At 74.6% G+C, this 55978-nt stretch carries 51 protein-coding genes and 1 riboswitch (1 of these 52 cut by a window edge); of the genes, 15 read left to right on the forward strand and 36 right to left on the reverse strand.

Annotated elements, in window-relative coordinates:
• Nucleotides 1-288 precede the first annotated feature (288 nt).
• Nucleotides 289-588: a hypothetical protein gene (locus AB0O09_RS27205; protein ID WP_363545608.1), complete on the forward strand. Its 300-nt coding sequence runs from the start codon at nt 289-291 to the stop codon at nt 586-588.
• Between the two features lie 12 nt (nt 589-600).
• Here the strand turns inward: AB0O09_RS27205 and AB0O09_RS27210 are convergent, their stop codons facing one another.
• The 14 genes from AB0O09_RS27210 to AB0O09_RS27275 all read right to left on the reverse strand — a co-directional run bounded on the left by AB0O09_RS27210 (nt 601) and on the right by AB0O09_RS27275 (nt 14945).
• On the reverse strand, nt 601-1017 hold the full coding sequence (locus AB0O09_RS27210; RefSeq protein WP_363545611.1) for a PIN domain nuclease: 417 nt from the start codon (nt 1015-1017) through the stop codon (nt 601-603).
• Nucleotides 1014-1226: a type II toxin-antitoxin system VapB family antitoxin gene (locus tag AB0O09_RS27215; protein WP_263102707.1), complete on the reverse strand. Its 213-nt coding sequence runs from the start codon at nt 1224-1226 to the stop codon at nt 1014-1016. The genes AB0O09_RS27210 and AB0O09_RS27215 overlap by 4 nt, the downstream gene beginning before the upstream one ends.
• Before the next feature lie 18 nt (nt 1227-1244).
• Complete coding sequence (locus AB0O09_RS27220) at nt 1245-2963, reverse strand: SDR family oxidoreductase (RefSeq protein ID WP_363545614.1); 1719 nt, start codon at nt 2961-2963, stop codon at nt 1245-1247.
• The gene (locus tag AB0O09_RS27225) at nt 2960-3790 is read right to left on the reverse strand and encodes a M24 family metallopeptidase (protein ID WP_363545617.1); all 831 of its coding nucleotides are present in this window, start codon (nt 3788-3790) and stop codon (nt 2960-2962) included. Before AB0O09_RS27225 ends, AB0O09_RS27220 begins: the two co-directional genes overlap by 4 nt.
• 11 nt (nt 3791-3801) lie before the next feature.
• Nucleotides 3802-4887: a PDR/VanB family oxidoreductase gene (locus AB0O09_RS27230; RefSeq protein ID WP_363545620.1), complete on the reverse strand. Its 1086-nt coding sequence runs from the start codon at nt 4885-4887 to the stop codon at nt 3802-3804.
• A gap of 225 nt (nt 4888-5112) precedes the next feature.
• Nucleotides 5113-6006 carry a metal-dependent hydrolase gene (locus AB0O09_RS27235; protein WP_363545623.1) on the reverse strand — a complete coding sequence of 298 codons (894 nt, stop codon included), beginning with the start codon at nt 6004-6006 and terminating at the stop codon, nt 5113-5115.
• A gap of 219 nt (nt 6007-6225) precedes the next feature.
• A complete protein-coding gene (locus AB0O09_RS27240; RefSeq protein WP_363545625.1) occupies nt 6226-6372 on the reverse strand; it encodes a hypothetical protein in 147 nt (48 codons plus the stop codon).
• Between the two features lie 40 nt (nt 6373-6412).
• Nucleotides 6413-7198, reverse strand: a complete 786-nt coding sequence (locus AB0O09_RS27245; RefSeq protein WP_344627563.1) for an IclR family transcriptional regulator C-terminal domain-containing protein — start codon at nt 7196-7198, stop codon at nt 6413-6415.
• A gap of 199 nt (nt 7199-7397) precedes the next feature.
• Nucleotides 7398-8858: a catalase gene (locus tag AB0O09_RS27250; RefSeq protein ID WP_363545628.1), complete on the reverse strand. Its 1461-nt coding sequence runs from the start codon at nt 8856-8858 to the stop codon at nt 7398-7400.
• 44 nt (nt 8859-8902) lie between these two features.
• The gene (alc, locus tag AB0O09_RS27255; RefSeq protein WP_363545631.1) at nt 8903-10168 is read right to left on the reverse strand and encodes an allantoicase; all 1266 of its coding nucleotides are present in this window, start codon (nt 10166-10168) and stop codon (nt 8903-8905) included.
• A gap of 11 nt (nt 10169-10179) precedes the next feature.
• Nucleotides 10180-11547: an allantoinase AllB gene (gene allB, locus AB0O09_RS27260; protein WP_363545634.1), complete on the reverse strand. Its 1368-nt coding sequence runs from the start codon at nt 11545-11547 to the stop codon at nt 10180-10182.
• A gap of 150 nt (nt 11548-11697) precedes the next feature.
• On the reverse strand, nt 11698-12840 hold the full coding sequence (locus tag AB0O09_RS27265; protein ID WP_363545637.1) for a glycerate kinase: 1143 nt from the start codon (nt 12838-12840) through the stop codon (nt 11698-11700).
• A 345-nt stretch (nt 12841-13185) separates the two neighbouring features.
• Nucleotides 13186-14070 carry a 2-hydroxy-3-oxopropionate reductase gene (locus AB0O09_RS27270; protein WP_363545640.1) on the reverse strand — a complete coding sequence of 295 codons (885 nt, stop codon included), beginning with the start codon at nt 14068-14070 and terminating at the stop codon, nt 13186-13188.
• A 41-nt stretch (nt 14071-14111) separates the two neighbouring features.
• On the reverse strand, nt 14112-14945 hold the full coding sequence (locus AB0O09_RS27275; protein ID WP_363545643.1) for a TIM barrel protein: 834 nt from the start codon (nt 14943-14945) through the stop codon (nt 14112-14114).
• Between the two features lie 228 nt (nt 14946-15173).
• On the opposite strand from AB0O09_RS27275, the gene AB0O09_RS27280 reads away from it, so the two are divergent.
• The 7 genes from AB0O09_RS27280 to AB0O09_RS27310 all read left to right on the forward strand — a co-directional run bounded on the left by AB0O09_RS27280 (nt 15174) and on the right by AB0O09_RS27310 (nt 21149).
• A complete protein-coding gene (locus AB0O09_RS27280) occupies nt 15174-15443 on the forward strand; it encodes a thiamine-binding protein (protein ID WP_363545646.1) in 270 nt (89 codons plus the stop codon).
• Nucleotides 15440-15820: a helix-turn-helix domain-containing protein gene (locus AB0O09_RS27285; protein ID WP_363545649.1), complete on the forward strand. Its 381-nt coding sequence runs from the start codon at nt 15440-15442 to the stop codon at nt 15818-15820. The genes AB0O09_RS27280 and AB0O09_RS27285 overlap by 4 nt, the downstream gene beginning before the upstream one ends.
• A gap of 181 nt (nt 15821-16001) precedes the next feature.
• Nucleotides 16002-16526 (forward strand): 2-oxo-4-hydroxy-4-carboxy-5-ureidoimidazoline decarboxylase, encoded by a 525-nt coding sequence (uraD, locus tag AB0O09_RS27290; protein WP_363545652.1) that lies wholly within the window; start codon nt 16002-16004, stop codon nt 16524-16526.
• A gap of 48 nt (nt 16527-16574) precedes the next feature.
• Complete coding sequence (gene uraH, locus AB0O09_RS27295) at nt 16575-16910, forward strand: hydroxyisourate hydrolase (RefSeq protein WP_344627572.1); 336 nt, start codon at nt 16575-16577, stop codon at nt 16908-16910.
• A 31-nt stretch (nt 16911-16941) separates the two neighbouring features.
• Nucleotides 16942-17862 carry a factor-independent urate hydroxylase gene (gene pucL / locus AB0O09_RS27300; RefSeq protein WP_359985952.1) on the forward strand — a complete coding sequence of 307 codons (921 nt, stop codon included), beginning with the start codon at nt 16942-16944 and terminating at the stop codon, nt 17860-17862.
• Nucleotides 17863-18013: 151 nt separating this feature from the next.
• The gene (locus tag AB0O09_RS27305; protein WP_363545656.1) at nt 18014-19396 is read left to right on the forward strand and encodes an 8-oxoguanine deaminase; all 1383 of its coding nucleotides are present in this window, start codon (nt 18014-18016) and stop codon (nt 19394-19396) included.
• A gap of 259 nt (nt 19397-19655) precedes the next feature.
• Nucleotides 19656-19832: riboswitch (cyclic di-AMP (ydaO/yuaA leader) on the forward strand.
• A 3-nt stretch (nt 19833-19835) separates the two neighbouring features.
• A complete protein-coding gene (locus tag AB0O09_RS27310; RefSeq protein WP_363545659.1) occupies nt 19836-21149 on the forward strand; it encodes a glycoside hydrolase family 16 protein in 1314 nt (437 codons plus the stop codon).
• Between the two features lie 45 nt (nt 21150-21194).
• On the opposite strand, the gene AB0O09_RS27315 is transcribed toward AB0O09_RS27310, so the two are convergent.
• The gene (locus tag AB0O09_RS27315; protein ID WP_344627575.1) at nt 21195-21581 is read right to left on the reverse strand and encodes a gamma-glutamylcyclotransferase; all 387 of its coding nucleotides are present in this window, start codon (nt 21579-21581) and stop codon (nt 21195-21197) included.
• 140 nt (nt 21582-21721) lie between these two features.
• A complete protein-coding gene (gene aceB, locus AB0O09_RS27320) occupies nt 21722-23374 on the reverse strand; it encodes a malate synthase A (protein WP_363545662.1) in 1653 nt (550 codons plus the stop codon).
• 190 nt (nt 23375-23564) lie between these two features.
• Here aceB and AB0O09_RS27325 point away from each other — a divergent pair, with 190 nt between their 5' ends.
• Nucleotides 23565-24356 carry an IclR family transcriptional regulator gene (locus tag AB0O09_RS27325; RefSeq protein WP_363545665.1) on the forward strand — a complete coding sequence of 264 codons (792 nt, stop codon included), beginning with the start codon at nt 23565-23567 and terminating at the stop codon, nt 24354-24356.
• Nucleotides 24357-24389: 33 nt separating this feature from the next.
• Here the strand turns inward: AB0O09_RS27325 and AB0O09_RS27330 are convergent, their stop codons facing one another.
• Entirely contained in the window at nt 24390-24701 is a 312-nt protein-coding gene (locus tag AB0O09_RS27330) for an antibiotic biosynthesis monooxygenase (protein ID WP_363545668.1), read from the reverse strand.
• 134 nt (nt 24702-24835) lie between these two features.
• Nucleotides 24836-25984: a hypothetical protein gene (locus AB0O09_RS27335; protein ID WP_363545671.1), complete on the reverse strand. Its 1149-nt coding sequence runs from the start codon at nt 25982-25984 to the stop codon at nt 24836-24838.
• A gap of 866 nt (nt 25985-26850) precedes the next feature.
• Between AB0O09_RS27335 and AB0O09_RS27340 the strand changes: the two genes are divergently transcribed.
• Nucleotides 26851-27180 carry a hypothetical protein gene (locus tag AB0O09_RS27340; RefSeq protein ID WP_344627580.1) on the forward strand — a complete coding sequence of 110 codons (330 nt, stop codon included), beginning with the start codon at nt 26851-26853 and terminating at the stop codon, nt 27178-27180.
• Nucleotides 27181-27220: 40 nt separating this feature from the next.
• Here the strand turns inward: AB0O09_RS27340 and AB0O09_RS27345 are convergent, their stop codons facing one another.
• The 8 genes from AB0O09_RS27345 to AB0O09_RS27380 all read right to left on the reverse strand — a co-directional run bounded on the left by AB0O09_RS27345 (nt 27221) and on the right by AB0O09_RS27380 (nt 38011).
• Nucleotides 27221-28360 carry an alpha/beta hydrolase-fold protein gene (locus AB0O09_RS27345; protein ID WP_363545674.1) on the reverse strand — a complete coding sequence of 380 codons (1140 nt, stop codon included), beginning with the start codon at nt 28358-28360 and terminating at the stop codon, nt 27221-27223.
• A gap of 314 nt (nt 28361-28674) precedes the next feature.
• On the reverse strand, nt 28675-29541 hold the full coding sequence (locus tag AB0O09_RS27350; RefSeq protein WP_363545677.1) for a universal stress protein: 867 nt from the start codon (nt 29539-29541) through the stop codon (nt 28675-28677).
• 112 nt (nt 29542-29653) lie between these two features.
• Complete coding sequence (locus tag AB0O09_RS27355; protein WP_363545679.1) at nt 29654-30523, reverse strand: phosphotriesterase; 870 nt, start codon at nt 30521-30523, stop codon at nt 29654-29656.
• A 1-nt stretch (nt 30524) separates the two neighbouring features.
• A complete protein-coding gene (locus tag AB0O09_RS27360; RefSeq protein WP_363545682.1) occupies nt 30525-31103 on the reverse strand; it encodes a DUF4865 family protein in 579 nt (192 codons plus the stop codon).
• A 14-nt stretch (nt 31104-31117) separates the two neighbouring features.
• Nucleotides 31118-31675, reverse strand: a complete 558-nt coding sequence (locus tag AB0O09_RS27365; RefSeq protein WP_363545685.1) for a TetR/AcrR family transcriptional regulator — start codon at nt 31673-31675, stop codon at nt 31118-31120.
• Nucleotides 31676-31786: 111 nt separating this feature from the next.
• Entirely contained in the window at nt 31787-33916 is a 2130-nt protein-coding gene (locus AB0O09_RS27370) for an MMPL family transporter (RefSeq protein WP_363545687.1), read from the reverse strand.
• 38 nt (nt 33917-33954) lie between these two features.
• Complete coding sequence (locus tag AB0O09_RS27375; RefSeq protein ID WP_363545689.1) at nt 33955-37236, reverse strand: BTAD domain-containing putative transcriptional regulator; 3282 nt, start codon at nt 37234-37236, stop codon at nt 33955-33957.
• 340 nt (nt 37237-37576) lie between these two features.
• Entirely contained in the window at nt 37577-38011 is a 435-nt protein-coding gene (locus AB0O09_RS27380; protein WP_363545692.1) for a group III truncated hemoglobin, read from the reverse strand.
• A gap of 128 nt (nt 38012-38139) precedes the next feature.
• On the opposite strand from AB0O09_RS27380, the gene AB0O09_RS27385 reads away from it, so the two are divergent.
• Nucleotides 38140-39129 (forward strand): aldo/keto reductase, encoded by a 990-nt coding sequence (locus AB0O09_RS27385; RefSeq protein WP_363545694.1) that lies wholly within the window; start codon nt 38140-38142, stop codon nt 39127-39129.
• Nucleotides 39130-39226: 97 nt separating this feature from the next.
• On the opposite strand, the gene AB0O09_RS27390 is transcribed toward AB0O09_RS27385, so the two are convergent.
• From AB0O09_RS27390 to AB0O09_RS27410, 5 genes are all read right to left on the reverse strand, one after another.
• Nucleotides 39227-39943, reverse strand: a complete 717-nt coding sequence (locus tag AB0O09_RS27390; RefSeq protein ID WP_363545697.1) for a winged helix-turn-helix domain-containing protein — start codon at nt 39941-39943, stop codon at nt 39227-39229.
• A 634-nt stretch (nt 39944-40577) separates the two neighbouring features.
• The gene (locus AB0O09_RS27395) at nt 40578-41198 is read right to left on the reverse strand and encodes an ATP/GTP-binding protein (RefSeq protein ID WP_363545700.1); all 621 of its coding nucleotides are present in this window, start codon (nt 41196-41198) and stop codon (nt 40578-40580) included.
• A complete protein-coding gene (locus AB0O09_RS27400) occupies nt 41179-41676 on the reverse strand; it encodes a DUF742 domain-containing protein (RefSeq protein WP_344628257.1) in 498 nt (165 codons plus the stop codon). The genes AB0O09_RS27395 and AB0O09_RS27400 overlap by 20 nt, the downstream gene beginning before the upstream one ends.
• Entirely contained in the window at nt 41673-42092 is a 420-nt protein-coding gene (locus AB0O09_RS27405; RefSeq protein ID WP_363545702.1) for a roadblock/LC7 domain-containing protein, read from the reverse strand. The genes AB0O09_RS27400 and AB0O09_RS27405 overlap by 4 nt, the downstream gene beginning before the upstream one ends.
• Nucleotides 42089-44746 (reverse strand): nitrate- and nitrite sensing domain-containing protein, encoded by a 2658-nt coding sequence (locus AB0O09_RS27410; protein ID WP_363545705.1) that lies wholly within the window; start codon nt 44744-44746, stop codon nt 42089-42091. Before AB0O09_RS27410 ends, AB0O09_RS27405 begins: the two co-directional genes overlap by 4 nt.
• A 366-nt stretch (nt 44747-45112) precedes the next feature.
• Here AB0O09_RS27410 and AB0O09_RS27415 point away from each other — a divergent pair, with 366 nt between their 5' ends.
• The gene (locus AB0O09_RS27415; RefSeq protein WP_363545707.1) at nt 45113-46933 is read left to right on the forward strand and encodes a long-chain fatty acid--CoA ligase; all 1821 of its coding nucleotides are present in this window, start codon (nt 45113-45115) and stop codon (nt 46931-46933) included.
• A 54-nt stretch (nt 46934-46987) separates the two neighbouring features.
• On the opposite strand, the gene AB0O09_RS27420 is transcribed toward AB0O09_RS27415, so the two are convergent.
• Entirely contained in the window at nt 46988-47785 is a 798-nt protein-coding gene (locus tag AB0O09_RS27420) for an SGNH/GDSL hydrolase family protein (RefSeq protein WP_363545709.1), read from the reverse strand.
• A gap of 222 nt (nt 47786-48007) precedes the next feature.
• Nucleotides 48008-48607, reverse strand: a complete 600-nt coding sequence (locus AB0O09_RS27425) for an NUDIX hydrolase (protein WP_363545712.1) — start codon at nt 48605-48607, stop codon at nt 48008-48010.
• A 335-nt stretch (nt 48608-48942) separates the two neighbouring features.
• Here AB0O09_RS27425 and AB0O09_RS27430 point away from each other — a divergent pair, with 335 nt between their 5' ends.
• Together AB0O09_RS27430 and AB0O09_RS27435 are read left to right on the forward strand one after the other, a co-directional pair.
• Nucleotides 48943-50115, forward strand: a complete 1173-nt coding sequence (locus AB0O09_RS27430) for an exonuclease SbcCD subunit D (protein ID WP_363545714.1) — start codon at nt 48943-48945, stop codon at nt 50113-50115.
• Nucleotides 50112-53261 carry an SMC family ATPase gene (locus AB0O09_RS27435; RefSeq protein WP_363545717.1) on the forward strand — a complete coding sequence of 1050 codons (3150 nt, stop codon included), beginning with the start codon at nt 50112-50114 and terminating at the stop codon, nt 53259-53261. The genes AB0O09_RS27430 and AB0O09_RS27435 overlap by 4 nt, the downstream gene beginning before the upstream one ends.
• A 61-nt stretch (nt 53262-53322) precedes the next feature.
• Here the strand turns inward: AB0O09_RS27435 and AB0O09_RS27440 are convergent, their stop codons facing one another.
• The 3 genes from AB0O09_RS27440 to AB0O09_RS27450 form a co-directional block, all read right to left on the reverse strand.
• On the reverse strand, nt 53323-53550 hold the full coding sequence (locus AB0O09_RS27440) for a hypothetical protein (RefSeq protein ID WP_363545720.1): 228 nt from the start codon (nt 53548-53550) through the stop codon (nt 53323-53325).
• Nucleotides 53551-53647: 97 nt separating this feature from the next.
• Nucleotides 53648-54070 (reverse strand): YjbQ family protein, encoded by a 423-nt coding sequence (locus tag AB0O09_RS27445; RefSeq protein ID WP_363545723.1) that lies wholly within the window; start codon nt 54068-54070, stop codon nt 53648-53650.
• 161 nt (nt 54071-54231) lie between these two features.
• On the reverse strand, nt 54232-54507 hold the full coding sequence (locus AB0O09_RS27450; protein WP_363545726.1) for a hypothetical protein: 276 nt from the start codon (nt 54505-54507) through the stop codon (nt 54232-54234).
• Between the two features lie 919 nt (nt 54508-55426).
• Between AB0O09_RS27450 and AB0O09_RS27455 the strand changes: the two genes are divergently transcribed.
• Nucleotides 55427-55978: the start of a bifunctional glycosyltransferase family 2 protein/CDP-glycerol:glycerophosphate glycerophosphotransferase gene (locus AB0O09_RS27455; protein ID WP_363545729.1), read on the forward strand. The gene runs 1683 nt beyond the window's last position; only the first 552 of its 2235 coding nucleotides appear in the window; it begins with the start codon at nt 55427-55429; its stop codon lies beyond the right edge, outside the window.

The raw sequence follows: 55978 nt of genomic DNA on the forward strand, positions 1-55978 counted from the left end.
CGAGGAGACCGCCGTCTCCGTCGCCGCCGAGATCGTCGCCCACCGCCGCGGCGGCAGCTGCCTGCCCCTCTCCACCGGCGACGGCCCCATCCACCACGACCTGACGGCGGTCGCACCGGAGCCGGAGCCGAAGCACCGACCGCGGCCGCACGCCGCCTGAGCACGGGCCGGGCGGTCCGGGTGCGGGGCAGCGTCCGCGGCGCGACGCTGGAGACCTGAGGACCGACCCCCACCCGGCGAGGTCCGAACGGCCGGCCGGTCGTCCTCCGTACCGAAGGGACCACCGCCATGCGCATGCTCGTCCAGGCCTCGATCGACACCGAACGCTCCAACGCCGTGGTCGCCGCGGGGAAGATGCCGGAGTCGGTGGAGCAGATGCTCAACATCCTCAAGCCCGAGGCCGCCTACTTCTACCCGCTGCACGGCCGCCGCGGCTTCACCATGGTGGTGGACGTCGCCGACGAGGCCGCCCTGATCCCCCTCGTCGAACCGCTCTGGACGGAGATGGGCGCCGACGTCGAGGTGGTCCCCTGCCTCACCGCCCAGGAACTCCAGACCGGCCTCGCCCGCCTCACCGCCCAGTCCTGACCCGGCCGGAGGTCAATCGGCCTCACCGGCGGGGACCACCCACCGCGTCGGCTGGCCGGTGACCTGGGCGATCATGTCGTAGTCGCCGTCATAGTGCAGCACGGTGACGCCGTGGCGCTCCGCCGTCGCGGCGATCACCAGGTCGGCCGTCGACACCGCCCGTCGGTTGCCCGCACCGACCAGGAGCACCTGGACGTCCAGCGCCCGGTCCCAGACCTCGTCGGTCGTCGGCAGCCGGTCGAAGCCGCGCATCTCGTCGCGGATGCGCTCGGCCTCGGCCTTCGACCGGGCGCTGCGCAGGACCTCCAGCTCGACCGCCGCGCAGACGGCCAGCAGGCCTGCGTTGTGGAGCGGTTCCACCGCCCTGCGGACGGCCTGCTCGGGAAATCGGGCGAGGGCGGAGGTGTCGATCAGAAAGCGTTCCGTCATGCCGCCCGGTGCTCCGAATCACCCTCCACCGGCCCGGTGAGGTCCGGCAGGCCGCCTTCGGCCAACCAGTTCAGGAAGGACTCCCGCTTCCGACGCTTGATCGCATCGGCGAGCGCGGCGTTCACGGTGGCCACCTTCGTGGTGGTGCCGAAGATCTCCGCGGCTTCGGCCAGCAGCTCGTCGTCCACGTCTATCACCGTGCGCGTCATGGCAACCTCCCGAGGCCGTCAGCCGATGTCGAGGCGGGCGAGGCGGCGCAGCAGGGCCGGGCTGAGGCGGCCGAGGAGGCGGGCGGCCTTGGCCTCGAAGGTGACCGGGACGACCGGCTTGCCGGTGCGGACGGCGCGGAGGATCTCCGCGGCGACCTTCTCGGGCGGGAAGCCCCGGCGGGCGTACGCCTTGGTGGCCTTGGCCCGCTTGGCGGCCTGCTCGTCCGGGTCGGTGCCGGAGAAGGTGGTGGTGCTGGTGATGTTGGTCGCCACGATGCCCGGGCAGATCGCGGAGACGCCGATCCCGTGCGGGGCGAGTTCGGCCCGCAGGCAGTCGGAGAGCATGAGCACCCCGGCCTTGCTGGTGGCGTACGCGGCCAGCGACTTCGCCGGCAGGTAGGCCGCCGCCGAGGCCAGGTTGACGATGTGTCCGCCTTCGCCGCGGGCCACCATCAGGGCGCCGAAGGCGCGGCAGCCGTGGATGACGCCCCAGAGGTTGACGTCCAGGACGCGCTGCCACTCCTTCTCGGTGGTCTGCAGGAAGGTGCCGGCGTGGCCGATCCCGGCGTTGTTGACCACCACGTCGGGCACGCCGTGATCGGCGGCGACCTGCCGGGCGAAGGCGTCGACGGCCTCGCCGTCGGAGACGTCCACCCGGTGGGCGTGCGCCCGCGGGCCGACCAGGCCGCAGAGGTCGGCGGTGCGTTCGGCGGCGGCGAGGTCGAGGTCGCAGACCACCACCCGGTCCCCCTGCTCGGCGAAGGCCAGGGCGGTGGCCCGGCCGATGCCGCTGCCGCCGCCGGTGACCACCGCGAGCCGGCCGCTCACCGGCGGGCCCTGGACGTGCCCGGCGGCGACCCGGGCCACGTGCTCGCGGACGAACCGGGCCACCGTGCCGCCCTTCTCCAGCAGCGCGGACCAGTGGCCGGCGTCCAGGGTGCGGCGGGTCAGGTGCGGCACCCAGCGCTCCAGGCCCTCGGAGAGGAAGGTGGAGACGTAGCGGTCCCGCTCCAGGGTGATCAGCTGGACGGGCACCTCGGTCGGCCGTTCCCGCGGACTGCGCAGCACCGGACGGAAGTTGGCCCGGTACAGCTCGATCCCGCGGACGGCGTCCCGGCCGAGGGTCGGCTGCGGGTGGCCGGCCCGCGGGGTGACGGCCTCCATCCGGTGCAGCACCGTCGGCCAGGCGCGGGCCAGGAAGAGCCGCCAGACGGCCGGTGCCAGGTAGGGCAGTTGGAAGGCCGTGATGTACCAGGAGTGCACGCCCTGGACGAGCAGCTGGCGCAGGTGCCGCGGGGTGGGGCGGCGCATCCGGTGCCTGATCCAGTGGCCGATGTGGTCGAGCGACGGCCCGGAGACGGTGGTGTAGGAGGCGATCCGCCGGTGTGCGCCGGGCTCGGTGACGGCCTCCCAGGACTGGATGGAACCCCAGTCGTGGGCGACCACGTGCACCGGCTCGTCCGGGCTGACGGCGTCGGCGACGGCGAACAGGTCGGCGCCGAGGTGCTCCAGCCGGTAGCCGTCCCGGGCGGCGGGCACACCGGAGCCGCCGGCGCCGCGGACGTCGTAGCGGACCACGTGGTGGTCGGTGGCGAGGTCGGCGGCGACGTCGTCCCAGACCGCGTGGGTGTCCGGGTAGCCGTGCACCAGCAGGACGGTCGGCCGGGCCGGGTCGCCCTGCTCGTACACGGCCAGCGGCAGCCCGCCGGAGTGGACGGTGCGGCGGCGGATGGTCATGCGGCCTCCTCCTGGAGCGTCCGGCGCCGCACGTGCGGCAGGTCGTCGTCGAGCCAGAACGCGTCGTCGTCCGTGACGACGAGCAGTTCCTCGAACTTGATGCCCACGTCCCGGAAGCCGATGTGCGGCTCGACCGCCCACAGGCCCGGGGTGGGGGCGTGCCGGGACGACCGGCCGTCCGCCCACAATGGGGAGCGGCCGTGCAGCCGCTCGCCGATCAGCTCCCGGCCGAGCGTCTGGAGTGTACGCACGCCGAAGCCGAAGAGGGTGACGCCGGCCGGGCCGCGGGCGGTCGTCCGGGTGACCCGGTGGCCGATCACCCGGCCGGGGTAGACCCGGTGCCGGTTGTCGTAGCCGTGCACGGCGAGCTGGGCGTCCACCGCCGCGTACACCTCGTTCAGCGGCTTGCGGGCCCTGACCTCGGCGAGGATCAGCTCCCGGTAGACCTTCAGGTCGGCGGCGAGGCGGTCCCAGACCGGGTTCTCGCCGACCTTGCCGCCGTAGCCGATGTCCGCGGTGTAGCCGTCCACCACCGGCGCGCAGTCCAGCACGTACGGCATGCCCTCCTCCAGCCGGCGGCTCCCGGCGAAGAACTGCAGCGGGGTGCGGAAGTGCCGGAAGGCCGTGCGGTCGCCGAACCAGGCGAACGGCACGTGGAAGTAGTCCTGCACCCCGGCCCGCTCCAGGCAGCGGCGCAGCTGCGCGGTGGCCTGCCGCTCGGTGACGCCGGGTTCGATCCAGGCGGCGACCTGCTCCGCGCAGTGGTAGGCGAGTTGCTGCGTCTCGCGGAACCTGGCGAGGTCGCGCTCGTCGTACGGGAAGGTCATGTGCGGGCTCCTCAGAGGTCCAGGACGAGGGTCTCGCCCTCGGCCGCGCGGGAGACGCAGGGCAGCAGGGCGCCGCCCGCCCGCTCGGCCGGGGTCAGCCGGCGGTCACGGTGCTCGGGCGTGCCGTCCAGCACCCGCACCCGGCAGGTGCCGCAGAACCCCTGCTTGCAGGAGTACGGCAGGTCGGGACGGAGCTCGCGGGCCACGTCCAGGGCGGAACGGTCCGCGGGGACGGCGAGTTCGGGACCGCCGGCGCCGAGCCGGACGGTGAACGGATGCCCGCCGGAGACCGGCGCCGCACCGAACCGCTCGAAGTGCAGGGCGCGGGCCGGCGAGGCGTCGAACGCCCGCTGGACGGCGGCCAGCATCGGCGCCGGGCCGCAGCAGTAGACGGCCGCGCCGCGCGGGGCCCGGGCGAGCAGCTCGGCGGCGTCCGGGACGCCGTCGCGGTCGTCGGTGCGGATCTCCACCCGGGCCGGGTCGAGGGCGCGCAGTTCCTCGGTGAACGGCAGCGCCGCGGCCGTCCTGCCGGTGTGCACCAGCCGCCAGTCCAGGCCGAGCGACCGCGCCTGACGGGCCATCGGCAGCAGCGGGGTGATGCCGATCCCGCCGGCCAGCAGCAGCACCGCGGGCTCCGCGCAGAAGGCGAAGCCGTTGCGCGGGCGGGCGGCGGCCAGTCGGCTGCCGACCGCGACCTCGTCGTGCAGCTCCACGGACCCGCCGCCGCCGTCGGCGGCCCGGCGCACCGCGATCCGGTAGCGGTGCCGGTCCGCGGGATCCCCGCAGAGCGAGTAGTGCCGCTGACGGCCCGACGGCAGGGTGAGGAGCAGACGGGCACCGGGCTGCCAGGACGGCAGCGGGCCGCCCGAGGGCTCGGCGAGGTGGACGGCGACGACGTCCTCGGCGACCGTGCGGTGGCCGGTGACCACCAGGCGCAGCGGCGGGACGGGGGCGGGGGCCGGTCTGCGGGGACTGCGGCGCAGCCCTGGGCTGCCGAGCGCCGGACTGTAGCGGTCGCCGAACGCGGTGAGCCACCGCATGAACCGGTCGTCCCGGGGACGGCCGTACAGGTCGGGCGGCGGAGTGACGAGATCCATCGGTGGCGGCTCCGTGGCAGGTCGGAATCGGACGGGGGGAGGCATCACCCCAGGGGCGCGTGGGGGCACCTCCCGGCCGAAGGCCGGGGGAGAACTGCACAGTCCGGGGGTGGCTGTCCGAACAGACTCGGGCCGCCCCCGGTTTGTGCAGTGGCCGCATCCGAATTGCGCAGTTCCCCGCGCCCCTGGTTGGTTGCCTGCGTCCCCCCGAGGGGGGTGGCGCCCTCAGTGGGTGGCGGCTGCGCGGGCGGCCGGGGAGGTGGCGAGGTAGCCGAGGGCCTGGCTGGAGGAGCCCTCCTGGGTGGGGTGGTAGCCGGGCTTGAAGTAGCGGGCGGCGGAGCGGGCCATCGCCTTCGGGTCGGGCAGCAGTCCGCGGCGGGCCTGCACCTGCGCCTCCCGCCAGGTCGGCCGGATCCGGCCGCGGAGTTCGGGGTCGGCGGCGAGCAGGAACCGGACGCCCCGCACCCACAGGTGCACCAGCAGCGGCCCGGAGACGAGCATCCCCCGCATCCGCCGCAGGTAGCCGGGGTCGAGGTGGACGAGCAGATCGTAGGCGACGCTGCGGTGCTCGACCTCTTCGGCGCCGTGCCAGCGCAGCAGGTCGAGCATGGTGGGGTCGGCCCGGGCGCGGTCGAGGCCGGGCGAGTTGAGGGCCCAGTTGCCGAGGAAGGCGGTGAAGTGCTCGATCGCGGCGACGAAGGCGACCCGTTCGATGATGTTCTCCCGGCGCCGGCGGCCCGTCAGCCCGGGCTTGTCGCCGAGGACGCGGTGGAAGAGCCAGCCGATCTGGCGGATGTAGGGGCGGGGGTCGAGGCCCTGGCCGAGCAGGTGGTCGAGGACTTCCTGGTGGGCTTCGGCGTGGATGGCCTCCTGGCCGATGAAGCCGAGGACCTCCTCGCGGAGCCGGTCGTCGGTGATCATCGGCAGGGCGTCCGAGAAGACCCGGACGAACCAGCGCTCGCCCTCCGGGAGGAGGAGGTGCAGCACGTTGATGGTGTGGGTGGCGAACGGCTCGTCGGGGATCCAGTGCAGCGGCAGGCTGGACCAGTCGAACTGCACGTCGCGGGGTTCCAGGACGAGGTTGTCGTGGATGCGCGGCGGCGGGGTGGTGCTGGGCATGGGTGAGCCTCCTGGCCTGCAGTGGCGGCTTCGACCCTGGCAACGTACTCGCGGGTAGCAGGCCCGGCAAGGGTCTTATCGACATTGAGTCTAATAAGTTTCGCGTCCACCACGCCCCTCGCCCGGACGGTGGAGGTGCGGCTCAGTCCGGCACGGGCACCGGCGGACGGAGCACCGCCCGGAGCGCCGCCAGGAAGGACTCGACCGCCGGCCGGGTCATCAGCAGGGCGTGGTCGTCCAGCGAGCCGTCGTCCGGAGCCGGACGCGTTCCGCCGCCCACCCGGCCGGCTCGGCGCCGATGCCGAGCACGACCAGGAAGAACGGCGCCGCGAGGCGGCCGACGAACACGTCGGTGTCGGGCCGCAACGGCGTCCTGCCCGCGGCGGGGAGGCGCCGCACGCCCCGGCTACACCGCCATGGCGAGCATCAGCGGGGCTGCGCGCAGCGAGAGGAGTTCGGCGGCTGCGCGCAGGCGGTGGGTCTCGGTGGCGGGCAGGGAGGTGGCCAGGCAGCCGACGGTGGCGCCGGCGGTGACGGGGACGGCCGCGCAGACGGTGCCCAGCGCGTACTCCTGGAGGTCGAGCACGGGGACGGTGGCGGGCTGCCGGTCCAGGCGGTGCAGCAGCTGCTCGGTGTCGGTGATGGTGCGGGAGGTGAGCCGGGCGACGGGGTGGCGGGCGAGGTGGTCGCGGCGGCCGTTGTGGTCGAGCTGGCCGAGCAGGCACTTGCCCATGGCGCTGGCGTGGGCCGTCGCCCGGAAGTCCACCCACTCCTGGACGGCCGGGGCGTGGTCGGTGGCGGAGACGGCCTCCACGCTCAGTTCGCCGTCGTGGTAGCGCGTGAAGTAGACGGCGGCGCCGAGTTCGTCCCGCAGGTCGGCGAGCCGCCGGTGCAGCCGGGCCCGGACGAGCTGTTCGCGGTTCTGCTGGCCGAGCACGGTGAGCGCGCCGCCGAGCAGCCAGACGCCGTCGTCGAAGAGCAGGTAGCCCTCGCACTCCAGGGTCTCGGCCAGTTCCTGCACCGCCGCGGCCTGGACGCCGAGTTCGCGGGCCAGCCGGGCGGTGTCGACGCCGTGCGGGTGCCGGTCGACGGCCTCCAGCAGGCGCAGTGCGCGGTGCAGCGGCCCGTACGGGTTCGGGTTCGGGCGGCCGTGGGCGGGGCCGGTCCGGCGGCCCCGGCTCGGTGCCGGCATGGGCGTCCCCTTCCGCTCGCGCGAGTGCGCGGCGCGGCCGCGCACCTCCAGCCTAGCCGCGGAGGGGCCGCCATGGCCGCCCGTACGACCGGATGCGGCACGGTTCGTGAGCGCCCGTCAGATTCCGGGGGTTCTTGTGGTAAGGCGAAGGGCCCCTCCCCCACTGCCCAGGGGGGAGGGGCCCGGTCGGGGTGTCCGGTCAGGCGTCGTCGCCGGCGCGGAGCTTCTTCACCGCGGCCTCCAGACGGCTGCCGTACTCCTCGTCGGCCGCGTGGAAGTGGGCGAGGTTCTTCTCCACGATGTCCTCGCGGCTCACCTGGGCGAGGAAGCCGGCCAGGTTGGCGATCAGGCGGTCCTTCTCGCCGTCGGACATCAGCCGGTAGAGCTCGCCGGCCTGGAAGAAGTCGTCGTCCTTGGTGTGGGCCGGGGTGGTGTAGGTGCCGGTGTGGCCCTCCAGCCGGACGGGGGCGGCGAGCGCGTCGCCGGTCTGCGCCGGGCCGTCGAAGGAGTTCGGCTCGTAGTTCTTGGCACGGCCGGCCGTGTTGAGGGCGCCCAGGCCGTCGCGGCCGTAGTTGTTCGCCTCGGTGGCGCGCGGGGCGTTCACCGGCAGCTGGGTGTGGTTGACGCCGAGGCGGTAGCGCTGGGCGTCGGCGTAGGCGAACAGGCGGCCCTGGAGCATCTTGTCCGGGGACGGGCCGATGCCGGGCACGAAGTTGTTCGGCGAGAAGGCGGCCTGCTCGACCTCGGCGAAGACGTTCTCCGGGTTCTTGTTGAGCACCAGGCGGCCGACCTTGACCAGCGGGTAGTCGGCGTGCGGCCACACCTTGGTGAGGTCGAAGGGGTTGAAGCGGTAGGTGGCGGCCTCGGCGACCGGCATCAGCTGGACGTACAGCGTCCAGGACGGGAAGACGCCGCGCTCGATGGCCTGGTGGAGGTCGCGCTGGTGGCTGTCGGCGTCGCCGCCGACCACCTCGGCGGCCTGCGAGCCGTCCAGCGAGCGGATGCCCTGGTTGGTCTTGAAGTGGTACTTCACCCAGTAGGCGTCGCCCTGCTCGTTGACCCACTGGTAGGTGTGCGAGCCGTAGCCGTTCATGTGGCGGTAGGAGGCCGGGATGCCGCGGTCGCCGAACAGCCAGGTGATCTGGTGGGTGGCCTCGGGGGCGTGCGCCCAGAAGTCCCAGACGTTCTCGGCCTCGGTGACGCCGGTGTACGGGTCGCGCTTCTGCGAGTGGATGAAGTCGGGGAACTTGATCGGGTCCTTGATGAAGAACACCGGGGTGTTGTTGCCGACCAGGTCGTAGTTGCCGTCGGCGGTGTAGAACTTCAGCGCGAAGCCGCGGGGGTCGCGGACCGCGTCGCTGGCGCCCAGGTTGCCGGCCACCGTGGAGAAGCGCAGGAAGACGTCGGTGCGCTTGCCGACGGCCGACAGGAAGTCCGCCCGGGTGTACTGCGAGACCTCGTCGGTGACCTCGAAGTAGCCGTAGGCGCCGGAGCCTCGGGCGTGCACCACGCGCTCCGGGATGCGCTCGCGGTTGAACCGGGCGAGCTTCTCCAGCAGCTGCTGGTCCTGGATCAGCAGCGGGCCGTACTCGCCGGCCGAGGCGGAGTTCTGGTTGTCGGCGACGGGCGCGCCGGACTCGGTGGTCAGGGTCTTCGGCATGAGGGTCCTTCAGTAGCAGCGGTGCGGTGCAGGGGGGTCTGGGGTCAGACGCCGAGGAGGCGCCAGAGGGCGGCGCGGCGGCGGGAGGTGTGCTCGCCGTCCGGGCCGTCGGCCGGGGCGAGGGCGGCTGCGGCGGCACCGGCCGCGGCGGCGTCCCGGAGCGGCCGGGCGGCGGTCAGCCCGGCGGCCTCGTCGGCGGTCAGGCCGGCCGCGGCGAGGGCGGACTCGGCCTCGGCGGCGGGCAGCGCGTCGAACCAGCGCAGGGCGAGGGCGGCGCGGCCGGCCTCGGTCAGACGGCCGGTGAGCCGGAGCCGGGCGAGGCCGCCGTCGGGGTAGACGTTGATCTTCACGTGGGTGGCGGTGCGGCCGGTGTCGAACCGGAAGCGGTGCCGGGTGTCGGGCTGCAGCCGGGTGCGGGGCAGCAGCGGGAACCAGCCGGCCGTGTCGGTGGCGGGGTCGCCGCCGGCGGAGGCGTCGTAGCCCACCAGGTCGGCCCAGCCGGGGGCGTTGGCGACGAAGTGGGTGGTGTCCACCTCGGCGGCCAGGACCTCGCCGCCCCCGGCCAGGGCGATCCGGACCCAGTCGTTGGCCTTGTCGCGCCGACGCCGGGTCTCCCAGCCCTCGCCCATGACGGTGGCGCGGCCGGGAGCGTTCAGGTTGTGCGGGGAGGAGAAGTAGCGGTCCGAGGCGGCCTCGGCGACGCCGCCGGTCTCCTGCGCGGCGAGGTCGAAGGTGAGGCCGTCGAGCTCGCGCGGGTCGGGCAGCACCTCGCCGTGCACCCGCAGCCGGGCGACGCCGCCGTCGGGCCAGATGTTGAGCCGGACGTGCGTCCAGCGGGTGCCGTCGTCGACCGCGAACTCGTGCGCGGTGTCGCCCTTCAGCGGGGTGCGCGGCACCAGGTCCGTCCACTCGGCGGCCTCGACCTCGGCGGGCGAGGGGTGGCCGGGTACGGAGGCGGCCTGGACGGAGGCGGTCTCCGGGTAGTTGCCGGTGAAGTGCGCGGTGTCGACGACCACGCCGCGGATCACGCCCGCCGCGCCGAGCCGGACGATCGCCCAGTCGTGGTCCTCGTCGGTCGGGTGCGGCTGGTCGGCCGAGGCGCCGCGGCGGCGGCGGGACTCCCAGCCGTCCATGATCTGGCCCTTGTGACCGAAGGTGTGCGGCCGGAACTCGGCGGGCCGGGCGACCAGCAGGTTCTCCGCGTCGGCGAAGGTGTCCTCGTTGGTGGCGACGACACCGGCGCCCAGCCGGCGGGAGGCCAGGTCGACCAGCTCGGTGAAGGGCGCGGCCGCGGTCTTCTCGGTGCTCAACTCGACTCTCCTCAAGGACGGGTGATCTGCCGGCCGAACGGCTCGCCGGCGGTGTCGACCGCCCGGCCGCGGAGCCAGGTGGTGCGCACCGCGCCGGTGAGGGTGCGGCCGGCGTACGGGGTGACGGGGTTGCGGTGGTGCAGCTGCTCGGCGTGCACCGCGAAGTCGGCGTCCGGGTCGAAGGCGACGAGGTCGGCGTCGTACCCGGGGGCGATGGCGCCCTTGGTGCCGGTGAGGCCGACCAGGGCTGCCGGGCCGGAGGCCATCCAGCGGACGACGTCCGCGAGGGTGTGGCCGCGACGGCGGGCCTCCGTCCAGACCGCGGGCAGGCCGACCTGCAGGGAGGCGATGCCGCCCCAGGCCGCGGCGAAGTCGCCGCTGCCGCCGTAGCGCCGGAGCAGCTTCAGGTCCGGGGTGGACGGCGAGTGGTCGGAGACGACTGCGGCGAACTCGCCGGCCGCGAGGGCCGCCCAGAGGGCGTCCCGGTTGGACTCGGAGCGGATCGGCGGGCAGCACTTGAAGGCGGTGTCGCCGTCCGGCACCTCCTCCGCGGTGAGGGTGAGGTAGTGCGGGCAGGTCTCGGCCGTCACCTGCACGCCGTCCTCCCGGGCCTGCCGCAGCAGCGGCAGCACGGCGGCCGAGGAGACGTGCAGGATGTGCACCCGGGTACCGGTGCGGCGGGCGGTGTCGAGCAGCCGGGCGACGGCGGCGGCCTCGGCGTCGTCGGGCCGGGAGGCCAGGAAGTCGCGGTAGTGCACGCCGGGCTGCTGCGGGGCGGCGTCGAGGACGGCCGGGTCCTCGGCGTGGATGATCGCGAGCGCGCCGAGCCGGGCCTGCTCGGCGAGCGCGGACTCCAGGTCCTCCTGGGTGGCCAGGTGCGGGAACTCGTCCACGCCGGACGGGGCGAGGAAGCTCTTGAAGCCGAAGACGCCGGCCTCGTGCAGCGCCGCCAGGTCGCCGGTGTTGCCGGGCACCGCGCCGCCCCAGAAGCCGAGGTCGACCCAGGCCTGGCCCTCGGCGGTCTTCCGCTTGGCCTCCAGCCCGGCGGGCGTGGTGGTCGGCGGGACGGAGTTCAGCGGCATGTCGACGATCGTGGTGACACCGCCGGCGGCGGCCGCCCGGGTGGCCGTGGCGAAGCCCTCCCACTCGGTGCGGCCGGGCTCGTTGACGTGCACGTGGGTGTCGACCAGGCCGGGCAGCAGGGCGGTGTCGCCGAGGTCGGTCAGGTGGCGGTCCCCCGCGAGCAGCGAGCCGTGCGCGGCGACCTGGGCGATCCGCCCGTCCTGGACGAGGACGTCGGCCGGGCGCTCGCCGTCCGGCAGGACGACCCGGCGGGAGCGGATCACGGCCGGGGTGGACGACGTGTCGCTGAGGGGCATCGGGACCTCCGAAACGAGGGTACGAGTGGGGAGTGCCGAAGGCGCGCAGGGGAGTTGGGCCGCCGTCGGGTGCCGGACGGCGGCGAGTGCTCGGAGCCTAGGCCCGCCTTCAACAAAACGTCAATGTAGGAATCCACAAGGGGCTGCGGGCTACCGGCCGAGCAGTTCGGCGGCCAGCCGCTCCCCCGCGGTCTCGGCGAGTTCGCCGGCCCTGGTCATGCTCTCGCCCGGCCGCTCGGCCAGGTCGGTGAGCGCCACGGCCGCGGCGAAGCCCGCCGCCCGCCACTCCGGCTCCGACAGTTCCAGCCGTCCGGCCACGGCGGCCACCCGAACCCCCGCCCGGGTGGCCGCCGCGGCGACGCCGGCGGGGGCCTTGCCGTGGAGCGTCTGCGCGTCCAGGCATCCCTCACCGGTGACGACGAGGCGCGCCCCACGCACTGCCTCGTCGAAGCCCAGGAGATCGAGGAGGAGCTCGATCCCGGGCCGCATGGTGGCGCCGAGCAGGGCCAGGGCGGCGAAGCCGACCCCTCCTGCCGCCCCGGCGCCGGGGGCGTCGCGGACGTCCCGGCCGGTGACCGCCCGGACGGCGTCCGCCCAGACGGTCAGACCTTCCTCCAGGACCACCAGGTCGTCGCCGTCCGCGCCCTTCTGCGGGCCGTACACGGCGGTGGCGCCGCGCGGCCCGAGCAGCGGGTTGTCGACGTCGCAGGCGACCACCACGTCCACCCCGGAGAGCGGGTCGGCCAGCGGTCCGAGGTCGATCCGGGCGAGCCGGCGCAGGGCCGCGCCGCCCGGCGGCAGCTCGCCGCCGTCCGCGTCGTACAGGCCGACGCCGAGCGCCTGGACCATGCCCGCGCCGCCGTCGGTGCAGGCACTGCCGCCGAGGCCGAGCACGATCCGCGCGGCGCCGAGCGAGACGGCCCGGGCGATCAGCTGGCCGACCCCGTAGGAGCCGGCCGCCAGCGGGGCGGTGCGGCCGCCGGGGAGCCGGGCGAGGCCGGAGGCCTGCGCCAGCTCGACCACGGCGGTGTCGCCGCGGACGGCGATCGCCGCGTCCACCGGCAGACCGGTCGGGCCCGCCACCTTGACCGCGACCCGCTCGAAGCCGGCCGCGAGGGCGGCCGCCAGGGTGCCCTCGCCGCCGTCGGCGACCGGGAGCTCCCGGACCTCGGTGCCGGGGGCGGCGCGGCGGACGCCTGCGGCGATCCGGGCGGCGACCTCGGCGCCCTCCAGGGAGCCCTTGAACTTGTCGGGCGCGACGACCACATGACCCTGAGCGGGGGTGGCGGGCATGGTGGTGGCCTTTCTACGGGAACGTCTACGTACTGGCACTACCCAGGTGGGCGGGGGTTGCGCAGGTGCCGCCCACCCGGGGGCGTGGTGGGCCCCCTCTCCGCCGTTCCCCTCGTCCCGCTTCCGACGTTCGAGGGGCTCCCCTCGGCAGGAGAGGGGGCCGGGGCGGCGCGCACGGGCACGACCGAAGTGCCTACCGGGAGGGTGGCGCGCCGCCGGCCTGGGACGACCGGCAGGGGGCGGGCAGGGCCGCGGCCCGCTGCCGGTCGGGATGCTGCCTCCTGGCGGCGCGGGCACGACCGGACAGGTACACGCCGCCAGGAGGAGTCGGGGGGACGGGCCGGGTCAGACCGTCCGGCCGGAGAGCCGCTCGACGCCGCGCAGCAGGGCGGAGTGGTCGAGCGAGCCGTCGCCGTTGGCGCGGGCGGAGGCGACCAGCTGGGCCACCACGGCACCGACCGGCAGGGCGGCGCCGACGGCGCGGGCGGCGTCGGTGACGATGCCCATGTCCTTGTGGTGCAGGTCGATCCGGAAGCCGGGGGCGAACTCGCGGTTCAGCATGTTCGCCCGCTTGCGGTTGAGCACGGTGGAGCCGGCCAGGCCGCCGCCGAGCACCTCCAGCGCGGCCTGCAGGTCGACGCCGGCGTTCTCCAGGAAGACCACGGCCTCGGCGAGGACCTGGATGTTGACGGCCACGATCAGCTGGTTGGCGGCCTTCACCGTCTGGCCGGCGCCGGCCGGGCCGACGTGGATCACCGTGGTGCCGAGGGCGTCGAACAGCGGCTTGGCCTCGGCGAAGTCCTCCGCCGCGCCGCCGACCATGATCGACAGGACGGCCTCGACCGCGCCGGCCTCGCCGCCGGAGACCGGGGCGTCCAGGGTGCGCACGCCGCGCTCCTTGGCCGCGGCCTCGACCTTGATGGAGGTCTGCGGGGTGATCGAGGACATGTCGATCACCAGGGTGCCCGGCTGCGCGTTCTCCAGGACACCGCCCTCGCCCAGGATCACCTGCTCGACCTGCGGGTCGGCCGGGACCATGGTGATGACGACCTCGGCGTCCTTCACCGCGTCGGCGATGCTGGTGGCGCCGTGGCCGCCGGCGGCGACCAGGGCGTCGATCTGCGGCTGGGTGAGGTTGTAGCCGGTGACGTGGTGGCCGGCCCTGACCAGGTTGGCGGCCATCGGGCTGCCCATGATGCCGAGGCCGATGAAGGCGATCTTGCGGCTCATCGCGTCGTGCTCCTTGCGTTGGGGAGGTGGTGGGAGGGGGCTCAGCCGGCGCGCAGTTCGCGCGGGAGCCACGCGAAGCTGTCGGCGCTGACGCCGGTGGAGGGCTTGTACTCCAGGCCGATCCGGCCCTGGTAGCCGGCGGCGGTGAGCCGGGCGAAGAGGTCCTCGAAGTCGAGTCCGCCGGTGCCGGGCTCGTTGCGGGCCGGGACGTCGGCGATCTGCACGTGGCCGATCCGGTCGGCGTACGTCGAGATCACCGCCGCCGGGTCCTCGCCGTTCCTGGCCAGGTGGTAGAGGTCGCAGAGGAACTTGGCGTTGCCGAGACCGGTGGCCGCGTTGACCTTGTCGACGACCTCGACCGCCGCCTCGGCGCTGAGCAGCGCGTAGTCCGGGGACTCGACCGCGTTGAGGGTCTCGATCAGCAGCACCGCGCCGACGGAGTGCGCGGCCCGGGCGGCGAGGACGAGGTTCTCCAGCGCCAGGGCGTCCTGCTCGGCCGGGTCGGCGCCCGCCACCCGGTTGCCGTAGAGGGCGTTCAGCGCCTTGGTGCCGAGGGAGTCGGCGAGGGCCGCGGCGACCGGGACGTTGGCCCGGAAGCGCTCGCTCTCGGCCGGCACCGAGGCGGTGCCGCGGGCACCCTTGACGAGGTCGTCGAGGAAGTTGAGGCCGGTGAGCTGCACGCCGGCGTCGGTGAAGGCCTTGCGGAGCGCGTCCAGCTCGGCCTGCGAGGGGTCGTGCTCCTCGCCGAAGGGCCACCAGAGCTCGGCGGCGGTGAAGCCGGCCGCGGCCGCGGCGGCGGGGCGCTCCAGCAGCGGGAGCTCGTTGAACAGGATCGACAGGTTGACCGTGTAGCTGTGCGCGGCGGCGGCAGTCACGTGCTCACCTTCCCTCTCTTCCGTTCCCGACTTCCACGATCCGGAAGGGGGATTCTGTCTGGTGGAAGCTTCGCCGAGGAGCTTCCGGGCCGTCAAGGCCGTCGCAACAATTTGTTGAAGTGGCCGAACGGCGCCGGTCGCACCGCCCGCGGCCTGTCCGATCACCCAGCCGCCGCGCGCTCCCGCACGCCCGGTCCGACCCTTGCGCGGGCCGTCTAGAGTGAGCGCGTGCGATTGATGGTGGAGTTCACGACAGAACCGTTCGAGCTGGACGGCTTCCCGGACCACGCCAAGGCTGCCCGCCGGGTCGTGGACGAGGCCGGCCTCGACGTCTCGGTCGGGCCCTTCGGCACCAGCGCCGAGGGCGACGCCGAGCAGACCCTGGCCGCGGTGACGCGCCTGCTGCGCGAGACCCTGGAGGCCGGGGCGACCCGGATCTCCGTCCAGATCAGCGTGCTCGGCGACGAGCAGTCCCCGGAAGGAGGGGGTACGCCGTGAGCAACGCCCTGGAACACCCGCTCACCGCCGCGATAAAGCCGCTGCTGGACGCGGTGGGCGCCACCGCGGTCGAGCCGGCCGAGGCGCGCCCGGACGACGTCGTCCTGGAGTGGGACGGCGAGGCGGCCGTGGCGGTGCGGCTCCCGCACCTGAGCAGTGCGCTGGACCGGCTGCTCGCGGAGATGGTGCGCCAGTTCGACGGGCGCCCGCTGACCGAGCTCGACCGGGCCGAGAAGCAGCACGTGGTCGCCCTGCTGGAGGAGCGCGGGGCGTTCACCGTCCGCCACGGGGTGGAGACGGTGGCCTCGGCGCTCGGCGTCAGCCGCTTCACGGTCTACAACTACCTGAACCGGCAGGAAGGCTCCCGGAAGGGCTGACACCGCCCGCCCCGAGTCTCCACCGCCCGCCGCGCCGGGCCCATTGGCGGATCCCACACGTCATCCCCCGGCAACCCGGCCCGCCGCGAAACGTAACCACCAACCGTTCAACAAAGTGTTGACGGTCCGCGGTGGTGGATCTAGCTTGTGCGAGTGGCACCACTCTTCAGGAGGTCCACCCGTGACCAACGAATCCACCGCTCCGACCGCGGACGCCGGGGCGCTTGAGTCCCTGGCGGCGGCCCCGGCCGCCGATCTGCGGGAGACGCTGCTGGAGATCTGCTCCAGCCCCCGCTGGGCCGAGGCGGTCGCGGCCGCCCGGCCGTGGCGGGACCGCGCGGCCCTGCTCGACGCCAACGCCGCCGCCATGGCCGTCCTCGACACCGAGGACCTCGCCGACGCGATGGCCGGCCACGCCCGGATCGGCACGCCGAAGGCCGGCGACGCCACCTCCGAGCGCGAACAGGCCGGCGTCCGGGGAGCCGACAGCGCGCTCCTCGACGACCTGCGCGAGGCCAACGCCGCCTACGAGGCGAAGTTCGGCCACGTGTTCCTGATCTGCGCGACCGGCCGCACGGCCGCGACCATGCTCGCCTCGCTGCGCGAGCGCCACCCCAACGACGCCGCCACCGAGCGCGAGATCGTCCGCGGCGAGCTGCGCAAGATCAACGACATCCGCATCAACCGACTGCTCGACGGGGCCTAGACTCCTGACGGCCAGTCAATTCCTGCCATCAGTAAGGTGCTTCATCCCATGACTGGCATCTCCACGCACGTGCTCGACACCAGCCTCGGCCGCCCGGCCGAGGGCGTGCCGGTCGAGCTGGCACTGCACACCGAGGGTGGCTGGAAGGTGCTCGGCACCTCCGCCACGGACTCCGACGGCCGGGCCAAGGACCTGCCGGCCGCGGAGGCGGGCTCGGTCGTCCGGCTGCTCTTCGACACCACCGCGTACTACGCGGCCCGGGGCGAGGCGGCGCCGTTCTTCCCCGAGGTGGCGATCGTCTTCACGGTCGCGCCCGCGCAGCACCACTACCACGTGCCGTTGCTGCTCAACCCGTTCGGCTACTCGGTCTACCGCGGAAGCTAGAAGACCGACCTGGAACCTTAGGAGCCATGCCATGGCCCACGTGCTCGGCCAGAACCAGTACGGCAAGGCGGAGAACCGCATCGTCCGGGTCTACCGCGACTCCACCCGGCACGAGATCAAGGACCTGAACGTCTCGGTCTCCCTGCAGGGCGAGTTCGAGGACGTCCACCTCACCGGCTCCAACGCCAACTGCCTGCCCACCGACACGACGAAGAACACCGTCTACGCCTTCGCCAAGGAGTACGGCATCGAGTCGGCGGAGGCCTTCGGCATCACGCTGGCCCGCCACTTCGTCGAGAACACCGAGCGCGGTGTGGTGCACAGCGCCCGCATCCGCATCGAGGAGTACACCTGGGACCGCATCCGGACCCCGGACAGCTCCGCCCGCTTCATCGGCTCCGAGGAGGTCGGCCACTCCTTCGTCCGCAACGGCCAGGAGGTACGCACCTCCGAGATCGTGTTCGACGGCGAGTCCGTCCAGGTGATCTCCGGACTCAAGGACCTGGTCGTGATGAACACGACCAACTCCGAGTTCTGGGGCTACATCAAGGACAAGTACACCACCCTCCAGGAGGCCTACGACCGCATCCTGGCGACCCAGGTGACGGCCCGTTGGAAGTACGGCTACACCGGCCGCGACGACGAGCCGCAGCCGAACTGGAACCGCTCCTACAACCACGTGAAGCGCCACATGCTGGAGGCCTTCGCCGAGACGTACTCCTACTCGCTGCAGCAGACCCTGCACGCGATGGGCACCCGGGTGCTGAACAACCGCGCCGAGGTGGACGAGGTCCGCCTGGAGCTCCCCAACAAGCACCACTTCCTCGTCGACCTGGAGCCCTTCGGCCTCAAGAACGAGAACGAGGTGTACTACGCCGCCGACCGGATGTACGGCCTGATCGAGGGCACCGTCCACCGCGAGGGCGTCGTCCCGGTCATACCCGTCGCCTGACCGGACCGGCACCCGCCCGCCACGGGCCGGACGGCGCCGCCGCGGGGCCCCTGTGCTTCCCCGCACCGGCCTCCGCACCCCGTCCGGCCCGCCCCACCCGCCGCCCCGCCCGCGGCACACCCCCAGCCCTCGCCCCCAAGGAGTTCACGCCATGGCAGTCCAGCCCCCACCCGCCGACCAGCGGATCGTGATCGAGAACGTCGCCGTCGCGACGGTGGACGCAGACGACACCGAGTACGCCCGCGGCCACGTGGTGATCCTCGGCAACCGGATCGAGTCGGTCGGCGACGGCCCCGCCCCGCAGTGGCTGGACAACGTGGTGCGCCGGATCAACGGCGAGGGCCATCTGGTCACCCCGGGCCTGGTCAACACCCACCACCACTTCTACCAGTGGATCACCCGCGGCCTCGCCCAGGACGACATCCTCTTCGACTGGCTGGTCGCGCTCTACCCGACCTGGGCCCGGATCGACGAGAAGCTGGTGCACGCCGCCACCCAGGGCTCGGCCGCCGCGCTGCTCAAGTCCGGCTGCACCACCGCCTCCGACCACCACTACGTCTTCCCGCAGGGCGGCGGCGACGTCCTCGGCGCCTCGATCGAGGGCGTGCAGGAGCTCGGCCTGCGCTTCACCGCGCTGCGCGGCTCGATGGACCGCAGCAAGAAGGACGGCGGCCTGCCGCCGGACCACGCGGTGGAGCGGACCGAGGACATCCTGATCGCCTCCGAGGCCGCCGTCGACACGTGGCACGACGCCTCCTTCGGCTCGATGCTGCACGTGGCCCTCGCGCCCTGCTCGCCCTTCTCGGTCTCCACCGAACTCCTCAGGGAGTCGGCCGTGCTGGCCCGCCGCAAGGGCGTCCGGCTGCACACCCACGGCTCGGAGACGGCCGAGGAGGAGCAGTTCTGCAAGGAGCTGTTCGGCATGGGCCCGACCGACTACTTCGAGTCCACCGGCTGGCTCGGCGAGGACGTGTGGATGGCGCACTGCGTCCACATGAACGACTCCGACATCGCCAAGTTCGCCGAGACCGGCACCGGTGTCGCCCACTGCCCCTCGTCCAACGCCCGTCTGGCGGCCGGCATCGCCCGCGTCCCGGACATGCTGAAGGCCGGCGTGCCGGTGGGCCTCGGCGTCGACGGCACCGCCTCCAACGAGTCCGGCGAGCTCGGCACCGAGCTGCGCAACGCGCTGCTGATCAACCGCCTGCACGGCCGCCCCGACGCGCTGACGGCACGCCAGTCGCTGCGTCTGGGCACCATGGGCGGCGCCCGGGTGCTCGGCCGGCAGAACGAGATCGGCTCCATCGAGGCCGGCAAGCTCGCCGACCTGGCCCTGTGGAAGGTCGACGGCATCATGCACTCCTCGATCGCCGACCCGGTGGCCGCGCTCACCATGGGCGCCCTGCCGCCGCTGGCGGTGCTGTTCGTCAACGGCAACGCCGTCGTCGAGAAGGGCGTGCTGACCACCGTCGACGAGGACCGGATCGCGCTGGCCTGCGCCCGCGCCGCGAAGGAGCTCGCCTCCCGCGCCTGACCCCCCGCACTCCGGGCCGTACCAGGGACGGTACGCCACCCGGACTCCGTGGCCCCCGGCCGGCCCACAGCGGGCCGGTGGCCGTACGGAGCACAGCCCCCGGACCCACGGCGAGGGTCCGGGGGCTGCGGCGCGCCCGGATGTGACGGACCTGACATCGACGGTCCGATGCCTTGCCCTCCGGGAGGACACTGCTAACCTGCTCGGACGCCCGCTCCATGCGGGCCCCGTCCCGGGACCGCCGAGTCCCGTCCGCCCGGTGACGGCAACGCGAGATGCGACACGGACGGGAGCGGGGGAACCAGGTAAGTCGCCCTGGCCCCGCGCGCATGCTCGCGTACGGCCAGGGCTCGGGGTGAAGCCGCCCACCGGGCGGCCGGGCCACCTGACGGCCCGAATCCGACAGCTCACCTCGCAGGCGTCGTCGAGGAACAACTCCATGCCTGTTTCCGCCATCGCCCTCAAGGTGGGCGCGGTCGCCGGGCTCGGCCTGCTGGCCGTCCCCTTCCTGGGCAGCGCCGAGGCCGCCAACGTGCCCGAGGTGACCCAGGACCGGCTCTCGCCGGTCGCCATGGCCGCGAACACCGCGGCAGCCGCCTCCCTCTCCGTCCACTCCTCCGCCTGCTTCACCGCCCGGAGGATCGGCGTCGCCGTCCGCGACGCCGCCGGCAACAAGCTGGACTTCCCCGGCAGCGGCCGCAACGTGCGGATCTGCCCCGACGGGGTCACCGTCACCACCGCCGCCCGCACCCTGCCGGCCGGCGTCTACACCGCCTTCGGCACCTGGCAGGACGCCGACCGGCGCTGGCACGACCTCCCGGTGCAGACGCTGGACGTCCGCGACGCGGGCACCGCCGCGCCGGCCCCGAGCCCGAGCCCGACCGCCGCCCCGGTGGCGCCGAGCACCTCCCCCACGGCGAGCGCCACCCCGGCGCCCACCACGCCGACCGCGTCCCCGACCACGGCGGCGCCGAGCTTCGCCGCCTCCCCGTCGGCGAGCTCCTCCCCCACCTCGACGGCCGGTGCGCCGACCTGGTCGGACGACTTCGACGGCGTCAACGTGCCGCTCGGCAGCTGGACGGGCTGCTCCAACGGCCCGTCCATCACCGCCAGCCACTGCTCCGGACTGCCGGCCGCGGTGGACGGCAAGTGGTGGGCCTACCCGGACGGCTGGAAGGACACCAGCAAGAACGGCACCTACTCGCCGTCGAGGACGATGTCCATCGCCAACGGCCAGATGAACCTCCACCTCAACCGGGACGCCTCCGGCACCTGGGTCTCCGCACCGGTGCCCAAGCTGCCGTCCGCCTCCGGCGACGGCGTCCAGTACGGGCGCTTCGAGGTGACCTGGAAGGCGACCTCGGCCTCCGGCTACAAGATGGCGTGGCTGCTCTGGCCGGACGACGGCGTCTGGCCGCAGCACGGCGAGATCGACTTCCCCGAGGGCGACCTCAACGGCTCGATCGGCGCCTTCATGCACCGCGCCGACGCCACCTCGGGCAGCGACCAGGACGCCTACTCCAGCGGCGTCCCGACCGCCGGCGCGTGGCACACCTCGGCGGTCGACTGGCAGAAGGACGGCGTGACCTTCTACCTGGACGGCAAGGTGATCGGGCGCTCCACCGCGCGCATCCCCGCCAACTCGATGCACTGGGTGCTGCAGTCCGAGACGGCCCTCGGCGGCACCGTGCCCGCCGTGGGCTCCTCGGCGGACATCGCCGTCGACTCGGTCAAGTTCTGGAAGGCGGGCTGACCTTCCGCGTCCGCCCGACCGGCGCCCTCCCCCCGGGGGCGCCGGTCAGGCGGTGCGGCCGAGGGTGGCCAGGTAGGCCCGCCAGCCGCCGTGGCCGGTGATCTCGCGGTGCACCCCGCGCTCGAGCTCACCGCGGCGCAGCACCATGGACAGGCACGGCGTGCCGTCCGAGAGGGCGATCACGCCGAGCTCCAACTCCGGAGGCTCGCCCGGCAGGACGGCGTCCCGCAGGTGCTCCAGCGGGAGGTCGTAGAGCTCGCCCTCGATCGCCGCGCTGCCGCCCGGGTCGGGCAGCAGGCCGGGGCAGACGTCGCGGACGGAGAAGAAGCGGTGGCCGGGTGCGGTGCGGACCGGGCCGACCAGGTACTCGGCGACCAGCGGGTGGAACGGGCCGCCGGTCATCGCCTGGCCGTTGAAGAAGATGAGCGCCATGGGGAAGTGCCTCCGAACACGGGTGTTCCGTACGGCTCCCGGCGCCTGGGCGGCGGGAGCCGTACGGAACGGTGAATTGCGGCGGACGAGTTCGACGTCCTGGCGGGCGTCGGGCCGCTCGCCCGGCGGATAGGTTGGGGTCAGTCGAGCAGGGGCAGCGCGGGCAGGGTGAGGAAGTCGACGAACTCCTCGGCCAGGGCGACCTGTTCGAAGAGCCGGGCGGCCTCCGTCCAGCGCCCGGCGGCGTAGGCGGCGTCCCCGAGCTCGGTGCGCAGTTCGGCGAGTTCCTCGGCCACGAGCCGGCGGACGAGCTCCGCGGTGGCCTTCTCGCCGGTGTCGGCGAGGACGACGCCGTTGTTGATCCACTGCCAGATCTGCGAGCGGGAGATCTCGGCGGTGGCGGCGTCCTCCATCATGTTGAAGATGCCGACCGCGCCGAGGCCGCGCAGCCAGGCCTCGATGTAGCGGACGCCGACCTGGACGGCGTTGTGCAGGCCCGCGCGGGTGCAGCTGCCGCCGGCACCGGCGATGTCGAGCAGCTGCTCGGCGGTGACGGGCTCGGGCGAGCCCGGCGAGGACTTCTGGTTCGGTCGGTCGCCGAGCACGGCGTCGAAGCAGGACCGGGCGACCGGGACGAGGTCCGGGTGGGCGACCCAGGAGCCGTCGAAGCCGCCGGCGGCCTCGCGGTCCTTGTCGGCCTTGACCTTCTCCAGGGCGGCCGCGTTGACCTCCGGGTCCTTGCGGGAGGGGATGAACGCGGCCATGCCGCCGATCGCGTGGGCGCCGCGGCGGTGGCAGGTCTGCACCAGCAGGCGGGTGTAGGCGGCCATGAAGGGCGAGGCCATGGTGACGGTGTTGCGGTCCGGCAGGATGTAGTGGTCGCCGGCGTCGCGGAAGTTCTTCACGATCGAGAAGAGGTAGTCCCAGCGGCCGGCGTTGAGCCCGGCGGCGTGGTCGCGCAGCTCGAAGAGGATCTCCTCCATCTCGAAGGCCGCGGTGATGGTCTCGATCAGGACGGTGGCGCGGATCGTGCCGTGCGGGATGCCGAGCTCGGCCTGCGCGTGGGTGAAGACGTCGTTCCACAGCCGGGCCTCGAGGTGGCTCTCGGTCTTCGGCAGGTAGAAGTAGGGCCCGGAGTTGGGGTCCTCGGCACCGCGGGCGATCAGCCGGGCGGCGTTGTGGAAGAAGTACAGGCCGAAGTCGAAGAGGCCGCCGGAGACCGGGGCGCCGTCCACCAGCAGGTGGGTCTCGTCGAGGTGCCAGCCGCGCGGGCGGACCACCACGGTGGCGAGTTCGGCGGCGGGCCTCAGGGTGTACGCCTTGCCGGCCGGCGAGGTGAAGTCGATCCGGCCCTCGAAGGCGTCGATCAGGTTGACCTGGCCGGAGACCACGTTCTCCCAGGTGGGCGAGGTGGCGTCCTCGAAGTCGGCGAGCCAGACCCGGGCGCCGGAGTTGAGGGCGTTGATCACCATCTTGCGGTCGGTCGGGCCGGTGATCTCGACCCGGCGGTCCTGGAGGGCGCGCGGGGCCTCGGCGACCTGCCAGTCCCCGGCGCGGACGTCGGCCGTCCCGGGCAGGAAGTCGAGGGTGCCGGCCGCGGCGATCTCGGCGCGGCGGGTCTTCCGTCGGGCGAGGAGCTCCTGGCGGCGGCCTTCGAAGGCACGGTGGAGCCCGACGACGAAGGAGACGGCCTCCGGCGTGAGCACCTCCTCGGCGCGGGCGACGCGCGGACCGGCGACCGTGACGACCGGGGCGGCGGACGACGCGCCGGCGGATCCCTGATCTGCAGCCATGGGCAGGACACTCCTTGGACGGTTGAGCCAGCACTGGGGGTTCCGATGGGAACTCCCGAGATCCGGACCCCCCTACGGGCGGGTTCCGTTCTGTACAGTGGAGCCTAGTTTCCGCGATACAGAATTTCAACGGTTTGTTGATGTGATCGGCGGGGACTCTACTCCTCCCCCGAGAGCGAAGGGAACACCGGTGGTCAGCACCCCCGCCGCAGACCGGACAGGCACCGACCGCGCCGGCGGCGTGCAGTCCGTCGAGCGCGCCTTCCTCCTCCTCGAGGCGCTGGCCGAGGCCGGCGGCACGGCCGCGCTCAGCGAGCTGTCCGCCAGCTCCGGCCTGCCGATGCCGACGATCCACCGACTCATCCGTACCCTCGTCCAGCAGGGATATGTCCGGCAGGACACCGCCCGTCGGTACACGCTCGGCCCGCGGCTGATCCGGCTCGGCGAGACGGCCGGCCGCCTGCTGGGCAGTTGGGCCCGCCCGTACCTCGCGGAGCTGATGGAGGCCACCGGGGAGACGGCGAACCTCGCCGTCCTGGAGGGCGGCGAGGTGGTGTACGTGGGCCAGGTTCAGTCCCGGCGCTCGATGCGGATGTTCACCGAGGTCGGCCGCCGGGTTCAGCCGCACTGCACCGGCGTCGGCAAGGCACTGCTGGCCCAACTCCCGCAGGAGGAGGCCCGTGCGGTCCTCGGCAGCCGACCGCTGCAGGCGCACACCCCCTTCACCCACACCGACCCGGCCGAGCTGCTGGAGCACCTCGCGGCGGCCCGGGAGGCCGGGTACGTGGTCGACGACCAGGAGCAGGAGATCGGCGTCCGGTGCATCGCGGTCGCCGTGCCCGGCGCGCCCACGCCCACCGCGCTCTCGGTGTCCGGCCCGGAGGCCCGGATCAGGGCGCTGGAGGCGCAGGACGGCGAGGCCGCCCTGGTGCCGGTGATGCGCCAGATCGCCGAACGGCTCGGCCGGGTGCTGGCGCCCTGACGGTACGCCAGCACCCGTGGCCGGACGGGGGGTTCAGTGCAGGCTGAGCTCCCCGGCCTGCTCGATCACCACCTCGTGCACGGTGAGTTCCGGCTCCGTGCCCACCAGCCGGAAGATCCTCGGCGCGGCCGGCCGTTCCGGCGCGTTGCGGACGGCCTCCAGGGCCGCCATGTCCCGCCACAGGCTCTGCACCCGCCAATGACCGGCCGGGCCTCGGAGCAGTTCGGTGCGGACGAGACCCTCCGGCAGCGGTCCCGACACCAGCTCGCGGTACAGGGCCACCAACTCGGCCTCGCGCTCCGGCGCGACGACCGCGCCGACCTCACTCAGAACCTGTTCGGTCATGGCACTCACCTCCGGATCTCCAACGTACGCCGGGAGCGGCCCGTCCGCGCAGCCGCCGAACGGGGGCCATTCGCCGGACACTTGGCGTGTCCATTCGGTCACGCTGAGCTTCCGTGCGCGCTCCGGCGGACGCCTCAGCGGTAGACCCGGACGTAGTCGGCGGCGGCGGTGATCGGCTCGGCGCCGTCGGGGCCGGGGTGGTACTTCCCGGCGACCACGGAGAGGTTGAGGATCAGGTACGCCGACCAGCGCTGGCCCACGCCGCGGCCGTCCGACCAGACGCGCTCGCCGTTGACGTACCAGTCGACCGAGTTGGTGCCGTACCGGGTGCCGATGGTCACCCACTTGCCGGGCGCGACGGCGTCCGCGTCGGTGTAGTACTTGGCGCCGCGGCGGACGTGGTTGGTGAGTTCCAGCAGGTGCGGATTGTCGGGGTGGTACTCGAAGCTGTCCACCTCGCTGCCGCCGTTGCGCCAGGTCCACAGCGCGGGCCAGGCACCTGCGCCCTCGGGGAGTTGGACCTTCGTCTCGACGTAGTCGCCGGCGTGCACCCGGAAGCCCTCGTCGGAGCCCTCGGTGGTGAGCAGGCCCGTCTCCCAGGCGCGGCGGCCGTTCTCCAGCCGCTGCTCGGACCGGGTGGCGGTGAAGACGGCGACGCCGTCGGTGGTCTCGACCGCACCCGGGTTCAGCAGGTCGAGCTTGTTGTCGTCCGGGTTGTGGTCGCCGTAGCGGTACGCGCTGCTGCGGTCGCCGACCCACTTGGAGCCCCAGGCTATCGAGCCGTCGAACTCCTCGGACCAGACCAACGAGCCGCCGGGCAGGGGGATGTCGGGGTCGTCCGGGGTCGGCGTCGGGCCGGGCGGCGTCGGCCCGGTGGAGGAGGGCGCGACGGTCAGGGTCTGCTGGGCGAGGTCGTGCCAGGCGTTGGCGTAGTCCTGCCAGTAGCCGAAGGCCGTGTACGTTCCGGCCGGCAGGGTGCGGGAGCCGGTGGTGACCGTGACACCGCCCGGGCAGATCCGGACGTTGGTCGCCGCACCGGGGAAGTCCAGGTTGCGCCCGGCCCCGTCACGCACGGCGACGCCGACGGTCCTGGCGGTGATGCAGACCAGGGAGTGCACGGTGAGCTGCGCGCTCGCGGCGGTGCCCTCGGTCATCCCGGTGGGGGCGAGTCCGTCCTGGGTGACGAGCCGGACGGCCTCGGCGCGGCCGGCGAGCGGCAGCGCGAGCAGCATCGCCGCGGCCGCCGCCACGCCGAGGCGTGCCGGTCTGATGGAAAAAGGCATGGCGGTGTCCTCGAAGGTGCCCACGGGTGGGCCGAGTTCGGCTTTCGGGCAGGGTCGGGCCGCCGCACGGCACGGCTCGTCCCCGGGTCGACGCACAAACGGTGCAGGGCGCGTCGACACGCCGATTCGGCTCCCCCGTTCCCGTCCGAATTCCGTGCTCGTGGTGCTCGCGGCAGGCTGGACGGGAATCGGCGTACCGGCCGCGAGGTCCGCAGGGGGCGGAACATCGCGGCCAGAGTAAGCACACGGTTCGACGGCGGACAACTGCTGACTGCTCACCATCTGTCGATGCGTGAAGAATTTATGAAGACTTCGATGCAGCAGCCGACTCACTTGAGAAATAGGAGAGTTGAGGGAGTTTGACGGCCATTCGAGTGCAATAGCGGACCATCCGGAATCGCCTCCTTTCGACACGCTGGGTGACCGACAGGTCCAGACCACGCGGCCGCCCGCGACACGCCGGAACCCCCGGTCCGGCCGCCTTCTGCCGAGTCGACGTCAATTCCCTTTCAGGAAAGGCGATGTGTGGCGGAAACGTCGATCCGGCCACGAGCGCCCGACGGCGAAGGCCGACGCTTGCCATGGAAATTCGGCTACGGAACATCAGTCGCGGCGCCCAACTGCCGCCCCGGGCAGCGGGATCGGCGCCTTTGCCGATGGCCGGCGACGGTGGCGGACGCCGGGGGCGGGAACGGCGGCCGTGTGCTCCCATCGGTGGAGCCCCCGGCGTGTCCGGGTCGGCCCGGGGCGTGTCCTCGATCGCAGTCGGCCGGACATGGTGGGGAACGATCACGGCGTCCGCTAGGTTGAACGGGTGCGGCCGCCGGGGCCGCAGCACCCGCCGAGATTCCGAGGAAACGCCCGAGATGACCGCGCCTCTGCCGGGTTTCGCCGGCCACACCTATCTCTTCCAGGTCGACAACGGCGCCGCCTTCCGGAACTCCTACTCCGCCGACGGCAAGCGGCTGCGCTGGGAGGGTCTCGGCGAGTCGGCCGGGCAGTTCGAGGACGTGTCGCTGCACGTCGCCCAGGTCGGCCAGCAGCTCTGGTTCGTGAGCTGGACGGAGCAGAGCGGGATCACCGTCAGCCACGTGATGGACCTCGCCGCCCTCACCGTGCGGGTCTTCTGGACGTACGAGGGCGAGGGCGGGCGGGTCGGCGAGCTGCACACCGGCACGCTGGAGCAGCTCAGCTGAGTTCGGCGGGCCCGGTCCGCCGGTGCGGAGCCGGGGCCGGTCAGGCCCCGGCCACCAGGTGCTGGGAGAGCCACTCGAGCGAGGGCGGCAGCAGCTGCGACCAGGTGCGGAAGTTGTGGCCGCCCTGCGGGACCCAGGCGGTGTTGGCGGTCATCGGCGCCTTCACCGCCTTCTGGAACGCCTCGGTGCCCGGCTTGTAGGTGCCGTCCCCGGCCTGCGGGCCGGCCAGCAGCACCGAGACCTTGGGCTGCGGCAGGTTGTTGAGCCGCCACATCAGGTCGGCCTCGTTGCGCCGCTGCTGGCTGCCCTTGAAGAGGTCGCCGGTGGTCGCGTCCTCGGCGGCCTTGTAGTAGCCCGAGAGGGAGACGGCGGTCGGGAAGACCTCCGGGTGGCGCATGGCCATCTTCAGAGCGCAGTACCCGCCGGTGGAGTTGCCGACCACGCCCCAGGCCGCCGGCTCGGCGGCCACTCGGTAGCTTTCGGCAACCACCCGGGGGACGTCCTTGGTGAAGTAGGTCTCGGACTGCGCGCCGCCGGGGATGTCCTCGCACTCGGTGTCGGCCGGCATCGCCGGCGAGGGCCGCATCAGCACCAGCACGGTCGGCTGCATCTTGCCGCTCTGCATCAACTGGAGGGCGGCCGACGGGTAGTTCAGCCGGGTGATGAGGTTCTTGGCGTCGCCGGGGAAGCCGGTCATCACCACGGCCGCCGGGAAGCGCTTCTGGGCGTCGGCCGGCTGGAAGTACTGCGGGGGCAGGTAGACGTACGCGTCGGTGCTCAGCCCGGAGTGCGAGCCGGTGATCCGCACGGACTGGATCTCGCCGCTCCGCTCGGGGCCGCCGCTGCCGCCCTCCACCGGCTCCTTGCCGAGCAACTGCGCCTTGACCACCGGCACCGCCGCGGCGGGCCGACCCTCGACCGAGGCCTGGACGCTGACCGGCCCGGTGTCGCCGGTGCCGAGCAGGTCGTCCCAGCTGCTGTAGAAGGCGAAGTAGTTGTTGGCCACCAGGCCGATCGCGCAGAGCACCGCGAGCTGGGTGGTCAGCAGGGCGGCGATCCGGCCGAGCACCGCCGCCCAGGTCGTCCGGGCGAGCCTGGGCCACCACAGCACCGTCGCCGCCAGCAGCAGGACCGCGAGGGCGGTCGCGATCGCCAGGACCGTACTGCTGGTCAGACCCATGATTCCGCCACTCCCCGAGATTCCCGCGTGCGCCACGGCGCGGCCGCCCCCGCGTCCGCGGGAAGGCCCCCGGTGAACGCACGCCGAACGGGGTGCTTCCGGTTCCACCGGGGGTCGGCCGGTTCGGCGGGCCGTCCCGGGCCCGCTGCCGCCGACCGACAAGTATGCACGTCCGGGCGGTCCCTCCGGTGCACGGGACGGCGCGCACGGGGCTCTCCCGGGCCGCCGGGTGACGCAACTCACCCGCAAGGGTCGTACATCGGGGCGGTGCCGGCGGTCGGCCGCGTCCGGCGGACCGTCAGCGCAGCGGACCGTCAGCGCAGCGGCACGACGGCGACCGGGCAGTAGGCGTGGTGCAGCACGGCGTGCACGGCCCCGCCGAGGCGCAGCCCGAAGTGCGCGGCGGGCTGCCGGCGGGAGACGACCAGCAGCGCTGCCTGCCGGGAGGCGTCGACGAGGGTCCCGGCGGCGCCGCCGCCGACCTGGCGGGCCTCGAAGGCGACGTCGGGGAAGTCCTCGCGGACGGGGTCGCAGGTGCGGAGCAGCAGTTGCTGGTGCAGCCGGGCCTCCTCCCCGAGCTCGTCCACCATGGGTGCCATGTGGCCGACGTCGGCGACCACCGGCGACCAGGTGTGCAGGGCGCGCACCGGCAGCCCGGTGAGCTCTGCGGTGCGCAGCGCGAACCGCAGGGCGGGGGCGTCCCGTTCGTCGCGGACGGCGACCAGCACGTGGTTGCCGACGTGCTCGGTGCCGCGGACGACGACGACCGGGCAGGCCGAGTGGGCGGCGACCCGCAGGCTCACCGAGCCGAGCAGCAGGGAGGCGAAGCCGCCGTGGCCGCGGGTGCCGACCACGGCGAGTTCGGCGTGCTCGGCGGCGGTGAGCACGGCCTCCGCGGCGTCCCGCGGGACGACGTCGCCGGTGAGGCGCAGCGCCGGGTGGGAGGCCCGGACCTTGCCCAGTGCCTCCTCCAGGACGGCTTCGGCGTCGTGCAGGATGAGGTCGGTGACCGCCGGTCCGGTGCGTGGCGAGAGCGTCACCGTGCCGGTGTTGACCGCGTGCACCAGGTGGAGCGGGCAGTCGCGGCGGGCGGCTTCGCGGGCGGCCCAGTCGGCGGCGGCCGCGGCGTGCGCGGAGCCGTCGACGCCGACGACGACGCCTGCGGGGGATCTGCTGTTCATGGTCGGCTCCCGGTGTGCGCCGACGCCCGGACGGCCCGCGCGGGCGGGTCGTCGGGGCGGTCGGCCCTGTGGTTCCAGGATGCTCCTCCGGCGGGGTCGCGGCACGGCCCGGTCACCAGGCGAAGGCCGCCGCGGGGTTGTCGGTGAGGACGAGGGCGGCGAGCTCGGGGCCGAGCCGGGGGCGCAGCCGGTGCAGCAGGTACGGCATGCCGGGGTTGCCGCGGGCGGCGGCGGTGGTGGTGTCGCCGCCGAGCAGCAGGCGGTGGGCGTGGCCGGCGTCGGCGAGGGCGTGCAGGCACTCCAGCAGCCGGTGGTCGGTGGCGTGGTTGGCGCGGGAGGGGCCGTCGAAGGCGAGGTAGGCGCCGGAGGCGGCGAGTTCGCGGTGCAGGCCGGGGTCGGGGAAGCGGTTGAGGTGGCCGAGGACCACCCGGTGCGGCGGGACGCCGAGGCGGTCGCAGAGCAGTTCCAGGACGTCCTGGGCGCCGGTGCCGAGTTCGTGGTGGACGCCGATGGGGGCGCCGGTGGCGTGGTGGGCCTCGGCGGCGGCGGTCATCGTCCACCGGGCGTGGGCGTCGAGGCCGTGGTAGCCGCCGGCGACCTTGATCAGTCCGGCCCGGTCGCGGAGTTCGGCGGTGAACAGGGCGGCGAGGTCGAGCCGGCGCAGCGCGTCGGGGTCGTCGTAGTGGGCGGCCTGGTGCAGGCCGGTGGCGGCGACCAGGTGGAGGCCGGTGGTCTCGGCGAGTTCGACCAGGTCGTCGAGGCGGCGGCCGAGCCCGTAGGGCGTCCACTGGACGACGGCGCCGCCGCCGAGGGCGGCGAAGGCGCGCAGTTCGTCCTCGGCCGCGGCCGGGTCGTCGAGCTCCTGTCCGGGCAGCAGGGCGCTGCGCAGGAAGAGGTGGTCGTGGCTGTTGGTGGTGCCGAGGCGTTCGGGCGGGACGGGGCCGAGCACGGTGTGCACGGCCGGGGTTCGGTCCGCGGTCATCTCAGTCCTTGGCCGGCAGGAGGGGTTCGGGTCGCGACAGGTGCAGCACACGGTAGGCGGTGCAGTGGCCCTCGGCGGGCGTTTCGGGCGGGGTGTCGGCCCAGAGGGCGAAGTGGACGAGTTCCCAGCGGGCCGGGTCGAGGGCGACGGCCGCGGTGTGCAGGCCGGGGGCGTCGCCGAGGGCGGCGAGGGCGCGGGCGGTCTCCTCGCCGGGGTCGGTGCCGGGCGGCAGTGACCGGGTGGTGCGGGTGGCGGTGGTGGGCGGGGTGTCGGCGGCGGGGCCGGTGTGGAGTCCGGCGCCGATCCAGTGCCGGACGGTGGGGCGGCCGAAGTCGGCGCTGAGGCCTCGGAAGCCCGGGCCGGTGAGGAAGTCGGTCATGCCGGTGGCGGTGCGCCACAGGTAGAAGGGGGCGTAGGCGTTGACCGGGGAGCCGAGGGTGCCGGTCTCGCGGACCAGGTAGGCCTTGATGCCGAGGCCCGGGAGGGTGTCCGTCAGGTGCCCGCGGGTGGCGACCCGGTGGTGGACGATGCCCATGTCGTAGTCGGCGGGCAGGGTGATCTCGTACTGCATGGCCTGCACGGGTGCTCCCCGGTCTAGGCGGCGCGCAGCAGCGCGAGTGCGCCGCGGACGGCCTGGTGGAAGGGTTCGGGGTCGCCGGCGGCGCGGGCGAGGACGTAGCCGCCCTGGACGACGGCGACGATCGCGGCGGCGGTGTCGGCCGGGTCGCCGCCGGGGGCGAGGTCGCCGGCGGCGACGCCCTGGGCGACGACCTCGGCGATCCGGCCGCGCAGCCAGGCGAAGGTCTCCTCGACGGGGGCGCGCAGCCGGGGGTCGGCGACGACCTCCGGGTCCTGTGCCATCCGGCCGATCCGGCAGCCGCGCAGGACCTCGCGCTCGCGTTGCAGGTAGCCGGCGATCCGCTCGTAGGCGGTGCCGGGGGCGGCGAGGCGCTCCTCGGCGAGGGCGCGCAGCTGTTCGGCGCTGCGGGCGAGGGCGGTCGCGGCGAGGTCGGGCTTGCCGTCGAAGTGGTGGTACATGCTGCCCTGGCCGGCGCCTGCGCGCTGCTGGATGGCGCGCGGGCTGGTACCGACGTAGCCGCGTTCCCAGAGGAGCTCCTGGGTGCTCTCGATCAGGCGGTCCTGGGTGCTCATGGAAGCGACTGTACATACCAGTAGGTACAGACTCAACCGGCGACCGCGGAAAAGCCTCCGGGCGCCGCTCCTCCCCACGTGGGAGCGGCGCCCGGAGCGGAGTGTGCCGGTTCAGGCCGGGACGCGCTCCGGCTCGGCGGCGGCGGTGCCCGCCGGGTCGGCCGCCACCGGCGCTGGCCAGCGGCGGGCGAGCGGGCCGGGCAGCCACCAGTTGAGCCGGCCGAGCAGGGTCATCGTCGCGGGGACGAGCACCAGCCGGACGACCGTGGCGTCGATGAGCACCGCGACGGCCATGCCGACGCCCATCATCTTCACGGTGATGTCCGGGTCGATCGCGAAGCCGGTGAAGACGGCGACCATGATCGCGGCGGCGCTGCTGATGACCCGCCCGGTCGCGGACAGGCCGCGCACCACCGAGCCCTTGGCGTCGCCGGTGGCGAGCCAGTCCTCCCGGACGCGGTCGAGCAGGAAGACCTCGTAGTCCATGGAGAGGCCGAACAGCACGGTGAACATCAGGATCGGCACCCAGCTGGAGACCGGCACCTCGTGCGGCAGGCCGAGCGCCCGGGCACCGGTGTCGGACTGGAAGACCGCCGTCATCACGCCGTAGGCGGCGGCCACCGAGAGCAGGTTCATCGCCGCGGCCTTCACCGCGATGACCGGCGCCCGGAACAGCACGGTGAGCAGGATCAGCGAGAGCGCGACCACCACCGGCACCACCACCCACAGCCGGTCGGAGAGCCGGTCGGAGATGTCGGAGAAGGCGGCGACCGTGCCGGTGATCTCGGCGCCCTCGGGCAGTACGTCGGTGCGCAGCGACTTCAGCAGGTCGGCGGTGCGCTCGTCCTGCGGGCCGGTGGCGGGGGTGACGGTGACGACGGCGGCGTCCTGCGCCCGGTTGACCAGCGGCGGCCGCACGGCGGCGACGCCCGGCCGGGCCTTCAGGGTGTCCAGCAGCGCCGGCAGCTTCTCCTGCGGCACCTTCTTCAGGTCGACGGCGACGATCAGCGGCCCGTTGGCGCCGGGCCCGAACGCGTCGGCGGTGAGGTCGTACGCCTTGCGCGTGGTGCTGGACGACGCCTGGCTGCCGGCGTCCTGCGGCCAGGTGCGCATGTGCAGCATCGGGGCGGCCAGGGCGAGCAGCACCACCAGCGAGCCGAGCGCGGCGGCGACCGGGCGGCGGCCGATCAGCCGGGCCCAGCGCTCGGTGCGGGTCGGGCCCGCCTGGGTGCGGCGCTGCGGTTCGCGGCGCTCGGCACGGCGCAGCAGCCGGTCGCCGGCGAGCGAGCAGAGCGCCGGGACGAGGGTCAGGGCGGCCAGCATCACGGCGCCGACCACGGCGAAGGTGGCGTAGCCGAACGAGGAGTAGGTGGGCAGGCCGGCCAGCTTCAGGCCGAACAGCGCGACCAGCACCGTAGAGCCGGCCACCACCACGGAGGCGCCGGCGGTGGCGGTCGCCTCGGCGGCGGCCTGCTGCTTCGTCAGGCCCTTGCGCAGGCCCTCGACGTGGCGGCTGACGAGCAGCAGGGCGTAGTCGATGCCGACGCCGAGGCCGACCATCGAGGCCACCGTCGGCGCGGTCGGGCTGATGTCGGTGACCGCGGAGAGCAGCGTGGTGAGCCCGGTGCCGAGGCCGAGGCCGGCCAGGGCGACGACCAGCGGCAGGCCGGCCGAGACCACCGTGCCGAGCGCGACCACCAGGATCACCAGGGCGGCGCCCATGCCGATCATCTCGGCGGCGCCGTTCGGCGCGGTGAAGTTCTCCGGCAGCTGTCCGCCGAACTCGACCTGCAGGCCGGACCGCTCGGTCGGCTTCGCGGCCTCGCGCAGCGCGTCCAGGCCGGCGGAGCCCTTGAAGTCGGTGACCGGGACGGAGTAGTCCACGGTGATCAGGGCGGTGTCGCCGCGGGCGGACAGCACCGGCTGCGCCACCGAGGCCACCTTGGGCAGGGCGGCGAGGCCGTCGCGCAGCGCCGCCAGCCGGTCGGCGGGCACCGGCCCGCCCCGGCGGTCGTGGACGACGACCCGGGCGTTCGCCCCGGACATCTCCGGGAAGCGCTCCTTCAGCAGGTCGGCGCCGGCGGTGGAGCGGGTGCCGGGGACGCGGTAGTCGTCGTGCGGGGTGCCGCCGAAGGCGGCGGCCAGGCCGAGGGCGAGGCCCAGCAGCAGCACCCATCCGAGGACGGTGCGCCAGGGCCGGGCGGCGGATGCGCCGCCGAGGCGGCCGAGCAGGGTAGACATCGTCGGGGCCTTTCGGCAGTCCGGTGGTCGATACCCGTTCAGCCTGCGGGGTGCCGCTTGGAGCCCACTTGGTGCCGGGCGACGGCCTCCGCGTCCGGGACGGCCGGCAGGCCGTGCAGCGCGGCCAGCGCCTCCGCCTCCCAGTGCGGGGACTCCCAGCGGCGGGCCACCTCGGCGGCCTGCGCGAAGTACCCGGCGGCCTCCTCGGTGCGGCCGAGCATCCGGGCCAGCTCGCCGAGCGACTGCGCGACCGGCCGCAGCGCGACGGAGGTCGACGCGGCGCCGGCCACCAGGCCGCGCAGCGGCCGCAGTTCGGCGATCAGCTCGGCCGCCTCGGCCCGCTCGTCCAGGGCGACCACCGCGGCGGCGCGCAGCGCGAGGAAGAAGGAGCGGTAGTAGTCGGGCTGGACGGGCGGCCGGACGGCCCGGGCGGCCCGGGCCTCCTCGGTGCGGCCCAGCGCGGCGAGGGCCAGCGCCTCCACGTCGGCGACCAGGCGCCCGTACAGCGCGGTGACGGCACGCAGCCGGGGCAGTTCGCTGCCGATCCGGCCCTCCTGGACGGCGATGGTGAGGTCGGCGAGCGCCCCGAAGCCCTCGGCGTGCACCGAGGCCCGGGCGGTCAGCCCAGCGACGGCCTGCCGGTACAGCTCGGCGGCCTCCGCGGTGCGGCCCGCGGCGAGTTCCAGCATGCCGCGGTGGCAGCGGCCGACGTCGACCAGTTCGAGCAGCCCGTACCGTTCGGCGATCGCCGCGGCGGCCGCGATGTGGCGGCGCAGCGCGGGCAGGTCGCCGGCGACGGCGGCGGCCGTGGCGTACAGCTGCTCGGCCTGCCAGCGGTAGGCCGGCAGGTCGTGCCGGCGGGCCAGTGCGGCGAGTTCGTCGGCGATCACGGCCCGCTGCGGGGCGCCGAGTTCGAAGTCGCAGATCCGGGCGGACGCGGCCAGGGCGAGCGCCAGCAGCCGGGGGTCGCCCTCGGCGCGGGCGATGGCGAGCGCCTCGTCGGCGGCGGCGGTGCCGATCGGCTCCCCCGCGCAGTTGCACTCGTGGGTGAGGGCGTCCAGCAGCCGGCAGCGGGTCGAGGGCGGCAGGTCGGTGCGGCGCAGCAGCCGCTGCAGCGTCTCCACCGCCCGGTCGTCGTAGCTGCCGTAGGGGTGGGCGACCCACGGGGTGGGTTCCGTCCAGGCCGTCCAGGCCTCGATCTCCAGGTCCTCCCGGCCGGTCTCCTCGGCGAGGGCGACCGCCCGGCTGCGGGTCGCGGTGGCGGCGGAGATCGCCCCGGCCCGGACCTGGGCCCGCAGCAGCGCGCCGAGCAGGGCGATCCGGCGGGCCGGCCGGTCGTCGCCGTCCTCCGGCACCCGGTCGAGGTTGTCCAGGGCCTGCTGCAGCAGGTCGGCGCAGGTCTGGTGGGCGTAGCGGCGCTCGGCGGCCTCGGCGGCGCGCACGCAGGCGTCGACGGCGCGCTGCGCGGTGGCGGAGGAGGCGGCGGCCGTCCAGTGGTGGGCCAGCGCGGCGAGGCGGTCCGGCCGCAGCGCGCACAGCGCCTCCGCGAACCGGCCGTGCAGCCGCGCCCGGCGCAGCCCGCTGAGGTCGCCGTACAGGGTGTCGCGGACCAGCGCGTGCGCGAACCGGACGGCCCCGGGCCGGGGTTCGGTGAGCAGCCCGCCCGCGACGGCCGCCTCCAGCGCGTCCAGCAGGCCCTCCTCCTCCGCGCCGGAGGCGTGCACCAGCAGCTCGACCTCGGTCTCCCGGCCGGCGACCGAGGCCAGCCGCAGCGCCTCGACGGTGGCCGGCGGCAGCCGGTCGAACCGCCGCCGCAGCACGTCCCGGACGCCCTGTGGCACCTCCTGGACGGCCACCAGCGCGCCCTCCCCGGCCAGCAGGTGGGCGCTCTCCACCAGGTAGAACGGGTTGCCGCCGGTGCGTTCGGCGAGCGCGCGGACGGTGTCCGCGTCGACGGGGCTGTCGCAGACCGCGCCGATCAGAGTGCCGGCCTCGGCCTCGTCCAGCCCGCCCAGCGCGATCCGGTACGGCGAGCAGCGGGCGAAGGTGCCGAGCAGATCGGTGAGCCGCCCCTCGCCGGGCCGGTGCGCGCACACCAGCATCAAACGCTCGGGCCCCTGCGCGGCGGCCAGTTCGGCGGCCAGCGCACGGGTCTCCTGGTCCGCCGCGTGCAGGTCGTCGAGGATCACCGCGACGGGCGCCTGCTCCGTCGCGGCCTCCAGCCAGCGGGCGACCGCCCGGTGCAACCGGAAGCGGCCGGTCAGGGCGTCCCGCCGACGGGACGGGTCGTCCTCGCCGAGCAGCGGGGCGAGTTCCGCCGCCGTCGCCGCGCTCGGCGGATGCTGCCGGGCCAGCTCGCGCAGCGCCTCCGTCCACGCCCAGGCCGGCGGGGCACCCTCCGTCTCCGGGCACCGGCCGGTGGCCACCAGCCAGCCGCTGCGCCGCAGTTCGCCGCTCAGCCGGGCGAGCAGGGTGGACTTGCCGGCCCCGGCCTCGCCGGAGACCAGCACCACCGACCGGCCGCCGGGGGCGGTCGCGGCCGTCGCCGCCTCGCGCAGGGTGCGCTGCTCGGCCTCCCGGCCGACGAACGGCGGCTCGGGCGGGCCGCCGCCGCAGCCCGGCCCGGCGGTGCACGCCGGACCGGACGGACGGGCCGGCGGAAGGTCGGCGGCCGGGATCGGCACGGCCAGCAGGTCGGTGCGCTGCCGGAGGATCGCCGACTCCAGCTCGGCCAGCGCCGGCCCCGGGTCCAGGCCGAGTTCGGCGGTGAGCACGGTACGGGCACGCCGCAACGCCTCCAGCGCCTCGGCCTGCCGGCCGGCGCCCCACAGCGCCCGGGCCAGCAGCCGCCAGCCCTCCTCGCGCAGCGGATGCTCCTCGGTCAGCGCCAGCGCGGCGGCCGCCGCCTCACCGGCCCGGCCCTCGTCCAGGGCCGCCACCACCGCGGACTCCCGCGCGGCCAGCCGCAGTTCACCGAGCCGGGTGATCTCGGCCGCGGCCCAGGGCTCGTCGGCGAACTCGGCGAAGGCCGTCCCCCGCCAGAGCGCCAAAGCCTCGTCGAACAGCCGGGACACCGGGTGCCCGAGCCGCTCCGCGGCCTGCTCGGCGAACGGCCGGAGGTCGCGGGCGTCCCGCAGCCGCTGCTCGAAGTCCCAGGCGTCGACACCGGACGCCGGCACGGCCAGGGCGTAGCCGGGGGCACGGCTGACCAGCAGCCGGGCGGGCTCGCGGGGACCGCGCTCGGGTTCGAGCAGGCGCCGCAGGTTGGAGACGTACGCCTGCAGGGAGGCGGCGGCCTTGGCCGGGGGCGGCCCTGCCACAGGTCGTCGATCAGCCGGTCCACCGGGACGACGGCACCGCGGGCCACCAGCAGCCGGGCGAGCACACCGCGCTGCCGCGGGCCGCCGAGGCCGACCGCCGCCCCCGCCACCTGCGCCGTCAACGTGCCCAGCACCGATATCCGCACCATCGTGCAGCGAGCCTATGCGATGCCTCCAAGTGGACTCCAAGCGGAGGGGCAGCACCTCAGGGGGGCGGGAACTGCGCAGTCCGGGGCCGGGCATCGTGACAGTACGGGCGAGCCTGATCTGTTCGACGACCCACATCCGAATTGCGCAGTTCCCCGCGCCCCTGGGGTGCTGCCCTCCGGAGGGAAGGTCCTCAGCTGCGGAGCAGGACTGCCGAGAGGGGGACGAAGCCGCCACCGGTGCCTTCGGTGTCGCCGCCGGCGGTGCGGCGGAGCATGGCGAGGGCGATGCGTTCGCCCTGGGCCTTGGCGCGGTCGGCGGTGGGGCCGGTGTGGAGGCCGTCGACGGAGGCGTGCCAGAGCTGGACCCAGCGGCCGAAGTGGGCGGCCGTGAGGGGGCGCTGCCGGTGCAGCCCGAGGTGCGGGGCGAAGGCGTTGCGCCGGTACTCGCCGCTCCGGAGCAGGGCGCTCGCCCAGAAGTCGGTGATGTGCGGGAGGTGGGTCTCCAGGTCGAGCCGGGCGACCTCGGTGAAGTGCGGGCCGATCAGCGGGTCGGCGAAGGCGGCGGCGTAGAAGCGCCGCAGCAGCGGCTCCAGGTCGGCGCGGTCGGTGATGTCGGGACGCGTCACCGGCGGGCTCCTCTCCGTGCGGCCCGGCGGCCCGTCCGGCCGCCGCGGCCAGGCTACGCCCGGGGTGTCCGGTTCCGGCAGGGTCGTTGGTCCCCTGCGACCCGACCGCCACCTGGCAGGATGCCGGTATGACCTATCTCCCCTCGGACGACCGCTACGCGTCCATGACCTACCGGCGGGCCGGGCGCAGCGGTGTGCAGCTGCCCGCGGTGTCGCTCGGCCTGTGGCACAACTTCGGTGACTCGCAGCCGCTGGAGGTGCAGCGCGCGGTGCTGCGCCGGGCCTTCGACCGCGGCGTGACCCACTTCGACCTGGCGAACAACTACGGCCCGCCGTACGGCAGTGCCGAGCGCAACTTCGGCTACCTGTTCGCGCAGGACTTCAAGCCGTACCGGGACGAGTTGTTCATCGCGTCCAAGGCGGGCTACGACATGTGGCCGGGGCCGTACGGCGACGGCGGCTCGCGCAAGTACCTGCTGTCCAGTCTCGACCAGTCGCTGGGCCGGATGGGCCTGGATTACGTCGACGTCTTCTACTCGCACCGCTACGACTCCACGACTCCGTTGGAGGAGACGATGGGGGCGCTGGACCGGGCGGTCCGCTCGGGCAAGGCGCTGTACGCGGCGATCTCCAACTACCCGGCCGAGCAGCACCGCGAGGCGGTGGAGATCCTGCGCGGCATGGGCACGCCGGTGCTGATGAACCAGATCAGCTACTCGATCCTGAACCGCACCCCGGAGGACGGGCTGCTGGACGCGATCGGCGAGACCCAGACCAGCATGATCGCCTTCTCGCCGCTGGCGCAGGGGCTGCTGACCGACCGCTACCTGTCGGGCGAGGTGCCGGCCGGTTCGCGGATGTCGGTCGGCCACTTCCTGCGCGAGGAGGCGCTGACCGGGCAGAAGCTGGAGCAGCTGCGGGCGCTGAACAAGGTGGCCGAGCAGCGTGGTCAGACCCTCGCCCAGCTGGCGCTGTCGTGGGTGCTGCGGGACGAGCGGGTGGTCTCGGTGATCATCGGTGCGTCGAGCGTGGCCCAGCTCGACCAGAACCTCGACGCGCTGAAGGCCGGTCCGCTGACCGCCGAGGAGCTCGCCGAGATCGACCGGCTCAGCCGCTGAGCCCGACGGCCCGACCGGCCTGCGCCGTCGGTCGTGCCACCGGCCGGGGTCGGACGCGTACCGCGTCCGACCCCGGCCGTCGTGCTGCTGCGTCCGTTCAGACGGCGGGCGCGTACTTGTAGCCGACCCGGCGGACGGTGACGATGCTGTCGCGGTGCGCCGCACCGAGCTTGCGCCGCAGGCGGGCGACGTGCACGTCGACGGTGCGGCCGTCGCCGACGTGGCCGTAGCCCCAGACGGCGGTGACCAGGTGGTCGCGGGTGTGCACCCGGTGCGGGTGCTCGGTGAGGTGGGCGAGCAGCTCGAACTCCAGGTAGGTGAGGTCGAGCTGGACGCCGTCGACGTGGGCGGTGCGCCGGTCGGTGTCGACGCTGATGCCGTGCGCGGACGGCCGGGCGGCGGCCCGGGGCCGCTCGGCCGGGGCGACGGCGGCCGGGGCGGCCGTGGGCGCGGGGGCCTGGTCGGCGGGGACGAGCAGCAGGTAGCCGACCAGCGGGTGCCCGGTGGAGGCGCCGAGTTCGGCGCCGTACTGGGCGAGCAGACCCTGGGGCAGGGCGGACGGCGGCAGTGCGACGACCGTGGCGCCCTCCGGCAGGCCGGCGGGCAGCAGGGCGGCGGGCTGCCGCTCGGGCGCGGGCCGGCTGTGCTGGGGCGCTGCGGCGGTGTGCGGGGCCGGGGTGGTGGTGTGCGGGGCGGCGGTGGTGCTCGGGTACCAGCGCTCGGTGCCGCCGGGGACGGCGGCCACGGAGCGGACGGCCCGCAGGTGCGGGGTGGCGGCGGTGACGGTACGGGTGGCCGTGGAGGTGGAGGACATGGTGGGCTCTCTTCGCGCGGGACGGATTCGGGTGGTCGTCTGCGCGTCGGGCCTTGCGCGGAAGTGGCACTGACGGTCGGTCAGTCCACCGCAAGGGCGGGACGCGCGCTAGGCGGTCCGACAGGTCCGGTCGAAGAGGTGCGGCTGGCGGGACGGCCAGAACGGTTCGAGCTCGGGGCGGAACGGGTCCACGGTCGGGTCTCCGGGTGGGCGCAGGGCGGAAGGCGCCGGGCAGCCGTCAGGACGCGGCCCGGCCGGGGGTTCGGGGACGGGGATCGGCGCCGGGCTGGCCCGGGCCGGTGGGGTCCGTCAGTGACAGCAGGCGCTGCAGACCAGCGCCTGGTCGATGTGGCGGCGTACGGTGAGCGCCGGCACGGCGGGGGCGGGCAGGACCGTGCCGCGGAACGCGTCTGCGGTCATGTCGACTGCCTCCTCCCCCGGGGGCACGGCGCGGGGCGCGCAACGTGCAACGTGCAACGTGCAACGGGTACGAGCCTTCCACGCCCGGACGGCCGCAGGCAACCCCGACGGCCCGGGCGTCCGCCATCCGGGACTCTTGCGTCCCGCCATTCGGACATCGGTCCGGGCGGGCCTGGTGGAGCCCTGGTGACGGGCCGTCCGGCCGAACGGTCCGTCAGCCCTCGGCGGCGCCCGTGGGGTCGAGGCCGGCCTGCGCGGCGGCGTGCTCGACCAGCCGGATCAGCAGCTCCTTGCCGTCCTCGCGGCTGCGCGCGTCGCACAGCAGCACCGGGATGCCGGGGTCCAGGTCGAGCGCGGCGCGGACGTCCTCCGGCGCGTAGACCTCGGTGCCCTCGAAGCAGTTGACGGCGACCACGAACGGGATGCGGCGCTGCTCGAAGAAGTCCACCGAGGGGAAGGAGTCGGCGAGCCGCCGGGTGTCGGCGAGCACCACCGCGCCGAGCGCGCCCTGCGCCAGCTCGTCCCAGACGAACCAGAACCGGTCCTGGCCGGGGGTGCCGAAGAGGTAGAGCGCGAGGCCGGGCCGCAGGTCGATCCGGCCGAAGTCCATCGCGACGGTGGTGCTGCGCTTGGCCTCGACCCCGGAGGTGTCGTCGACCGGGCGGCCGCGCTCGCTGAGGAGTTCCTCGGTGCGCAGCGGGCGGATCTCGCTGACCGCCCCGACCAGGGTGGTCTTGCCTGCGCCGAAGCCGCCGGCGACCAGGATCTTCAGGGCCGTGGAGGACCAGAGGGCGGAACGGGTGTCCGCGGGGGCGTCAGAGTGCACGGAGGCCATTGATCACGTCTCGCAGGAGTTGCTCGTCGGGTCGCTGGGCGAGCGGCACGGGCCGGGTGACGGTGATCAGCCCGGCGTCGTTGAGGTCGCCGAGCAGCACCCGGACGACGCTGACCGGCAGGTCGCAGTAGGAGCCGAGCTCGGCGACGCTCAGCGGCTCGTCGCGGCAGAGCGCCAGCAGGGCGTGGTGGGTGGCGTCGAGGGCGGGCTCGTGGTCGGCCCCGCCCCCGGCGTCCGTGGCGCGCACCAGGGAGATGAGGTCGAACAGGCCCTCGTCGACCGGCCTGGCCGCCCGCCCCCTGGTCACCGAGAACAGCCGCACCACCGGCCCCGCGTCGTCGTCGAACCAGCGGTCGTCCGCGGCGCTGCGCGGCGTGAAGAGGTCGATCTCCGGCTCGGTGTCGTAGGGGTCGTCGTACGGGTCCTCGTACGGCCCGTCCTGCGGTGCGTCGTCCTCGGCGGCCATCCCGTCGGTCATCTCCCTTGCGCGGCGGACTCGGTGCGCGGCTCGGCGGCGAGGTGCTCGCCCACCCGCTTGACCAGCAGCGCCATCTCGTAGGCGATCTGGCCGACGTCGGACTCGGCGTCGCTGAGCACGGCCAGGCAGCTGCCGTCGCCGGCCGCGGTGATGAAGAGGAAGGCCTCGTCGAGCTCCACCATGGTCTGGCGGACCCCGCCGACCCGGAAGTGCCGGCCGGCGCCCTTGGCCAGGCTGTGGAAACCGGAGGCGACGGCCGCGAGGTGCTCGGCGTCCTCGCGGGCCAGGCCGCCGGAGACGCCGGTCGCCAGACCGTCGCTGGACAGGATCACCGCATGCCTCAGGGTCGCGACGCGGCCCACCAGGTCGTCCAGGAGCCAGTTCAGGTCTCCGGACGGCTGTGTCGTTGCGGTCATTTCTCGGTTCCTTCCGCTGGGGCGGGTGGTGCGGGTGGTACGGGGTTTCCTTGGCGTACGGGGTACAGCTGGGGCCGCGGGCGCGCGGCCGGCAGAGCAGGTGGGACGGGTGCAGAGGGTAGCGCCACCCGGGGCGGTACGGGGACCCCGACCCGCGGTCGACCGGATTGCGGTGGTTCGGGGGCGTCGGGCAGGTCCGGCACCACGGTCAGCGAGGCGGGCTGCAGGCGGTCGCCGCGGCCGCGGGCGTAGCCGCGCTGGAAGGAGGCGAAGGCGGCCCTGGCCTCCTCCGGCGAGCGCTCGCGGACGGGTTCGGCGGCCTGCTGTTCGCCCTCCTGCCGCAGCTGGGGGGCGAGGCTGGCCTGCCGGACGCGCTTGGGCAGCAGCCCGCCGGCGACCGGCGCGGGGGTCTCCGCGGGCGCCGGGGCGGGCGCGGCGGCGGGGGTGCCGGCCGGCTCTGCGGCCGGGGCCTCGGCGGGGCCCTCCGGGCGGCGGTGGCGGCCGGTGCCGGCCGCCTCCGGGTCCGGGACGAGCGCCGGGCCGCCGGTGCGCCGGCGGGGCAGTCCGCCGGGGGTGGCGGCGGGTTCGGCGTTCGAGGGCTTCGGGCCGCCGTTGATCCTCGGGGCGCTGCGCGCCCGGCTGCCGCGGCCGCCGCTGCCGGAGTCCGCCGCGGCGCCCGCCCCGGCCCCGGTGGGGACGGCGGTCGGGCGGGCCGGCTCGGCGGCCGGACGGCCGGAGAACTGGTCGGCCATCACCTCGTTGGCGTCGGCCAGCAGCTCGCGCGGGACGAGCACCACGGCGGTGGAGCCGCCGTACGGCGAGGGCCGCAGGTGCACCCGGATGCCGTGCCGACGGGCGAGGCGGCTGACCACGAACAGGCCGAGCCGGTCGGTGTCGGCGAGGTCGAACTCCTGCTCCACGGCGAGCCGCTGGTTGATCTCCTCCAGCGCGTGCTCGCTCAGGCCGAGGCCGCGGTCGTCGATCTCCAGGCAGAAGCCGTGCGCGACGACCTCGCCCTGCACCGTGACCTGGGCGTGCGGCGGGGAGAAGACCGTGGCGTTCTCGATGAGCTCGGCGACGAGGTGGGTGACGTCGGCGACCGCGCTGCCGAGCAGGCCGGTGCCGGGGAAGGGCCGGACGATCACCCGGGCGTAGTCCTCGACCTCGCCGACCGCGGCCCGCACGACGTCGACCATCCGGACGGGCTTGCGCCAGGCGCGGCCGGGCGAGCCGCCGGAGAGGATGATCAGGCCCTCGGAGTGGCGCCGCATGCGGGTGGTGAGGTGGTCGAGCCGGAAGAGGTCCTCCAGCTCGGTCGGGTCCTCGGTGCGGCGCTCCATCGCGTCCAGCAGGGTGAGCTGGCGGTGCAGCAGCACCTGGCTGCGGCGGGCGAGGTTGACGAAGACGGCGGCGACGCCGCGCCGCAGTTCGGCCTGTTCGACGAGGGCCTCCACGGCGACCACCTGGACGTCGTGGAAGGCCCTGCCGACCTGGCCGATCTCGGCGGCGCCGAACTCGAGGTCGGGCGTCTCGGCCGCGACGTCGACGCTCTCGCCGCGGCGCAGCCGTCCCATCATCTGCGGCAGCCGGGTGCCGGAGAGCTCCTGGGCGGCGTTGCGCAGCGCCACCAGCTCGCGGACGTGGCCGCGGCCGATCCGGTAGGAGATGAGGACGGAGAGGACGACGGCGAGCAGGCCGATCAGACCGGCGACGGCACCGCGGACGATCTGGTTGATCGCGTAGGACTCGGCGCGCTCCCCGATCCGGTCGGCGAGCCGGGTGTTGAGGTCGGCGTAGGAGGCGAGCACCGGGATCGCGGACTCGCGCCACGGGTCCTTGGGGTTGGCGTGGACGGCGGCGACGCGCTGCACCGAGGAGTCGAAGTTGGCCTCGGCGGCGGCGAGCGCCATCCAGTTGTCGGAGCTGCGCAGGTCGGCGTAGTCGCGCTGGTCGGTGAGGTCGAGCTCGCCGGCGTAGACGCTGAACAGCGCCTGCTGGGAGTGCATGTTGTCCAGCGCGACCTGGATCATCTCGTCGCCGGGCTTGTCGGTGACCCGCAGCGCCTGCATCGCGGCGACCTCGCAGGAGAGGTACTCGCGGGCGCGGACGAGCTCGGTGAGCAGCATGGTCTGCCGGGGCAGCTGGCCGCTCTGCCGGCCGGCGAAGGAGGAGCGGAACGGGAAGACCGTCTCCACCAGGTCGCTGTAGGCGAGCAGCTCGTGGTCCCAGCTGACGACGTCGCGCAGGGCCTGGCCGCGGATCGCGGAGAGCTGGTCGGCGGCGGTGAGGATGTCCTGGTACTTCGTCCGCTGCTGGGCGTCGAGCCGGCCGAGCGCCTCGGTGTCGTTGAGGTAGCGCAGTTCGCGCAGGCTGTGGTCGGTGGCGGCCTGGGCGTGCTCGTAGGCGTCCTTGTTGGGCTGCGAGCCGGGGTCGGCGAGGCGGAGGACGGCGGTGCGGCGCTCCTCCTGGAGATCCAGGGTGTACTGGTCGACCGGCTTGACCAGTTCATGGAAAGATGAGCTGACGTCGAACTGGCTGCGGACGTCCCCGGTGGTGACCAGGGTCGCGTAGACCCACAGCCCGGTGAGCGCCACGATGGGCACCATGAGCAGCGCGATGATCTTCGCGCGGATCGAGCTGCTGCGCAGACGCATGGGGTCCTCGGTCGGGATGGAGCCAAGCGCGGACAGGGGTGCGGTTCGGGCGGGCGGTCGCGCCTCCCCGATCGGGCATGGGTGTCCCGGCGGGGGGCCGGGCCGTCGGATCTGCGTGACTCTACACCGCGCTGACCACCCGTTCGAAGGGTCGCAGCCATCCCTTCCGGCACCTGTCCGATTGATCCGGTATTGCTCCCCGGGCGACCGCTCTCCGCTGTCACCGGGGGGTGCACTCGGTGCCGATCGCGCCGGGGCGTCCCCGGGCCTCTGGGCAGCACGGCCGGAGATCCGGTAGCTTCGCTGCCGATCCGTCCGCCGGCCGGGCAGGCCGACCGCGCGGGGAAGACGGGGATCGGGGGCGGTGTGCGCGAGGTCAGCAGCCCCGCCCTGTCCGAACCGGCCGCCGGCGGGCTCGCCGACTCGGTGTTCGACACGGCCGAGCAGAGCCCGGGGCTGATTCAGCTCTCCCGGCTCGTGGACGGGGTGTGGCAGCCGGTGACGGCGCTCCAGTTCCGGGACGAGGTGCTCGCCCTCGCCAAGGGGCTGCTCACCCGGGGCGTGCGCTACGGCGACCGGGTCGCCGTCATGTCCGGCACCTGTTACGAGTGGACGCTCTTCGACTACGCGCTCTGGGCGGTCGGCGCGATCCCGGTGCCGGTGTACCCGACCTCGGCGCCCGAACAGGTCCGCTGGATCCTCGCCGAGACGCAGGCGGTGGCCTGCGTGGTGGAGCACGAGGACCACGCGATGACGGTCGGCGCGGTCTGCGACGCGCTGCCCGAGCTCACCGGCATCTGGCAGCTGGACCGGGACTGCGTCGGCGCGCTGATCGAGGACGGCCGGGGCGTGCCGGACGCGCTGGTGCACCGCCAGCGGCTCGGGGTCACCGCGGAGAGCATCGCCACCGTCATCTACACCTCGGGCACCACCGGCCGCCCCAAGGGCTGCCTGCTCACCCACGGCAACTTCACCGCCGAGGCGGACGCCCTGCTGGAGGGCTGGGGCGAGATCTTCCGGGACACCGGCGGTGTGCCGCCGGCCACCCTGCTCTTCCTGCCGCTGGCCCACGTCTACGGCCGGATGGTGCAGGTCGCCGCCGTCCGCGGCGGCATCCGGATCGGCCACCACGGGCAGCTCACCACGGACAGCCTGCTGCCGGCGCTGGAGTCCTTCCGGCCGACCTTCCTGCACGCGGTGCCGTACGTCTTCGAGAAGATCTACCAGCGCGCCCGGGAGCGGGCGGAGGAGGCCGGCAAGGCCGAGCTGTTCGACCTGGCGGCGGAGACGGCGGTCGCCTGGGCGGCCGCCCGCGAGCGGAAGGCGCTCGGCCACGGCCCGGGGCCGAACACGGCGCTGCGGGTGCGGCACGCCGCCTACGACCGGCTGGTGTACCAGCGGCTGCGGGCGGTGCTCGGCGGGCGGGTGCGCAACATCATGTCCGGCGGCTCGACGCTGGGCCGCGAGCTCGGCCTGTTCTTCGCCGGGGCGGGCATGACGGTGTACGAGGGGTACGGCCTGACCGAGACCACCGCCGCGGTGACGGCCAACCCGCCGGGGCGGCCCAAGTTCGGCACGGTGGGCCGGCCGGTGCCCGGGGCGGCGGTGGCGATCGCCGACGACGGCGAGGTGTGGGTGACCGGCGGCACGGTCTTCTCCGGCTACCTCAACCACCCGCGGTGCACCGAGGCGGCGCTCGTCCGGGGCTGGCTGGCCACCGGCGACCTCGGCGAGCTGGACGAGGACGGCTACCTCACCATCACCGGCCGCAAGAAGGAACTGATCGTCACCAGCAGCGGCAAGAACCTCGCCCCGGGCGCCCTGGAGGAGCGGGTGCGCTCGCACCCGTTGGTGGCCCAGTGCCTGGTGGTCGGCGACGACCGCCCGTACGTGGCGGCCCTGGTCACCCTGGACCCGCAGGCGCTCGCGCACTGGCTGAAGCTGCGCGGCCGCGAACAGCTGGACGTGTGGGGGGCGCTCGCCGACACCGATCTGCACGGGGAGATCCAGCGGGCGGTGGCTGCGGCCAACACCGCCGTCTCGCGGGCCGAGTCGATCCGCGCCTTCCGGCTGCTGCCCAAGGAGTTCAGCGCCGAGGACGGGCTGCTGACGCCCTCGCTGAAGATGCGGCGCAGCGCGATCCAGGCCTACTACGCGGAGGACATCGAGGAGCTGTACGCGCCCTGACGGCCCGCCGCGCCGCGCGGGGCGCGGGGCGCGGGCACGGCGGGCCGGTGGAGGTCAAGCCGCGGCGCTGAACGAGGGCAGGTAGCCGCCGGACTGGCCGGCCTTGTTGGGGTGGTAGCTCTCGTCGACGGGCAGCGTGGTGCTGTTGAGCCACTGGGTGGACGAGCCGCAGATCTCGTGCTCGGTGAAGATGCTGCGGACGTCCTTGAAGGTGAAGCCGGCGTTGGCCGCGCGCTTGGCGATGACCGAGTCGAGGGTGTCGGCGGCGCCGTTGATCGCGGTGCGCTTGGTGTCGCCGATCCCGAAGATGCAGCTGCCGCCGATCTTGTAGAGGTGCGGGTAGCCGAGCACCACGACGTGCGCGTTGGGGGCCTTGCTGCGGATCGCCGAGTACACCGCGTCGAGCTGGCCGGGCAGGGTGTTGGTGGCGTAGGACTTCGCGGCCGCCACCGCGCTCAGGCAGCTGCTCTCGGAGTTGAGCACGCAGGTCTGCATGGTGCTGGCGAAGCCGGCGTCGTTGCCGCCGATGGTGATGCTCACCAGGGTGGTGCTCGAACTGAGTGCGGAGACCTGGTTGTTCAGCACGTCGCCGGTCTTCGCGCCGGAGCAGGCGACGAAGCTGAACGAGGTGGGGGCGTTGGCGTTCTTCCAGAGGTACGGGTAGGCATTGGTGCTGCGCTTGCAACTGCCGCTGTCGCCGGTGTAGCTGCCCGCTCCGACGCCCGCGGAGTACGAGTCGCCGAGGGCGACGTAGCGTGCTCCGGCGGCCGAGGCGTCGGTGGCGGTGATCAGGGTGGCGAGGGAGAGCGCGAGCGCCGTGGCCGCGACGGGCAGGACTCTGGTGCGAGGCATGGGGGAACCTCCGGGTGGGGGGGTGAATGCAATCCGGAAGTGGGGGTGACCCGGATCACACTGTTGTGATACCAGGCAGTAGCCTCGCCGGATAGTGCCCATGCCAAAGTTGTTGACGGAGCATCGGATGTGGCACCGTCACGTCACCGCGGTGCCATCCGGAATTCCGATGGAAACCTTTTCTGAAAGCAGGATTGACGGATCGTCAAAGAATCCTGGGAGTCATCCGAAGAGGACGCAGCCGGCCGGCGGGAGCTCCTCGATCGTCTCGTTCGCCGAGGCCGGCACCCCGAGGTGCACCACCGCCGCGGTCACCGCCGCCCGGGCCTGGCGGACGCCCTGCGGGCCCCAGCCCAGCAGTTCGACCGCGAGGCCGGGGGCGACCAGCAGCCGCCGGTAGTGCCGGCCCGAGGCCGGGTCCGGCCGCGAGGGGCCCACCCGGCGCAGCGCCGCCGCCATCCGGACGCGGGCGCACTCGTGCCCGCCGTTCGCCGAGCCCACCCGGTCGTAGAGGTAGCCGAGGTACCGGGGGCGGCCGATCACCGCCTGTGCCTCCTCCCCCGCCTCCCGGGCGAGGGCCGCGGCCGGGTCCCCCCCGTCCTCCTGCTCCAGCGAGCCGCCGGGCAGGCTGACGATGCCGTCCCTCGGGTTGACCAGGGTGAGCACCCGCCCGTCCGGGGCGAACAGCCAGCCCCAGGACTGCTTGACCGGCAGCCCGGCCGGCACGTCCTCGCCGGGCCGCCAGGGCCAGCCCGCGATCGGCCGGCGCCGGACCCTCCCGAGCAGGTCGGCGATCTCCGCGCTGTACTCGATGCGGTTCACGCGTGTCCCCTCCGGTCCCGGGCCGCCGGCGCGCCCGGTCGGCGGCCGGGGAGCGGGTGCGGCGGGCCGCCGCCCGCTCCGACTGTTGATCTTCCCCGAACATCCGGTCGATGAACAGTCCTGGCCGCCGCCCGGGGCATACCCGCAACGCCGCCGTGCCCGCGTCGCGACCCTACCGCCCGTCACCGACCGTCCGCCCGCGATCACGGATCGGCACCGGTCGCGCCGGTCACCGGCCCGGGCCCTCCCTTTCGGATCGTGCCGGGCGCACGACGCCGGGCACGATCCGAAAGGGAGGACCCGGCTGTCGGCGGAGCCCGTTATGGTCGATGCCCATGCGACTCCTGCATACCTCCGACTGGCACCTCGGCCGCTCCTTCCACCGGGAGAGCCTGCACGACGCCCAGCGCGCCTTCCTCGACCACCTGGTCGCGGTGGCCGCGGCGGAGCGGGTGGACGCTGTGCTGGTCGCGGGCGACGTGTACGACCGGGCGCTGCCCGGCCTGGAGGCGGTCGCGCTCTTCGACGACGTCCTCGTCCGCCTCGCCGGGCTCGGCGTGCCGACGGTCTTCATCAGCGGGAACCACGACTCGGCCCGGCGGCTCGGCGTCGCCGCCCGGCTGATCGACCGGGCCGGCATCCACCTGCGCACCGACCCGGACGGCTGCGCCGAGCCCGTGCTGCTAGCCGACGCGCACGGCCCGGTCGCCGTCTACGGCCTGCCGTACCTGGAGCCGGCCCTGGTCCGCGAGCGCTTCGGGCTGGACCGCGGCGGCCACGAGCAGGTGCTCGGCGCCGCGATGGACGCCGTCCGCGCCGACCTCGCCGAGCGCCCGGCCGGCACCCGCGCGGTCGTCCTCGCGCACGCCTTCGTGACCGGCGGCGCCCCCAGCGACAGCGAGCGCGACATCACCGTCGGCGGGGTGGCGAGCGTGCCCGCCGCGGTCTTCGACGGCGTCCACTACGCCGCCCTCGGCCACCTGCACGGCAGTCAGCGGCTCGCCCCGCACCTGCGCTACAGCGGCTCCCCGCTGGCCTACTCGTTCTCCGAGGCCGACCACCGCAAGACCATGTGGCTGATCGAGCTGGACGCCGACGGCTCGATCGCGGAGGAGCGCCGGATCGACTGCCCGCAGCCGCGCGCGCTGGCCCGGCTGCGCGGCCGCCTCGCCGACCTGCTCGCCGCCGAGGAGCACGCCTGGGCCGAGGACTGCTGGGTGCAGGCCACCCTCACGGACGCCGCCCGGCCCCCCGAGCCGATGGAGTCGCTGCGCCGCCGCTTCCCGCACACCCTCCAGCTGCTCTTCGAGCCCGAGCCGGCCGAGGGCGACCCGCACCCCTCGTACGCGGCCCGGGTCACCGGGCGCTCCGACCTGGAGATCGCCGAGGGCTTCGTCCGGCACGTCCGGCCCGGCAGCGACCTCGGCGCGCACGAGCGCGACTGGCTCACCGAGGGCTTCGAGACCGTCCGCCGCGAGGCCGAGCTCGCCCGGGAGGCCGCCCGATGAGGCTGCACCGGCTGACCCTCACCGCCTTCGGCCCGTTCGCGGGCACCGAGGAGGTGGACTTCGACCGCCTCGCCTCGACGGGGCTCTTCCTGCTGCGCGGCGCGACCGGCGCCGGCAAGTCCAGCGTGCTCGACGCGGTCTGCTACGCCCTCTACGGCGAGGTGCCCGGCGCCCGCCGGGGCAACCCGCTGCGCAGCGACCACGCCGCGCCCGGTCTGCTCACCGAGGTCCGGCTCGACCTCACGCTGGGCAGCCGGCGGCTGGAGATCACCCGCAGCCCCGAGCAGCAGCGGCCCAAGCTGCGCGGCACCGGCACCACCACGGAGAAGCCGCAGACCCTGCTGCGCGAGTGGGCCGCGGACGCCGGCGACGGCACCCCCGGCTGGCGGGCCGTCAGCCGCTCCCACCAGGAGGCCGGCGAGGAGATCCGCCGCCTGGTCGGCATGAGCCGCGAGCAGTTCTGCCAGGTCGTCCTGCTGCCGCAGGGCGACTTCGCGCGTTTCCTGCGGGCCGACACCAAGCAGCGCGCCGAACTGCTCGGCCGGCTCTTCGACACCCAGCGGTTCGGCCAGGTCGAGCGCTGGCTCGCCGAGCGCCGGCTCCGCCAGGAGGCGGCCGTCCGCGACGGCCGGCAGCGGCTGCGCGACCTGGCCGCCCGGGCCGCCGAGGCCGCCGGCCCGGGCGGCGAACCCGCGGACGACTGGCTGCCCGCCGAGGACGGCTCCGCGGCGAGCGCCGCCGGCCTGGTCGACGGGGTGCTCGGCTGGGCCGCGATCCTGCGCAGCCAGGCCGCCGAGCAGCGGGCCGTGGCCGACGCCGCCCTCGCCGCGGCCCGGCGGGCGCAGGCCGACGCGGACGGGCGGCGGCGGGCCGCGGACACCCTCGCCGAGCAGCAGCTCCGGCACGCGGCGGCGGTCGGCACCGCCCGGCGGCTGGCCGAGGAGGGCGCGGCGCTCGGTCCCGAGCGCCGCCGGCTCGCCGCGGCCCGGGCCGCCCTGGGGGTGGAGTCCGCGCTCCGGCTGCGGGCCGCCGCCGAGCACGCGCACGCCGCGGCCGCCGAGGCGGAGGAGCAGTGCCGGGCCGCCCTGCGGCGGCGCTTCGCCGCGGTGCCGGTACGGGCCGGTGCCGCGGGCTCCGACACCGGCGAGGGGGCAGGCGCCGACGGCGGGCCCGGGACGCTGCTGCCGCACCAGGCCGGGCCGGCCGGGGCACGGCCGGTCGCCGGGGCGGACGCGGCCGCGCTGGCCGCCGAGGAGCGCCGGCTGCGCACCGCGGTCGGCGAGCTCACCGCCGCCCGGGCCGCCGAGCGCCGCCACGACGAGGCCGGGCACGAGGCCGCCGACCTGACGCACCGCCGGGACACCGCCGAACAGCTCGTCGAGGACGCCCGGGACTGGCTGGCCGAGGTCGACGCCCGGCTGAAGGCGCTGCAGGCCGAGCGGGCCGCCGCGGAGGCCGCCGCCGGGACGGTGCTCCGGCTGGACGAACGGCGGGCCGAGCTCGCCGGCCGCCGCGCCGCCGCCGACCGCCGGGACACCGTGCGGGCCGACCTCGCCCGCGCCGAGCAGCACGAGCGGGACGCCCACGACCTGGCCCTGACCGCCCGGGCGACCGCCCTCGACCTGCAGGAGCGCCGACTGGCCGGGATGGCCGCCGAACTCGCCGGTGCGCTGCGGGCCGGCGACCCCTGCCGGGTGTGCGGCGCGGCCGAGCACCCGGCCCCGGCCCGCCCCGGCGAGGGGCAGGTCACGGCCGGGGACCAGCGGCGCGCCGCCGCCGCCCAGGCCGACGCCGAACAGCGGCTGGAGGACGCCCGGCGCACGGTGGCCGGGCTGCGGGCCGACGAGTCCGCGGCCCTGGCCGTCGCCGGCGAGACGGCCTCCGCCGAGCTCGCCGAGCAGTTGGCGGCCGTGGAGGCGGAGCGGTCGGCCGCCGTCCGGCGGGCCGACGCCCTCGGCACGGCCGTCCGGCGGATCGAGCAGCTCACCGCCGAGCAGCGCCGCCGCGAGGAGCAGCTGCGGGCCGGCGGTGCGGACGCCGCCGCCGCCAACGCCCGGCTGCAGGACCTCGCCGCGGAGCGGCTGCGGCTCGCCGAGCTGATCACCGGCGCCCGGGGCGACGCCCCTTCGGTGGCCGCCCGCGCCCGGCAGCTGGACGAGGACGCCCGGGCGGTGGCCGCGGCCCTGGACGCCGTGCACGCGGCGGCGGAGACGGCCGGACGGCTGTCCGAGGCCGAGCGGGAGCTGCTGCGGGCCACCGCCGAGGCCGGGTTCGCCACCCCGGACGAGGCCCGCGCCGCGGTCCTGCCCGCGGCCGGCAGGTCCGCGATGGAGGCCCGGCTGGAGGCGCACGACCGGGCGGTGGCCGCGGTCGAGGCCGAGCTGGTCCGTCCCGAGCTGGTGGCCGCCGCGGCGCTGCCGCCCGCGGATCCGGCCGCGGCGGGGGCCGGTCAGGCGCGGGCCGCCGACCGGTTGCAGCGGGCCGCGGCGGAGGCCGGTGCCGCGGAGCGGCGCTGTGCCGCGCTGGCCCGGATCGGCGCAGAGCTGGCGGGGCTGGCCGCGGCGTTGGCCCCCGAGCTCGCCGAGTTCGGCCGGATCAGCCGGCTCGCCGCCCTGGTGGCCGGTGCCCCGGCGGAGAACGCGCTGCGGATGCGGCTGGAGTCGTACGTGCTGGCGGCCCGGCTGGAGCAGGTGGCCGCGGCGGCGAGCGACCGGCTGGTGCGGATGTCGGGCGGCCGCTACACCCTGGTGCACAGTGACGGCCCGGTCGCCGGCACCAAGCGCTCCGGCCTGTCGCTGCGGGTGGTGGACGCCTGGACGGGCCGGGACCGCGACACCGCGACGCTCTCCGGCGGCGAGAGCTTCTTCGCCTCGCTGGCCCTGGCCCTCGGCCTGGCCGACGTGGTGACGGACGAGGCGGGCGGCATGCCGTTGGACACCCTCTTCATCGACGAGGGCTTCGGCAGCCTCGACGAGCAGACCCTGGAGGAGGTCATGGACGTCCTCGACGGCCTGCGCGAGCGGGACCGCGCGGTCGGCATCGTCAGCCACGTCGCCGATCTGCGCAGCCGGATCCCCTCCCAGTTGCTCGTCCGCAAGCAGCGGCACGGCTCGACCCTGGCCGTCGCCGACCGGGAGGACGCCTGAACCTCCGTCAGCGGTGTTCCGGCCGGGGCGCGGCGGGTCCGCCGACCGGGGTGACGGGCGGTCAGCCCGCGCAGGCGATCCGCTGGGCCTGCTGCCAGGTGCAGACCGCGCAGAGCGTCGAGCCGACGTGGTCGGCCGGGTACTCGGTCGGCTCGCCGCACAGGACGCAGTCCGCGCGCGGGCCGGTGTCGGCCGCCGGGGTGAGGCCCTGCACGGCCCGGTCGGCGGCGGGGGCGAGCTCGCAGACGGCGTCCGTCGCGGCGGCGGTGGAGGTGTCGGGCTCGGTCATGGTCGGCCTCCTCGGTGGTGGTGGGCGTTCCGGGTCCGCCCCGGGCGGGTGGGCGGTGGCACCGTCGGCAACGCCGGACGGCGGGCGGGTATGCCCGTCAGCCGAGGAAGCTGAGCCGTACCGTCCGCCGCGGGTTGTCGACGTTGGTGTCGACCAGGACGACGGACTGCCAGATGCCGAGCGCGAGCTTGCCGCCGATCACCGGCAGGGTGGCGTGCGGGGCGACCAGCCCGGGCAGCACGTGGTCGCGGCCGTGGCCGGGGGTGCCGTGCCGGTGCCGCCAGCGGCCGTCCGCGGGCAGCAGGTCGCGGAGCACGGCGAGCAGGTCGTCGTCGCTGCCGGCGCCCGTCTCGATCACGGCGATGCCCGCGGTGGCGTGCGGGACGAAGACGTTGAGCAGCCCGTCGCGGCCGGCGGCCGCGGTGGTGAGGAAGGCCGCGCAGCGCTCGGTGATGTCGAGGGCGACCTCACCGGCGCCGGTGGTGGTCTCGAAGGTCAGCGTGTGGAAGGTGTCCGCCATGGGGCCATCCTGACGCATGGCCGCCGCGGACCGGCGGATGTCCCGGGGAGTGGGACGGAGGCATGACGGAGACCCGGCGGACGGTGGCTGTCCGTCGGGTCGTCGGCCGGGCACGGGCCCGGCCGGTGCGCGGCGCCCGCTGCCGGGCCGCCGCCGCGCTGCTAGTGCCGGCTGCCGAACAGGCTGCGGCGCAGGCGGCGCAGCGGAGTGAGCAGCGACACCCGGGCGGTGCGCCGGGGCGCGGCCTGCGTGCCGGTCGCACCGGTGCCGCGCGGCGTGAGCTCCCTTATCAGGCCGAGGGCCTCGGCCGTGTCGACCGCCGAGAGCGCGGGCGCGCCGAGTACGGCCAGGTGGCGGTCGATCCGGCGGCCGGTCGTGCCGACACCGCACTGGATCGCCGGCACTCGCGGCCGGGGTCGCACTTGCATCTGTTCCATCGTTTCCCACCCCTACGAGGCGCCAGGGCCGTGAGGCGAAGACTATCCGTGAGTGGCTCTCCGCGCGCAAGCGTCCTGGTGTTCTGCCACCGTATCGTGCGAACGGATCTGACACTTCACCAGACGGCCGTGGCCTCGGTCACGACTGGGCATCGATCACCGGCGACACAGCACCGCAGGTCGGGCATATCGGGCGCACTTCAAACCTGTCGGCGGCAGCACGCCGGGTGCCGCAGCCGCGTACGGCGGCACGGGCCCGGCGCGCAGGGGGCGGGAGGAGCTCCGGGGGTGCGGCCGGCGGGCAGCCCGCGCGGGTGACGCGGCGGCCGGCCGGGTCACCGGTGCGGGTGAGAGTGCGGGCCTGCGCCGCAGCCCGGCCCGACTACGGAAGACCATCCGGAGTGCCTTCACAACTTGAACGCGTCCGAGGGATTGACGCGGCGGAAACCTACAAGCAATATTTCCTCAGACACGGAGTTCCCGAGCCACCCCTCGAGACTCCTGTCGAATGAGTTCGACAGATGAAGAAAACTTCCGACACCTGCTGAGTCACTGTCCGGCCGTCTCGACGCTGCGGCGGCCCGACTCAGGTGCGGTGACGGACCGGCGGTCGGTCGTTGAGGGTCGGCCGGACCGCCAAACCGGACTGCCGGTGCCGCCGCTCGCACGGCGCGGCACCGGCGGTCGCGTTTTCCGGCCGCCGTCCGGGGCCGCTGCCCAGTCCCCGGACGGCGGGCCGTGACGCCCGCGCCCGTCGGCACCCCCTCGACACCCGCCGCGCTTTCACAGTCCGAAGCGGTCGGACCGAGACACATCCCGACACCCCGCCGATCACTTTCTGTCAACCGGCCGTCCACTTGCGCTCGCTACAGTGGGCTGTACCGGGCGAGCAGCCGCCGACCCACCTGTCCTGCGCGGAGTGAACACGAGCGTGATCCCCCTCCTCAGCATCGTCCTGCCGGTCCACGGAGTGGAGCGCTTCCTCCCCGACTGCCTGGACTCCCTGCGCGCGGAGAGCGCCGCCCCCGGCGAGGTCGAGATCATCGCGGTGGACGACCTCTCCCCCGACGGCTGCGGGGCGATCCTCGACCGGTACGCGGCCGACGACCCCCGGCTGCGGGTCCGCCACCTCACCGAGAACCGCGGCCTCGGCGGCGCCCGCGAGGCCGGGCTGGCCGAGGCCGGCGGCCGCTGGGTCTGGTTCGTCGACAGCGACGACCGACTGCTGGACGGCGCCCTCGACGCCGTCCTCGCCGAGCTGCGCGCCGAGGAGGAGCGGGCCGCGTCCGGGCTGCCCCCGGCCGACGTGCTGCTCACCGACTTCGTGCACGTCTACAACGACGGCGGGGCCGCACCCAACCCCTGGCACCACCACCTGACCGGGCCCGAGCTGGCCGCCGGCTGCACCGCGGCCGACCACCCCGACCTGCTGCGCGCCGTGATGGCGGTGTGGAACAAGGTGCTGCGCCGC

Source organism: Kitasatospora sp. NPDC093679, assembly GCF_040683455.1.
GTDB lineage: Bacteria > Actinomycetota > Actinomycetes > Streptomycetales > Streptomycetaceae > Kitasatospora > Kitasatospora arboriphila.

Excerpts from the sequence above, each read along its gene's own strand:
- AB0O09_RS27205 (WP_363545608.1), top strand. The coding sequence starts at position 289 with ATGCGCATGCTCGTCCAGGCCTCGATCGACACCGAACGCTCCAACGCC.
- AB0O09_RS27210 (WP_363545611.1), bottom strand. The coding sequence starts at position 1,017 with ATGACGGAACGCTTTCTGATCGACACCTCCGCCCTCGCCCGATTTCCC.
- AB0O09_RS27215 (WP_263102707.1), bottom strand. The coding sequence starts at position 1,226 with ATGACGCGCACGGTGATAGACGTGGACGACGAGCTGCTGGCCGAAGCC.
- AB0O09_RS27220 (WP_363545614.1), bottom strand. The coding sequence starts at position 2,963 with ATGACCATCCGCCGCCGCACCGTCCACTCCGGCGGGCTGCCGCTGGCC.
- AB0O09_RS27225 (WP_363545617.1), bottom strand. The coding sequence starts at position 3,790 with ATGACCTTCCCGTACGACGAGCGCGACCTCGCCAGGTTCCGCGAGACG.
- AB0O09_RS27230 (WP_363545620.1), bottom strand. The coding sequence starts at position 4,887 with ATGGATCTCGTCACTCCGCCGCCCGACCTGTACGGCCGTCCCCGGGAC.
- AB0O09_RS27235 (WP_363545623.1), bottom strand. The coding sequence starts at position 6,006 with ATGCCCAGCACCACCCCGCCGCCGCGCATCCACGACAACCTCGTCCTG.
- AB0O09_RS27245 (WP_344627563.1), bottom strand. The coding sequence starts at position 7,198 with ATGCCGGCACCGAGCCGGGGCCGCCGGACCGGCCCCGCCCACGGCCGC.
- AB0O09_RS27250 (WP_363545628.1), bottom strand. The coding sequence starts at position 8,858 with ATGCCGAAGACCCTGACCACCGAGTCCGGCGCGCCCGTCGCCGACAAC.
- allB (WP_363545634.1), bottom strand. The coding sequence starts at position 11,547 with ATGCCCCTCAGCGACACGTCGTCCACCCCGGCCGTGATCCGCTCCCGC.
- AB0O09_RS27265 (WP_363545637.1), bottom strand. The coding sequence starts at position 12,840 with ATGCCCGCCACCCCCGCTCAGGGTCATGTGGTCGTCGCGCCCGACAAG.
- AB0O09_RS27270 (WP_363545640.1), bottom strand. The coding sequence starts at position 14,070 with ATGAGCCGCAAGATCGCCTTCATCGGCCTCGGCATCATGGGCAGCCCG.
- uraH (WP_344627572.1), top strand. The coding sequence starts at position 16,575 with ATGACTGGCATCTCCACGCACGTGCTCGACACCAGCCTCGGCCGCCCG.
- pucL (WP_359985952.1), top strand. The coding sequence starts at position 16,942 with ATGGCCCACGTGCTCGGCCAGAACCAGTACGGCAAGGCGGAGAACCGC.
- AB0O09_RS27305 (WP_363545656.1), top strand. The coding sequence starts at position 18,014 with ATGGCAGTCCAGCCCCCACCCGCCGACCAGCGGATCGTGATCGAGAAC.
- AB0O09_RS27310 (WP_363545659.1), top strand. The coding sequence starts at position 19,836 with ATGCCTGTTTCCGCCATCGCCCTCAAGGTGGGCGCGGTCGCCGGGCTC.
- AB0O09_RS27315 (WP_344627575.1), bottom strand. The coding sequence starts at position 21,581 with ATGGCGCTCATCTTCTTCAACGGCCAGGCGATGACCGGCGGCCCGTTC.
- aceB (WP_363545662.1), bottom strand. The coding sequence starts at position 23,374 with ATGGCTGCAGATCAGGGATCCGCCGGCGCGTCGTCCGCCGCCCCGGTC.
- AB0O09_RS27330 (WP_363545668.1), bottom strand. The coding sequence starts at position 24,701 with ATGACCGAACAGGTTCTGAGTGAGGTCGGCGCGGTCGTCGCGCCGGAG.
- AB0O09_RS27335 (WP_363545671.1), bottom strand. The coding sequence starts at position 25,984 with ATGCCTTTTTCCATCAGACCGGCACGCCTCGGCGTGGCGGCGGCCGCG.
- AB0O09_RS27340 (WP_344627580.1), top strand. The coding sequence starts at position 26,851 with ATGACCGCGCCTCTGCCGGGTTTCGCCGGCCACACCTATCTCTTCCAG.
- AB0O09_RS27345 (WP_363545674.1), bottom strand. The coding sequence starts at position 28,360 with ATGGGTCTGACCAGCAGTACGGTCCTGGCGATCGCGACCGCCCTCGCG.
- AB0O09_RS27350 (WP_363545677.1), bottom strand. The coding sequence starts at position 29,541 with ATGAACAGCAGATCCCCCGCAGGCGTCGTCGTCGGCGTCGACGGCTCC.
- AB0O09_RS27355 (WP_363545679.1), bottom strand. The coding sequence starts at position 30,523 with ATGACCGCGGACCGAACCCCGGCCGTGCACACCGTGCTCGGCCCCGTC.
- AB0O09_RS27365 (WP_363545685.1), bottom strand. The coding sequence starts at position 31,675 with ATGAGCACCCAGGACCGCCTGATCGAGAGCACCCAGGAGCTCCTCTGG.
- AB0O09_RS27370 (WP_363545687.1), bottom strand. The coding sequence starts at position 33,916 with ATGTCTACCCTGCTCGGCCGCCTCGGCGGCGCATCCGCCGCCCGGCCC.
- AB0O09_RS27385 (WP_363545694.1), top strand. The coding sequence starts at position 38,140 with ATGACCTATCTCCCCTCGGACGACCGCTACGCGTCCATGACCTACCGG.
- AB0O09_RS27390 (WP_363545697.1), bottom strand. The coding sequence starts at position 39,943 with ATGTCCTCCACCTCCACGGCCACCCGTACCGTCACCGCCGCCACCCCG.
- AB0O09_RS27395 (WP_363545700.1), bottom strand. The coding sequence starts at position 41,198 with ATGGCCTCCGTGCACTCTGACGCCCCCGCGGACACCCGTTCCGCCCTC.
- AB0O09_RS27400 (WP_344628257.1), bottom strand. The coding sequence starts at position 41,676 with ATGACCGACGGGATGGCCGCCGAGGACGACGCACCGCAGGACGGGCCG.
- AB0O09_RS27405 (WP_363545702.1), bottom strand. The coding sequence starts at position 42,092 with ATGACCGCAACGACACAGCCGTCCGGAGACCTGAACTGGCTCCTGGAC.
- AB0O09_RS27410 (WP_363545705.1), bottom strand. The coding sequence starts at position 44,746 with ATGCGTCTGCGCAGCAGCTCGATCCGCGCGAAGATCATCGCGCTGCTC.
- AB0O09_RS27420 (WP_363545709.1), bottom strand. The coding sequence starts at position 47,785 with ATGCCTCGCACCAGAGTCCTGCCCGTCGCGGCCACGGCGCTCGCGCTC.
- AB0O09_RS27430 (WP_363545714.1), top strand. The coding sequence starts at position 48,943 with ATGCGACTCCTGCATACCTCCGACTGGCACCTCGGCCGCTCCTTCCAC.
- AB0O09_RS27435 (WP_363545717.1), top strand. The coding sequence starts at position 50,112 with ATGAGGCTGCACCGGCTGACCCTCACCGCCTTCGGCCCGTTCGCGGGC.
- AB0O09_RS27440 (WP_363545720.1), bottom strand. The coding sequence starts at position 53,550 with ATGACCGAGCCCGACACCTCCACCGCCGCCGCGACGGACGCCGTCTGC.
- AB0O09_RS27445 (WP_363545723.1), bottom strand. The coding sequence starts at position 54,070 with ATGGCGGACACCTTCCACACGCTGACCTTCGAGACCACCACCGGCGCC.
- AB0O09_RS27450 (WP_363545726.1), bottom strand. The coding sequence starts at position 54,507 with ATGGAACAGATGCAAGTGCGACCCCGGCCGCGAGTGCCGGCGATCCAG.